Origin of the sequence: Tunicatimonas pelagia (genome assembly GCF_030506325.1) — a bacterium.
Taxonomy (GTDB): domain Bacteria; phylum Bacteroidota; class Bacteroidia; order Cytophagales; family Cyclobacteriaceae; genus Tunicatimonas; species Tunicatimonas pelagia.
Genome location: NZ_CP120683.1, coordinates 2534560 through 2592230 on the forward strand (window position 1 = coordinate 2534560; position 57671 = coordinate 2592230).

Below are 57671 nucleotides of genomic sequence, written 5' to 3' on the forward strand. Positions count from 1 at the left end.
AACTACCGACATTGGTATTCACGACACCAACCGCGAAAGCGTAGCGTATCTGCTTAATATGCTACTGGCCGACGAGCATATACTGTATCTCAAAACCCGAAATTATCACTGGAATGTGAAGGGAATGCACTTTCAGTCGCTGCACGGATTTTTTGAAACTCAGTACCAGGAACTGGAAGAAATGATTGACCAAATTGCGGAGCGAATCCGGGCCATTGGTCACTACGCTACGGCCGCCATGAAGGACTACGTGAAACTAGCTCGCCTGCTGGAAACTAATCACGTAGACGGCTCAGCCGAAACCATGCTTCGTAATCTCCTGCAAGACCACGAAACGATTATCCGTATCCTACGGAAAGACCTGGTAGAAGAGGCAGATAAATACCGCGACGTGGGCACCAGCGACTTCGTGACCGGCCTTATGGAACGACACGAAAAAATGGCCTGGATGATTCGCTCGTATCTGGGATAAAGCAACAGATAGATGAAGAAGAATCAAAATATCCGGAAGCACCAGTATATGCACGATCTGCGTAACGTAATCGGCAGTATACTTTCCCTAAGTGACTTATACAGCCAGGAAGTTGACCGACAGGCTGTCGGTTTGTCTATTGACTACCCTAACCTGATTCGTAGCCAGTGCCAACAAGCCCGAGAACTGATGGACTGCTTCTGTGAGGAACAGCAAAGCAACGAAGTGTCGCAGTTCTCGCCAACAGCAAAATTGCAGCTCCGCCCCCGCAACCTAGTCGCTTACCTTTCGAAAAAAACGGCTCTGCTGCGAGCTACTACTGCCCGGCACAAGCTGTATTTTTCGTCCGTATTGCCCAATGGCTCTCTGCTCGTCAATATAGATCCGGTGCAGTTCGACCGCATCTTACTCAATCTGCTTTCTAACGCGGTAAAATTTACGCCCGAGGGGGGAAAGATTGAGCTATTAGCCGAACGTCAAAACGATCAGATCAGCGTACGGATGAGCGATACCGGGGTAGGAATGAATGCGGCCATGCTACGGCATCTGTTTCTCCGATATACCAAAGCGGCTCGTTCCGGTCTGCGTAACGAACCCTCTCAAGGGCTAGGCTTATATATTGTCCGCCAGCTTGTAGCGCAACACGGCGGCACTATCTCGGTAGCTAGCCAGCCTAACCAAGGTTCCTGTTTTGAAATACTGCTCCCTGCTCTTGAGTCGCAAAACTAGTATTGTAGTCGAAGTAACCCTAAAGGACGTTGGAAACCCCACCGCGAACGTGACGGTAAGCTAAGAACACCTCGGGAATCACCGTACAAGGGAGCTTCGATTGACCGTTATTTTTCACTTTTTATTATCAACTTTTATTCTAAAAACTATGAAACGATTTGTTTATTTTACGTTACTCATGGCCATTGCTTGGTCTGAAAGCACCGCTCAAACCTACGATTCTACCAGCGGTTGGAGGCACTCTTTTTACATGGGCATCTCCACTCAACTCATTGACATTGATGGGCTGAATGTAGCTCTTGAAGAAGCGCAGCTTGCTGAATTAAACCCAACCATGCTTGGGTTTTCGGTGGGCACCGCCATACGCCAGCGGAATCAAAACTCTTATGCTACCGGCGTACTGTCCTACATGATGCTTGCAGATGATCATTCTGACGACCTGCGGAGCAGCCAGATCAACTACTTGGATTTTTCAGTTTCCGGTCAATATGATATTATAGCCAACCCGAAATGGCTGGCCTATCCCTACCTGAGTGTCGGAACCGGAATTGGGTTTCTCAGTGTCTCGGAGGTATCCGGTGAGGCATCGTTTGAGAGTGGACTTAGCAATTTGGGGACAGACGACCTAGACATCAAGCGATATAATACCGGTTTTATGATTAACGGTGGCTTAGGTGTAGGGGCAGAACGCCAAGTCCTCCTGCCTGGCATCCGAAGTTTCGTTGGGCTTAGTGCTGGGTATGAGATCAGCAGTAGCGAAAAATGGCAACTGCGTAGCACCTCACGCTATTTGGAAGATAGCCCAGCGTTCCAAACCAGTGGCTGGTTATTTGAGCTTAGATTTCGGGTAGAATACGATCCTTCTTCTAAACGAGACACGTTTGGAAAATCCCGTGGCCCGTTCAAGTTCTTCCAGTAATCCTTGCTTACCTACAAAATCAATGACCCGACAAGGTAAGCGGAACACGGGAGAGTGCTCGTTTACCAACCTTCACCTACAATATTTTACCTGACTATGGAAACCTTACAAGAGACTCTTGACAAGATTGAGATATTTCAGCTGGCCTATAAGTTTGCTGATGCTGCCAACCGAAAAGATGGTAAGATGTTTCAGTGCCTTTGGGACCACCAGCAAGCGGTGTGGATCATTGGCCCGCCAATCAATGCCTTGTTCAGTGGCCGCGAGCAAATGGGAACCTCGTTAGTTCAGATGCTCAACCGATGGGAATTTTTCGTTCAGATGGTCTCTGGGGGCGTTGTGGAAGTGCACGGTAGGGAGGCTTATGCCCGCTTTTATATCCACGAAGTGGCAAACTCAAGGGAGAGCCAGGGAAACAATAATTTATCGATGTACGAGGATGAACTGATTAAGAAGGATGGTTTTTGGTTCTTTACCAAACGAACCTACCATACGATCTTCCAGTCCGCCGAACGGCAAGTGGGTGAAGTAATTGGCGTTCCTGAAGTACCCAACTGGATACGGACTGCTTCCCTGGCTAGCCGCCAATGACCCGGAAAGCGCAAGAATGTCCGAGAAAGAGTCACTTATTTGAAGTTTATTAGAGAATATTCTGATAAACTTCTAAGGTGCATGACGACACGAACCTCGGGGGTAAATAATTATCAGAATAAGGTTTATTGAGTAAAGAAACATAACTAACAAAATCTAATAGTATGGCTATTCTTGTAAGAAACACGATTTCGCCCTCTTGGAGCGACCGGTTGAATCAGTTGATGCTTCATGACCCAATGTGGAAGAAAATGCATCCTGACCGTATTTCACCTCCTGCCAACATCGTTACGCAAGAAGATCGTTACGAGGTTGAGCTTTCTATTCCTGGCATGAATAAAGAAGACCTAGAAATTTATGTAGATCACGACGTTCTACATATCTCCGGTAATCATCAGGAAGAAGCATCCGCCGACCGAAAGTACGCGCACCAGGAATTTGTGCGAACCTCCTTCCATCGCTCATTTACGCTACCGGCTAACTTGGAAGATAACCAAGTTGAAGCTCACTACGACCAAGGAGTGCTTCGGGTAGTTTTATACAAAAAGGAGACTCACCACCACGAAAGAAAAAAAATTGAAATTCAGTAGGCCGGGGGTGGTTCTAACTTTATGAAATTGCTTAGCTAATTTTCGCACCAGCTATTTCTTTAGTAAAACAATGGCCGATGCGCTGGCGGGTGGATTTCAGCGGGTGATTCTTACGCTTGATCGCTTCCAGCAAGCCTCTGCAAGCCACCCTAGAACCCATGAAATTACCCGGGCGGGACATACCTAACGTAGATATTTTGAGTCAGTGCTCAGCTATCCGCAACAACGTGCTGTCCTGACAAGATCGTCCCAGCAAGCCCGCCGATTTACCCCTTTCTTTATAACATATTCTTTTAAAACAAAATTAAGCAGTCACTTAATCTATTTTTGCTATGAACGAAACAAATGCCACCGACCAATTGGCCATTATGGCCCTGACCGCCACCTTTGAACGCGCCTTCGATCTGGGAGACCACGACCTGCATATGAGCACCTGGCACGACGAACTGAAGTTTGAGAGCCAGTTTGGGAATTACGACAACCATCAGGATTACCGCGCTTGGCTGGTTGGCTTCTACGAACAGATGAAAGAACGGGGCGGTACCCGTCACCTGATTACCAACCACGAGATTAGTGTGCAGGGAGACTCTGCCGAAATGATGTGTTACCTGACGATCTTGAGCCAGAGGGAGGTCGTTGTTTTTGCTACCGCCATGTTCGAGGACCGGCTGGTCAAGGTAGACGGGCAGTGGAAGTTTACCCACCGAAAGCTTCATGTTGACCAACAGTTTCCGTGAAGTACTCAGTCAACATCCGCAGTACGAGAACATTTGCTAGCCAGGATGAGAAACAAGCGTGGCTTGACCGTCTGCAACAGATTGCCGAAAAGTACCAAGACACGCTAGAAATTAAGCTGATAACCAGTGAAGAGAACGACGCCCCTTCTACGGTGAGCGTTGTTCTCTCCCCAAAAATCGAACAAGACCGTAGCTACTCTCCTGCCCGACTATGCCAGGATAATCAGTAGAAGATAATTGTACCTATCAGCAAAAATTCGCCAAAAAATGACTAATAAGAAAATAGTACTAGCCGGAGCCACCGGCCAACTCGGCAGCCTAATTGCCGCAGAATTATTGAAAGACCCTCACATCACGTTAGAAGTACTCTCTCGTCAGCATTCGGAACAGACCGATGTGCTTGCCCGGCAGGGAGCTACCATTCACGTGACCGACTACACCGACTTGCATCCAATAAAGTCCGCTTTTGAGGGTACCTTTAGTGTAATATCAGCCTTGCAGGGTGACGAATCAGTCATTGTAGATGCTCAACTGAGGCTGTACCAGCAAGTCATTGAAGCCGGATGCCAATGCTTTATTCCTTCTGATTATTCCTTTAACCTCTTTGCGTTGGAGAAAGGAGAAAACTGGCTATCCGACATCCGTAGAACATTCGCTCAGCAAGCCACAGCACTCAACGCGCCTACCCAACTGGTACACGTTAACAATGGCTGTTTTTTAGATACCCGAGTACTGTTTGGCTTCCTTGGAGCGGTTGATCTGAAATCCCGCACGGCAAACTATTGGGGCGACGGTCAGTTTCCGCTGGACTTCACCACCTTTGCCGATACAGCGGCCTACACCGCCCAAATGGCTACCGACGAACGAGACATGCCAAATAAATTTTACGTAGTGGGTGATCGGTGTAACTTTCACGAATTGGTAGCCTCGTTAGAAAGAGAAACCGGGCAGGCATTTAAAGTAATCCACAATGGTTCAATGGATGAATTAGATCAAACGATTGCGCGCCGTATTCAGAAAAGCCCGAACAACCTCTTCTCCTTCATACCGCTAATGTACTACCGAGCTATGCTCAACGGCAAGGGAAGTTTACCAACAACTCATAATCATCTGTTTCCCGAAATTCAACCTACGGGAGTAGCAGCGTACATTCGGCATATCGTTCGTCCGTTGGTAGCCTCACCCGCAACAGCAAGCTCGCAGTAAAACAATCAGTGGCAACAAAGTGCAAGTAGGACAAAATTCTCCTGGAATCCGGAGTAGTTTTGCCGGTTCTTGAGAAGAAAATCACCCTAACATTATGAAACTATTAATCACCGGAGCCACCGGCTTTGTCGGACGGCACGTAGCTCAGGCATCATTAGCGAAAGGACATCAGGTAACGGGTATCGTGCGAAGTAGCGACCAGGCAAAAACGCTGAAGGCACAAGACATTGAGTCCGTGGTGAGCGATTTGTCAGAGACTGATTTGCTCCGCCAGCTTACCCGGGCAAGCGATGGGGTAGTCCACGCTGCTGCCGCCAATAGTCCTGATTGGGAAGAAACGAACCATCGAGTGGTCACTACGTTCCTGGATGCGCTTGAGGATACGGGGAAACCACTGGCCATGCAAGGGGGCACCATGGTGTTTGGCGATACCGGAGCCAGCCCGCTGGCGGAAGAAGCGGCTACGTTCAACGGTCCCCCACCCTTGCAAGGCCGCATCGCGCTGGAACGTCAGTTCCTGGAAGCCTCTCAGCGGGGCATTCGCCCTCTCATGATTTACGGAAGTTACGTATACGGTGGCTCAGGAGCTGCTATTCCTTCTATCATGAAAGCCGCCGCCCAATCCAGCGGTTACAGTGCCTACGTAGGTGAAGGGGCTAACGGCTGGGCAAGTGTGCATATTCGCGACTGGGCCGATTTGTTTGTACTCGCCCTGGAAAATCCGCAGGCACAGGGAGCTTACTTTGCGGCTACTGAGGTTAACTCCTTGAAAGAGATTGCTACCATCATAGATGAGGCTACTGAGCAGTCATCGGGCACCCGATCGGTTTCTCCGGAACAGGCGCAAGCATTGTGGAGCTTCTTTTCCCAGCCTTTATCGTTCATGAACCAGCGTTTTTCGGCTGAAAAAGCAATCACTACGCTGGGGTGGCACCCTAAGTATTCACTAGAAGCTTCTACACTGTAATTCCTTGGTTCACTATGTATATCAAAAGAAACTTAAGCCTCGATTTACTGCTACGCTACTCTTGGCCCATACTCACGCCGGCTCTGCTTTGGGCAGCGATGGTGCTATCGGCCTATCACCTGCTGGGGTGGACGTTCCTGAGCTTTAGCTTTCAGCCGATCACGGTCATCGGCATTGCCGTTTCGTTTTTGATTGGCTTCAAGAACAACCAGAGCTACGACCGTTTTTGGGAAGGACGTAAAATCTGGGGAGCCATTGTCAACTATAGCCGTACCTGGGCCAATCAGGTGCTTCATTTGGTGACCAACCTGGAAAACAGTGCTATTGCTAAAGAAGAATTGGCTCACCACCATCAGGTATTAATTCATCGGCACATCGCCTGGCTACACGCTTTACGCATTCAACTGCGCCAGCCTGTTTCATTTTCGCTGAAGGAAAATAAGCTGGTAGAACAATTTATGGATCGTCATCGGAATAATGAGTTGATCTGCGAGACAATCGCACCCTACATTAGCGAAACTGAGGTAGAAGAAGTGCGTCACCGTCGCAATGTGGCTACCCATCTGGTTAAAAACCAGGGAAGGTACCTTCGGGCATTGCGAAAAGAAGGCTTGGTTAACGGATTCGACTTGTTAATGCTGATGAAGTGTCTGGAAGAGTGTTACAATTTTCAGGGCCGGTGCGAACGTATCAAGAACACGCCTTTTCCCCGGCAGTATGCCTTCTTTGGCAAAGTGTTTACGTATATTTTCGTATTACTGCTTCCTCTTGGCTTACTGGATGTTTTCATCGGTTCATCGGCTACAGCCTCGCCAATGCCCAGCATAGATATTTTTCTATTCTTAATTGTCTCAGTGCTGACCACTTGGATATTCTTGACCTGGGAGCTGGTGGGCAACAACAGCGAAGACCCTTTTGAAAACCGCAGTAGCGATGTTCCGATGACGGCACTCACCCGAACCATTGAAATCGATTTGCGAGATATGCTCGATGAGTCGGAGCTTCCCGAAAAGCTACAGCCGAAGGACAATATTCTTTACTAAACCCTAATCATGATGGCTATCACCTGCGTTGACGCTTACCGAACGTTAAGAAAAGGAAATGAAAACTACGTTACCGGACAATCTACTCACCCCAATACGGATATTAGTGCTCGGGAGAAAGTGGTAGACGGACAACATCCGTTCGCGGTTGTGCTCTGCTGCTCTGATTCTCGGGTAGTCCCCGAACTCATCTTTGATACCGGCATCGGCGACCTGTTCGTCATTCGGGTAGCAGGTAATGTGCTCGATGATGCCATCATTGCTAGCATTGAGTACGCAGTTGCTAACCTAGGCTCCTCACTGGTCGTGGTGCTCGGACACGAAAAGTGCGGAGCAGTGACCGCAGCGGTTAACCAAGTAGCAGGAGGGCACTTGATTGCGCTGACTGATAAGATTAACCCGGCTATTGATCAAGCGCAGCAGCAGGATGGTGATTTGGTCGACAACAGCATTCGCCAGAATGCCATCAATATGGCCGAACAACTACAGAAATCAGCCCCGGTGCTTCGCCCTCAATACGAAGCAAAAACGCTAAAAATACTGCCCGCTTACTACGCCCTGACCACGGGAAAAGTCGCCTTCCTCAAAGGTTAGTTATGATCTACCGCCTCTATCTATTGATTACTTTCAGGCGAAGACTTTGATACTACATACGCAATGAAATTACAAGATAAAACAGTGGTTGTGGGGGGAGGCACCGGGGCGGTAGGCGAAGGCATTGTGAAAGCTTTACTATCGCACGGTGCGACGGTCATCGTTCCAGCGCGTTCATCCGAGAAGGAAGAAAAACTGCGACAATACGTTGCTCCAGTCAACACTGGCTCGCTAGCCACTTACGCGTACGATATTGGGCAAATTGATCAGGCCGAAGCGTTCCGCGAAGTAGTACTTCGCGCATTTGGTCGTATTGATATGGTGGTAGCTAGCTTGGGCGGCTGGTCAATGGGCTACGACTTGGTGGATACGCCCCTGGCAATGTGGAACAATGTGCTGCATAATAATTTGACCACCCACTTTGGGTTCGTGAAAACGTTTATTCCGGTTCTCAAAAAGCAAAACGACGGTTTGTACATCAATATCAACGGAGGGGCGCAGGAAAACATCGCTCCATTGGCTGGGGCTATGACTATCATCTCTTCGGCGCAGAACCGGATGGTAGAAGTATTGCACCACGAAGCAAGGGAAGCCAACTACCGGGTACGATCCGTCGCCGCATTTACGCCCGTTCGCACCCGGGCCCGCGGTAGTGCCGTCGATTCCAGCTGGGTCAGTGCCGAAGACGTAGGAAACCACATAGCGAAACTCTACCTCGGCACAGTTAAGCCCGACCCGGTAGTGTACTTTAGATAAGGATGAAAAAATTAAGAATTTGGCAATGGGGTAGTAAATCGTATTATTGGGTTGACCGCGCGGCGAACCGCCAAAACATCAATAATATGCTCACTTGTCCTCATTGCCCAAGTAGCAAGATCGTAAAGAAGGGATTTACTTCCTACGGAAAGCAAAATTATCTGCCATTCTTGCCAACGCCAAGCCGTAGAAAGAACGGATTCTGTACGTTTTAAGCGGGAAGAAATACTACAGAGTCTGCTACTAGAGTGCATCTCATTACGGGCGATTGCCCGCACGCTAAACGTCAGTCTGGGTTGGGTAGTCAAACGTGCTAAACAATACTGGCAATCGGTTGATAAAGCGCTTCCCGTTGGACGACTAGAACAGCCTGAATTAGCCCTCTATTGCCTAGAGGCGGATGAAATGTGGCGGTCCGCCGCGCGGTCGTTTGTAGGAGCCAAAGACTGTCCCGAATGGATATGGCCACTATGGAATGGCTGGCGATCGAGCGACGTAGTAGACTCGTGGTGGGTTTTCACCTTGGGGGGCGTGACCAAGAAGGGGCCTTTGGTCTGTGGTTAAGTGTTCCTAAAAAGCTCAGAAAGAAGGCATTATGCTTCACCGATGATGGGGAGGCCTATGTGCCTGTGTTCGCTAAAGGCCAACCGGGCGCCGGAGCGCATCAGCGCGAAGGGAAGTGGCAAACTAGGATAATAGAACGTCCGCTCGGCGGTCCGATCAATAATACGGTTCGTCAGCGGTGTGCCCGGTGAGTCCGTAAAACATTATCTTTCTCTAAAAATTGGGAAGATCATTATTTGGCGATCAAATATTTCCTAGTTCACCGGGCGTCGGTCGCTATAATCTTGAGAGGTTGGCAAAAAAACCATCCTTATGTTGAATACACTACCATCTTTTGTACTGAGGTTTATTTTAAATATATTACAATCGACAATTGGCTAGTTAATCCCTCTGAACATGGTAGATGGTTCCGACTCCGATCATATCCTCTGGCAGCAGATGCGACAGGGAAACGATTTGGCCTTAGGACATCTTTTCGATCGCTACGTGACAAAGTTGATTAACTACGGTAAGCTTACTACACCAGATACTGGGTTAGTAGAAGATAGTATTCAAGATGTATTCGTTAATCTGTGGACTACCCGAAAGAGTTTAAGCCAAGCAAGCTCAGTTAAAGGCTATTTGTATGCGTCTCTCAGAAGAGTAATCTTACGTAAAATTAACCATCAAAAAACAGAAAATAGCCTTCCTAATCAGTTAGATTCTTGGGGCGCGGTTGAAGACTCTTACGAACAATGGATTATCAAGCAGCAAAAGAAGAGTGCTACTCAACAGGCGGTTGCTCAACTGTTACAAACACTTACACCTCAGCAGAAGAAGGTGATCTACCTAAAATTTTACGAGCAACTTACTTACGAAGAAATAGCCAATACCCTTCAGCTCAATATTAAAACTGTTTATAACATTGTATCCTCCGCACTACAGCGATTACAAAAGGCTCTAAACGAGACCCCCTCACTAAATACTGCTCTCTTTGAGGCAGGCTCATGGTTAGGATTATTCACACTATTGGAGCAAAGCATTAGCACCATCTGCAATTAAAAAATGCTAATAACTTGCCATATTTATTGCTAGCAAGCATTTATTATAGCTCTGATATTAAAACTATTGTAATCTTCTACTTTTTTTCGCAAAAACCCGTGAAGTTTTCGCTATATGTATCTCTTTAGAGATAAAGAGTATAAGCCTTGCAAAAATACCTTACCTACCAAGCTATTGATTTCGCAAAAGACGAACGCTTTCAGGTGTGGGTACTTTCTAGTTCTTCAGATGAAGATGCTTTTTGGAATAGTTTCTTGCGTCAGTACCCTGAGAAAAAAACAGAAGTTGCGGAAGCTCGAAGAATGGTACTAGCCCTCGGGCAGCCTCATCCGGTAGTGAGTGAAAGTGCCCGTGTACGCATTAAGCAAGGGATTTATCAGCAAATCAAAGAAGTATCTCCGCCTACTGCTAAAAGACAGATTAATCCGTACTGGATTGCGGCGAGCGTACTCTTAGTAGTTGCTGCCTCTGTTTTTCTATTCATTCAGTTGCCCCAAAATAAAGTCCTTTCTACCGGATACGGTGAAAAAAAGGTTGTTACCCTTCCCGATGGCTCAGAAATTACGCTAAAAGCCAACTCTAGATTGCGATACGCTAAAGTGTGGGAGAAGGGCAGTGACCGGGAAGTGTGGCTGGAAGGTGAGGCATTTTTTCACGTAAACCAACAAGAAAGCCAGAGCGACAAAAAGACAAGGGGTTCTTCGAATTATACCTCGTTCGTAGTTCATGCAGACAAAGGAATTGATATCAGTGTGCTGGGAACCGAGTTTAACGTTTCCTCACGAAGTGAGGAGGCAGAAGTTGCGCTTAAATCAGGGCGAGTACGCCTTGAATTTCAGCAAAATCAGCAAGCGCGAACACTACTAATGAAACCTGGTGACCTAGTTGAAATCAAGCATGAAGATCATCAAGTACTCCATAAGCAAATAGATATTGACGATGAATCGGCCTGGAAGGAGAATATGCTGGTTTTTGATGCAATTACCCTAGCTGAAGTTGCCCAAAAGCTAAAATACACTTACGGAGTCGATATTGTGTTTCAGAACGAAAGCCTGGCGGAGCGTAAGTTTAAGGGCTTTATGCCTTCAGATAATTTGGAGGTTTTACTGGATGCCTTCCGAGACCTATACGGAATACAAATAGACCGTCACGAAAATCAAATTATTTTTTCTACTAAACCATCAGCCGATATGATAGAGTAGTAAAACCAACTAATCATTAATTCAAAACGCTTATGAGAAACATAATACAAACTTGTATTTGGGTGGGTATGGTATGCCTAATAAGCCCTCCTCTTTTTTCCCAACCCTTGGCATCCGCTCAAGCTATTTCCTTGAGGCAAGAAAACCCAACGAGGTCACCAAATCAAAATATACGTGAACTTACTGATGTTTTAAGCGACCTTCAACGGCAGTATAATGTATTGTTTAACTATGAACCCAATGTTGTTGAAGGGATGCAAGTGAAAGATATGCCACTGGCTGTAGCAACGGATAGTACCAGCAGTATGGAGTACCTACTATCAAATTATCTTACACCGCTGAAATTAGATTATAAGAAAATCAGGGAAAACTATTATATCATCGTTCCCAGGCAGAATACCGGAGTACCTAAAGTAGATAAAAAACCCTTAGAAACCTCTGATGCTTCTCTAGCATCCCTCCAACGTACGTATAAACCTACTCAGCAGCTAGACCCGGTAGCAACGGCTGAGAAAATAATTACTGGGGTAGTTACTGATTTGGTAAGCAATGAACCGCTACCCGGTGTTAACATATTAGTAAAAGGCACAACAAACGGTACGGTAACCGATGCCGATGGAAATTACCGTCTGGTAGTAAGTGACAATGCTGTTTCGTTAATTTTCTCATTTATAGGATATACTAGCGAAGAGGTTATCATTAATGGGCGTAGTACCATTGATATGTCTTTAGCACCCGATATTCAGGCATTATCAGAAGTGGTGGTGGTTGGTTACGGCGAGCAATCACGACAAAACATAACCGGAGCAGTAGCCGAGGTAGAAGTGGAGTCTATCAAAAATTCTCCCAATACTAACGTTACCCAAGCCCTTAGAGGCCGGGTGGCCGGAGTACAGTTTCAAGACAATGGCCGTCCCGGACAGGGAGGCGCACTCGTGGTGCGGGGACGATCGTCTATCACCGCTAGTAATGCGCCCCTCGTGGTCGTAGATGGGGTATTCTTCAACGGTTCGCTGGCAGATATTAATCCGAATGATGTGGAGTCGATGGAGGTACTAAAAGACGCCAGTGCTTCGGCAATCTACGGGGCGCGAGCAGCCAACGGCGTGATCTTGGTTACCACGAAGAAAGGGATTTCGCCCAAACCCTCGATTTCCCTCAATGCGTACTACGGGGTATCCACGTGGACCAAGAAGCTTAACTTGCTTACTCCTGAACGATACATTGAAAAGACTCTCGATTGGCGAAGAGCCACTGATCAGCCCGCTGATCCTAATGACATTGAAAGCTATCTGGAGAACAACGAAATAGAGAACTTTAGAAACGGCACTACTATTGATCCGTGGGATGAGGTGTCTCAAGATGCTTCTATTCAGTCGTACGACCTGAGCGTCTCGGGGAAACTGGAAAACACCAATTACTATTTCTCCGTGGCCTACACCGACGAGGAAGGCCTGATTTACGGAGATAATGCCCAACGGATTGCGTTACGTTCTAACTTACAGGTCAGCTTAAACTCTTGGCTCAACGTGGGGATGACGGCTCAGTTTACCCACCGGGATCTATCAGGCGTGGAGGCTGATTTGGGTAATGCGTACTACCTAAGTCCCTACGGGAAAATGTACTTTAACGGCGACCGCAGTGACCCAGTGCCCTTCCCCAGTAACGAGACACTCAATGTCAACCCGATGTTTGCGGCTATTTTTGATGACAATGAAGAGAAATACAATAACCTCTTTGCCAACTTTTTTGCCACCATTGACTTTCCCTTTCTTGAGGGATTGAGCTATCGCCTAAATGCCTCGCCTAACTTACGCTGGTCGCACGAATATAATTTCACTCCCAGTTACCAAAGTGAAGAGTTCTTGAGGCAGTCGTCCGCCTCCAAAGTAAATCGGCAGAATTTTGATTGGGTAGTGGAAAATATTTTAAAGTATGAGTTTAACGTTGATGAGATACACGATTTTGACGTAACATTCTTATACGGTCGTAACCAGTTTAATGCTGACAGTACGCTAGCTAATGGCAATTTCTTGTTAAGTAATGCTACGGGCTGGGATAATTTGAGCTTAGCTGAAGTACAAACGATAGCTTCGGAAAGAACCCAGTTGGATCAAATCTCTATTATGGGTCGGCTAAACTACCGATTAATGAACAAGTATCTTTTTACACTGACGGCCAGAAGGGATGGCTCTTCGGTATTTGGAGCTGATAACAAATGGGGTACTTTTCCTTCAGCCGCCGTAGCGTGGATCGCCAGCGAAGAAAACTTTTTGCAAAATATAGCCCAAGTCAATTATCTGAAAGTTCGTGCATCCTACGGTAGAATCGGAAACCAAGGGTTGAATCCTTATTCGTCGCTTAACCGTATGGGATTAGTTCAATACGTATTCGGTAATAAGAGTCCTACTTACGTTGGTTTGCAGCCCACCCAAATGGGTAACCCTGAACTAGGTTGGGAAACTTCTACCTCCGCTAACGTGGCTGTGGAGTTTGGGGTACTGAATAACCGTATTTCTGGTACCGTAGAACTTTATAGAACTGATACTGAGGACCTGCTGTTAAATCGGGCTATCCCCGAATTGAATGGTTTCAACAGCGTTCTCCAGAATGTTGGAGAAACCCGAAACCAAGGCATTGAGATTTCTTTGAGCACTACGAACGTTCAGTCAGAAGATTTTCAGTGGAGCTCCGATGTAGTATTCACCAGTAATCGCAATGAAATCGTATCCTTGTACGGATTTGATGCTGATGAGGACGGTGTAGAAGATGATGACATCTCTAACAATTGGTTTATCGGTGAACCCGTACTGGTAGAGTTCGGCTACGTTTTCGACGGGATTTGGCAAGAGGGCGACGAAATACCCTTCCCATTCATACCCGGAGATGTAAGGGTGAAGGACGTAAATAGCGATGGAGAATTTGATACGGATGACCGAACAATCGTAGACCAACGAGAGCCCCAGTTTACTTGGGGGTTGAATAATCGCTTTACGTACCGGAACTTTGAGTTTTCGTTTTTTGTAAACGGTCAGCACGGCTTCTCGCGTTGGTTTCAACCCCTTGATCCTTCTAACGCTGGAGATAATTTTCCCGACCGGGCTCTTAATATGTTAGATGAAGGCGACGGATGGTGGACCCCCGAAAACCGATCGAATACGCGCCCGGCACTTAACTTCCGAAATTCGCTGCAACAACGCCTTTACGCCGCCCGTGACTTTGTGCGTATTCAGGATGTTTCTCTTTCTTACACCTTTGAGCAGTCTTTTTTAGATCGGTTAAACCTGTCTAATTTAAAGGTATACCTAAGTGGTCGGAATCTAGCTACTTTTACCGACTGGCCCGGCTGGGATCCTGAAATAGGTTCACCTACCGACGAGGGCTTCCCCGCCGCTCGTACTTTCGTCGCTGGTTTTAATCTTAGTTTCTAACGTAGACTTTCTATTGAGTATGAAAACGAACCCAATACTATATTCTTTCTTTGTTGTATCCCTACTGCTGGGGCTGAGTGCCTGTAGCGATAGTGTTTTGGAAGAAAACCCTACGGCCTTTCTCAATGTTGATAATGCCTTTAACGATCAGGCGGGCTTCGAGGCGAGCCTAACCGGAATGTACGTTGCGTTGAGAGACGAACTGTACGGTCCCGTTGAGATTATTAAGCTGGGAGATATGATGGTTGGTACCGATATAGCCAGTGCTGGTGATCCAGGCATTCTGTTTTTTAATAATTATAATACCGACGTACGACCAGAAAGCGGTCTTGTAACGAACCTTTGGACTTGGGCGTACACGCAGGTGCTGCCTATTGCCAATGCCATCATAGAGAACATTGATAATATTGAATGGGATGATGAGGCGGATAGAAATGCGGTACTGGGAGAGGCTCGGTTTGGTAGAGCATACGCTTACAATGTGCTGGTTAATGTGTATAACGGCGTGCCTATCGTAGACGAACTTGCGGCATCGCCCCGGTTCGATTTTACCCGCGCCTCCCGGCTTGAGGTGTTGGAATTTGCCCGCCAAGATTTAGAATTTGCAGCCCAATGGCTACCCAACGTTCCTGTGTTAGATGGTAGGGCTTCCAGTGCGGCGGCTAATCACTTATTATCAGAGGTGTATATTTCACTGGGTCGAGAGACGGGCGATGCTAGCTTTTATGACCTCTCGGTGCAGGCGGCTTCTAGGGTAATTGATGACCCTAGTTATGCATTGGTAACTAGTCGGTTCGGTTCGGCGGTTGACCTACCGGGCGATTATTACGCGGACTTGTTCAAAGATGGTAATCAGGATCGTAGTTCAGGAAATACGGAAGTTATCTGGACCTACCAGCATCAGTTTGGCACCCCTGGGGGGCAAAGCGACTCTCAGGGTAATGCTTGGCTACGAGCGTGGGGGCCTCGCTTCTTTGATGCCCGAGACCCTAATAACCTTAGAGCATTTATCCTGACCGAAGACAGTATTGGGCGAGGAGTAGGATGGCTGCGCCCTTCGGGCTACTGGATCTATGATGTATGGGATGATCCTAATGACATACGCAATAGCCCATTCAACGTTCGGCGAGATTGGTTCTATAATAATCCCGAGTCTGAGTTTTTTGGACAACAATTGGTACCCCATGAATTTTTCGGAAATGAGTACCGTGATACTATGCAGCATATTTACCCGATGATCCGGAAGATTGAAGGGGACTTGTTGAATGGTCCCACTACCGGTCGTACGTTTACCGATGCTATGGTGATGCGGCTGTCTGAAACCTACCTCCTTCGGGCCGAAGCACATATGCTTGCTGGCGACTTAGCCGCCGCCGCCGAGGATATCAATGCTGTTCGGGCTCGGGCCCAAACCTACCTAATTTCGGCTAATGATGTGAATATAGATTTTATTTTAGATGAACGGGCCCGGGAGCTCATCATAGAAGAACCCCGAAGAAGAACATTGGCCAGAACCGGAACCCTAGTAGAGAGAACGCGCCGGTATAACACCCTGGAAGAAACCCGAAATACCATTCAGGACTACCATCAATGGTTTCCTATCCCGCTCAGCGTCATTGAGGCAAACCTGGAAGTAGAACTGGAACAAAATCCAGGGTACGACTAACCAATCTGGGCTCGCAACTCTTTAATAATGGTTTCGTATTCTTGCGTTTTGCGTTGCATTTCCTCCTGCGTAGCCTGTAGCTCTTCCATATTCTGTCGCATCTCCTCCTCCTGGGCGCGCATCTCTTCGGTTGCCTGCTGCGATTGTTCTAACAACTGCTTGGTTTTTACATTCACGTCCAGCGTAGCAATTGCCGAAGCGATGATCTCCCCTACATTCTCTAAAAAGTGGATTTGATACGATGGCCACGTAGTAAAAGAAGCTAGTTCCAAAACCCCCATCACCTTTTCATTAAACATAAGGGGAACGAGCAATAAACTGCTGGGGGTAGCTTCGCCTAAGCCAGAAGTTACCGCCACATACTGATCGGGAATGTTCTTCAACAAAGTCGTTTTCTTTTCCAGGTAAGTTTGTCCTACTAGCCCCTGCCCTATTTTTATGATCTTCTCCTCATGCTTTTTCTTGTCATAAGCATAAGAGGCTACTAGCGTTAAGTGCTGCTTATCTGCTTTTTCTTCATTCAGAAAAAAAAGTGAGCCTTGGTTGGAATCCGTGTATTTCACTAAGTAGGATAGCAATTGGTCAGCCATACGCTGGGGTTCCCCTTGATGGGTTCGAGTAATTTCAGCTACCTTCGATGTACCCTCGGTGATCCAGAGTTGCTGCCGATCTTTCTCTTTCACCGCTTTCATCTGCTCTCGCATGTTAGCTAGTACGTCAGCCAGATTATCTTCATTGTTCGTTTGATCCTCACCTTTCGCATCGGCCCAGGTTACGGAATAATCTCCTTCGGCTATCCGATTAATGAATTTAGAGGCTGTTTTCAGGTCACTAATAATATATTCAATAGAATCTTGTTCGCTTTGCCGATCATCATTCGCTTGATCATTCACTAGGTAAGTTTTCCGGCTCCTTAGCAGATTGGCAAAGAGTTGGCTTCGTAACTTATCAGATTTTCTTATCTGACGAATAGCAAAAATCAGGGTAGGTACTCCAATGAGGAATAGTAGTGCTTGCATCACCGTAGTCACATACAAGTGGTGTTGATAGCGATCCCGCGCTTCAGTATATAATTCTTCCTCAAATTCCTGAACCTGATTAGCAAGGTCGTAACAAGCCTGCCATACCGGAAAGCCGGGGTCAGTTTTATAGATGGCTAGTGCCGTCGAGTCGTTTCCCTGTCTTTTAAGGGTAATGATCTCACCCATTAATCTGTGGTATTCCTTTACTTTAGCCTTGGCTTTTAGTAATTGATCCTGCTCCGTAAACCCCTGCGTGTCCAGCAACATCTGTAAGGTATCAAAGTGATCAGAAAACTGCTTACCGGCCGCTTCGTAGGGTTTCAAAAATTTGTCGTCCGGAACGAGCAAGAATGCTTTGGTTCCTTTAGTAATATTATTGCGATGGGTTTGAACATAATTCATCATTTTATCCACTCGTTCTACTCTTTCTTTAACGTCATCGAATTGCTGAGCCTGATACTTTCCGTAGAAAGTAAGTAGCGAGCTGATAACTATTAAACCCAGCGTAAGCTGAATAGGAATAAACGTGCTATTTTTCTGAAAGAAATTTCGAACTTTCATAACAGGAGCTTACCAATAATGATTGCCACCAAAGATGTAACTAGTCAGAAGTAATAAAAACCAAAACAGTTGGTAAATGATACGGTGTAACTTTTCCTGCAAATCTACTCAAACACTTCATCATTCTTTGAGCAACGTTCAACCGCAGTAAGCCTATTATGCCTATTGAAAAATGCACCGAATTTGCCATCCATTAGGCAGGTAAATGTGAGTTTAAATAGGTTATGAAGTGGGCTTCTGTAAAGTTTTATTGGGTTATATTTGCAGTAGCTCAGCGACGTGATACCTATCTTGCTTTTTTGTTTGCAGAGTAATTGCTAAATGACTAATCATTTTATAACCTCCTAATACTTATCATTAATGATACGACATCTTGCCCCGCTTTTTTTTCTGCTGATTTGGACAGCCTCCGGACAAGCGCAGTCTGCTCTCAACGACTCTACTGCTGTAGCCGGTCGTTGGTCAACCGAACGCATTAATAATTGGTACGCCGAACAACCCTGGCTGGTGGGGTGTAACTACTACCCCCGCACGGCTATCAACCAAATTGATATGTGGCAAGCTTCCACCTGGGACCCCGCTACCATTCGCGAAGAATTGGGCTGGGCCGCTGATTTGGGAATGAACACTCTTCGGGTCTATCTGCACGATTTGGTGTGGGCGGATGATGAATCAGGACTATACCAGCGCATGGATGAATTTCTTACTATTTGTCAGCAGTACGGCATTCGTCCGTTCTTCGTTTTCTTCGACGACTGTCACTTTCCTGACCCTCAACTAGGTGAGCAACCACTTCCAGTCGCTAGCTTTCATAATTCCGGTTGGGTCAACTCACCCGCCCGCGAACTCGCTAACCGCTACGCCGAAGGGAAAGCTACCTCAGAAGAAGTAGCCAGACTGAAGGCTTACGTACAAAAAACAATACAACGGTTCCGGGACGATGAGCGAGTACTGCTGTGGGAATTGTACAATGAACCTGGCCGAGGGCAAGGCGAACTTTCCCCTGAATCCAATGCCTACGCTGGGGGCATTGGCGAAAAATCTAATCAACTGGTATATAACACTTGGTTGTGGGCCCGGGAAGTAAATCCATCGCAACCCATTACCTCCACCACGCATGGTTGCGTAGGCGAACGCAACATCAAAATCAACCGTATCAATTCCGACCTGCACTCCATCCACCCGTACGGTGGGCCGGATTATTTAACCAAAACCATCGAAGAATATCAAAAAGACGGTCGTCCGGTGTTGGTCACCGAGTGGCTCGCCCGCACCCACGGTAGTACGGTACAAGAGTGTCTACCCATTATGAAGGAGATGAACGTAGGGGCGATCAATTGGGGCTTTGTATCGGGAGAGACCGGAACGGTATGGCCGTGGAGTAGTCGCAAGGGGACAGATGGCGAAAAACTTAGTGCCCACGCCCTGCGTGAAGCAGGAAAGGTAGTAAAACCCGGAGAACCTTTTCCGGAACCTGAGGTGTGGTTTCATGACCTGTTTCGCGCTGACGGTACGCCTTACGATCAAGCTGAAATCCAACTGTTCAAAGAACTCACCAAGAGAGAAAGCGAGAAGGAGCAATAGATCGCTCTGTAACAATGCTTATCTTCTTATCTCGCTACCCTAAACCTTCATCATGCTAAATAATAAGCTTCTTCTTTTTATACTGCTATTTGTCAGCATCAGCCTAGTGCATGCCCAACCTACGGAAGAAGATAACCCGCTCCCCAATATCGTACTCATGTTTATTGATGACTTGGGCTACGGGGACTTGGGCTGTTACGGTCACCCCACTATCCGCACCCCGCACCTTGACCAAATGGCTTATGAAGGAATCAAGCTGACTTCCTTTTACGTAGCGGCATCGGTCTGCACCCCTTCCCGCGCGGCACTGATGACGGGTCGGTACCCGCTCAACGCCGGACTGCCCGGTAATCTCGGCCCTGACTCGGAAGGTGGCCTACCACTGGACGAACGTACATTAGCCGAAGCTTTAAAAGAAGTTGGGTATCGCACTGCTGCCTACGGTAAGTGGCACTTAGGGGCGGTGCCCGATTATATGCCCACCGATCGGGGATTTGACGAGTACCTGGGACTGCTCTACAGCAATGATATGATGCCACCCTGGGTCAATACGGAACGCCCGCTGCAACTCTATCGTAACGATCGACCGATTGAGCAGGAAGTAGACCAAACCACGCTTACCCAGCAGTATACCGAAGCAGCTATCGACTTTATTCAAAGTAATCAGGAACAGCCCTTTTTTATCTATCTGGCTCACTCCATGCCTCATCTGCCCATTTATGCCTCCGCTGATTATCAGGGTAAGTCAGCGGGTGGTGACTACGGCGATGTGATTGAAGAAATCGACAGCCGTGTAGGGCAAATTGCTAAAGTGCTGGAAGCTGAAGGTTTAACCGAAAATACGCTGTTTATTTTCACCAGTGATAATGGCCCTTGGCGCAATATGCCGGAGCGCATGTACACCACCGAACCAGTAGAACCGTGGCACGGTGGCAGCACCGGCCCCCTCGCCGGAGCCAAAGGAACTTCCTACGAGGGTGGGTTTCGGGTACCCGCCTTATTGCGCTGGCCAGGGCAGATTCCAGCCGCTCAAGTAAGCCCCGAAGTGTGCACCTCTATGGACCTTCACGCTACCATTCTCAAGCTAGCAGGCGCTCAACCAGCACCTAAACCCCTGGACGGAATAGATATTTTGCCTTTATTGACCGAACAAGCCCCGTCGCCCCGCAATGATTTTTACTACTTTTCCGGCGAATACCTTGACGCGGTGCGGGATAACCGCTGGAAGTTACGGATTGCGGCCAAAGCCGACGATTGGATTTCGCACGAAACCATGAGCGGAGATGAACCTACCCTCACCGAACTGTTTGATTTGCACAACGATCCTTTCGAGCAGTTTAATCTGGCGAAAGAGCATCCCGAACACGTAGCTCGCCTACGAAAAAAGATGCAACAGTTTGCCAAAGAGACCGGGTCAGCATTACGAGAATAGAATCTTTAATCTAAGCTCTATCAATCCAAAGAGGATTCATAAGTTGTCTTTTTCGTCTTTAGGATAAAAGATACCTCGAAGGAAGCTTATTTGAAATGTGCTTGCACCACCATAACTTTCTCGAGATCAGCTACGGACAAAGGTGCAATATGGATGTTCGGGTGGGTGATGTGTCATTCAAGCCGAGCGATTCGATGCTGTCAATACAAAAAACAGGTAAAAACCGCTGACGATATATCATCAGCGGTTGGCGAAGGGAATACGTAGTAACTGTTTCTCGCTACTCTCCCCGATCAGCTTCCAGAGCCTGATCGTTGGTGAGTGCTCCGATGACCGTGTCCAGAAAATCCGCCAGATCAATCGGTGCCCGACTGGTAATCAGATTGCCATCAACCACCACCGGCTGGTCTATCACGTTTCCCCCAGCATTGGATAGATCAATCTGCATCGACCACCAAGCCGTAACATCTCGGCCCTCTACCAAGTCAGCATTGATAAGCATCTGAGGCTCGTGACAGATCGCGCCAATGACTTTTTGCTGTCTGTCCATCGCTTTGAGAAACTCGAGCGAGGGTTCATGGGCGCGCAACGCATCCGGGTTCCAGGCACCACCGGCAGTACAACCGCATCGTACTCATCCGCCCGGGCATCTTCAACGTAGCGGTCAATCTTCATCCACCCCGCATTGTCCATGTAATGCGAAGTGAGAATATGCGTCTCCCGAATGGCAGGTACCTGAACGGCAAACCGGGAAGGGTACTCCGGTGCGTGGGGGGCTACTAACTCAACCTGCGCTCCCCGCTCTTTGAGTAGTTCGTATACAAACGTGATTTCTACTTCTTCTACCCCGTCGGTAGACAACACCGCAATCCTTTTACCCTGTAGCAATGCCGGGTCGGCCGCTTCCATCAGTTTATCTTTTAACTTCACATTAGCCGGATCGGTAATCAGCAGGTTGGTGTTTACATTAATGGCTTCGGGGCCTTGGTAGAGTTTTTCTACCCGCTTGATCAACTTCACCTGATCCTGCGCGTACCCCCCGAAGGTCATCGCCAGGGTAGCAAGCATTGTTATTACTCGATACATTTTCATCGTCTTTATTGTAAAGGTTCTAAACTTACGATCTCCATCGCGGATGCTTTCACCGCTTCTAATCGTTTAAACCAGCTAGTAACATACGGCTTTTCCAGGTGTTGCTTAAAGGCATCCTCGTTGGTAAAAACCTCATGAATCACCAGCGTATAGGGCTCATCAGCTTTCCGTTGAATGTTAAAGCTCAAGCAGCCGGACTCCTCCCGGCTGAGTGCGACAAGCTCAACCGTTTCGTCATAGAACGCGGCCTCGGTTGTCTCCTTCAGGGTAACGCTTGCCAGCACGATCTTTTGCGCTGAAGCGAGTCGTGGCGTGAGTGCCAGCCCGAGAGCGAGCAACGACACCGTCAGTATGCTATGCCTACTCATCAGTGCTGCACTAATTCGATCTTACTTAATTCGCTGAGCACGGCCTCGCCTACCCCCTGGGCCGATTGTGGGTTCTGTCCGGTGACCACCCGTTGGTCGACGGTCACGTGCTTTTGCCACAGCCCTGACTTTTCAAACTGAGCTCCTCGCTCAATGAGCTTACTTTCCAGCAAGTAGGGAACGACCTCTTCCAACCCCAATGCCACCTCTTCTTCATTCGTAAAGGCATTGATCTTTTTACCGTCTACCAGATAACGACCGTCACTCAGCTTGATATTGACCAGACCCGCCGGACCGTGACAAACGGCACTGACTACTCCTTGATTCTCGTAAATTTCAGCTGCTATAGCAGCCAGGGCTTGATTGTCGGCAAAATCCCACATGGTGCCGTGTCCGCCCGCGTAATGGATAGCCGCATAATCGCTCGCCTCCACTTCGGAGGGCTTCAGCGTGTTCTCTATTTTGTTGCGGTAGGTCTCGTTGTTCCAAAACTTTTTATTGATCGGATCATCCATATTAAAACCGTCTACCGGGGCTTTACCGCCTTGGGGGCTGACAAAATCGATCTCGTAGCCTGCCGTATGTAGTACATCCCAGGGGTGGGCTACTTCGCTCAGGTAATACCCTGTTTTCTGACCAGTGTCCCCTTTCTGATCGTGGCTGGTGACCACAAATAAAACTTTCTTGTTCATCGTATTGGTGTTTTGAGTTTGTGCGGTTGCTTGGTGTGAAAGAGCAAGCATGGTGCAACCGACAGTAACCATACATCCTATTGCCATAGACTTTGCGAATCGTATCATGACGTTATCTTGTTGATGTGATAATACAAAGATGCGGGTACGCAGCCAGCTTGAACAGGAGGTAGGTCACAGGTTTTCTGTGATCTATGTCACAGCCTAGTGCCGGGGGTACTAGTGAAGGCGACTCAGCGTTTCGCGAGAAACGCCCAAATAGGCAGCAAGGGTGGTTTTGGGTACGCGCTGTAGCAGCGAGGGGTACAGCGCGATGAGTTGCTCGTACCTGCCCTGTGCATCTTGATCAAGCAAAGAAAGAATTCGGCGCTGTAGTGCCACGTAGCCCAGGTTGGACTTCACCCGGAAGAAGTGCTCTATTTTCTGTAGGTCAGCGCAGAGCTTGTCACGATTGTGGAGGGATAAGCAAAGTACTTGACAGGGTTCGAGACAGTCGATATCGGTGGTTGCGGCAACCCGTTTAAAATACGCCTGGTAGTCGGTGATCCACCAGTTTTTCATCGCAAATTGCAGGATGTGCTCTTTTCCTTGATCGTTGGTATAGTACGATTTCAGTAGCCCTTCTGTAACGAAGTAGTCTTCATCGACCAGACTACCGGCTTGTACCAAGAACTGATGCTTCCGGAGGGTCTTCGGCTTAAAGTGCGAAAGTATGTAATCAAACTCTTCGTCCGAGACGGGGGTAATTTCTTCAATATGGTGGCGTAGGATCGTACTCAATGGTATTCTGATTATTTGGATCAATTTGAAAAATAGCATCCTTGGTAAAGCAAATCAACAAGATTACTTCTCTAGGTTCAACTCGCCCTCTAGCCATTTTGCTCCGTGTGCTTTGTAGCCATAAGTCCCCGGTTTTTCTTCAAACACCACCTCGATGACAAAAGGAACCTTCTGGTCTGGTGAAATTCCGGTAATCTCATGCCGATTGTTCGTTGTCTTGTTGACTTCTAATGGCTTATCAGAAGCTAACAGCGAGGCGGCGTTTATTCCGGAGGTGATATTAGATAGCATGACGTGTTTCCCCCCCCACCGAAACACATGTAAGTACCCAACGTTCTCTTTGAACGTCCAGGGCCCGTAATGAAAATTCATGCCTTGGGTATAGCCGTTGCTTATATCGTAAAAATTCTCGTTTAGCTCAGTCTTGTAAATAGCTTCTTGGTTATTATTTACATATTGGCCAATTTCCTGTAGAATGGTTTTTTCGGGTGGTGGTATTTCCCCTTTTTCGTTAGGGCCGACATTCAATAAGAAGTTTCCACCGAGCCTTATGGCATCCATCATCTGATATATCATCAAATTGGCATTTCTTAATGTGGCGTTATTACGCATATACCCCCACCCTGGGGTGTAACCTAAAGTCATACACGATTCCCACGGTAGGCCTTCGGCATTGGGACCAATGTGCCCTTCGGGAGTGATGAAATCACCCGGCATCCCTCCGCCCCGATTATTGATGAGTATATCGGGTTGCAGATTGCGCACCATGCTTTGTAGTTCTTCTGACCGCCAAAAAGTCTTGTTTTTTCCATCTTTGGTGGTATACCCTCTTTTGGCGACAAACCAGGCTCCATCAAACCAAAGAATATCAACCTTGCCATAATTTGTCATGAGCTCTCTTACTTGGTTGTGCGCCTCGTCGGCCATCTTTGTATAGGCACTTTCTTCCAAATCAGACTCCCACGATCCTTCGTTTCTCCAATTTCCAATAGAATAATAAAGCCCAATGCGCATATCATATTTTCTACAGGCCTCTACAAACTCCTTCACGAAATCACGCCCGGCAGTGCTTTTTACTGAGTTAAAATCGGTGGTTTGAGTATTAAACAGGCAGAAGCCATCGTGATGCCGGGTAGTGAGAACTACATACTTCATCCCAATCTCTTTAGCAAAACGCACTAGACTATCCATGCAGCCTTGATTAGGTACAAAGTCATCTACCCACTGCTGATATTCGTCAACGGGAATCTGCTCTCTCATCATTACCTGCTCGCCGGCCCCACCCACGGCATAGGCTCCCCAATGAATAAAAAATCCTAGCTTAGCTTCCTGCCACCATTGGGTAGAGGCTCGCCCCGAGACCGAATCTTGCCCATGAACCTGAAACGAGCACATTACTGCTAAGAGGAAGGTGATTTTAATTATATTTTGTTTCATGTTATTGTATTCTTTTTACGCTAACTAAAGATGACACGCTATCAATTGAGTAGCCCATTAGCCATTGCCTCACTACGGTAATGCTGGTACGGGAAAGGTGTATTTTCCTTTTTCATGAGTCATATGACTCTTCACCACCAAGTCAGGCAGTTGGTTTTCTGCAAAAAAGCCAACGATGGATAGCTGGTTTTCACCTGCTTTCAAGTCACCGGGCAACAGTCTGATTTTATCGGAGTATCCGTAGGGGAAATGCTTAGCCACCAGGGTGCCGTTCAGGAAAATACCGCTCACTTCGATACTTCCTGACAGCTCTAGATACAAGGGGGCCTGCAAACCGGGGCGGGGCTGGTGGTTGAAGCTTCCACTGAGGATCGCTGGTTTAGCCGGGTCGATGTTGTCAGTATCAACATTGTCGGATTGAATCAGGCTCTCAATCACTCGATTCACCCGGTACAGTTTAGCCGAGCCATTGAGCACATCGTCGCAAAACACCAAATCGGCGGCCTCCTGCAATCCCCCACCCTTAGGCCCTTGCCAACACCGCACCACCACACTGTTTTTTTTGCCGAACTGAATGGCTGAAGTCACGTCAATGTAACGAGGTCGGTCTTCGAAACCCCAGCGATCCCAGCCTTGCCAGCCGCCCTGAAAGTGCTGACCATTAACGTACACCGAATACCATACGTCAGCGTCGTTAATCTTTAGCAGCACCTTTTTCCCAGCTAGCTCCTCACCTACGCGAACCTCCGTCTTGTCAATCATCTCCGACATACGGGTCCAGTCCACATTCCCATCAAATTTTTGTAACAGTGTATCGTTTGAGAAGTCAACGGTTTCCCAAGCGTTTGGGGTGCCCGTTAGCTCCATGATATCCATGCCAATGCGGGCCGAGTAATCGGGGTCGCGGTACGAGAGTAGTACGTCTTTATCACGATAGAACTCGTTCTTTTCCTGACTGTCCCGAAACAGCGTTTTGCGCTCCCACTGTTCCATACTGATCGTATGCGTCGGGTTAAGGTAGAAGGGCAGATTGGTGCCGCTCAAACTCATCACCGCTCCGGGCCCGTTCTTATCTAGTCCCCCGGCCAGCACGAACACTTCTAATAGATTATCCTTTCTCTTCAGATCAGATAGATGAACCTGCGCCGTGCGCTGCCCTTTTTCTATCAGTTGGCCATTGCAGTAGATCGCAAAGTAGTCATTGATTTCCGGAATTAGGAGCGACAGCGTATCACGGGTGGCATCAAAGGTTCCCGTATAAAGGGCGTAGCCGCTGTTATAGAGTCCGGCCTCTTCGTAGGGTGTACCCCAGTTCACTTCTTCAAAGGCATCGCTTTGTTTGATCGTAGCGAACGACAGTTCTCCCGACGTTAGGTCACTGATTCGCTGCCGGATGATCTCAGGAGGATTTGGGCGTTGTATATCGAATTGACGAAAGGCTGTTCCGTCGAGCGGCACGTAGGTTTGCTGGCTGGTTTCTCCTTCGGTGGCCTGATAGTGCACGGCGATGCTGTCTTCATCCAGCGTCACATCGGCAAAATAGAAGTCAGAGATCAAATACCCCTGCACTTCTCCCTCCTCAAGGGCAAAAAACGTACGCTCAGCCCGGGCCATAGATACTATCCATAGTTGGTTATTTCCGATCTGAATGTACTGATCTTCTTGCCGATGCATGTATCGTACCTTCGTGAACCCATTGTTATAGCTCACATCCATTTGAAACGGATTATTATTGATCTGATCGCGTTGGTCACCCGCTAACCGGATAAACCCTTCCTGGTTAACCTCTCCAAAAAGAAGAAGTTTCGTATCACTTTTAAATAGTATATCTGATGAGGTATTGATGACTGTGAGGTCGTCATCCATTGAGAAATGGTGAGCCAGCAGTTTGATACCCAGTGGAGGAATGGTAACCCGGTGCGACTGGGTAACCCTGGTTTCAGGACGGAAAATAAATGACTTTTCCTCTTCTGATGCGTTGACAAGAAAATACAATTCAGTGCCTTGATACGAGAGCTTCTTAGCCATTAGATTCTCGGGGACATCCGCTAGTTTGATCTCTTCTCCCTTTCCGTGGAGGAAAACGTCCTCGAAGGATCGGACAAAGGCGTGCAATTCTTTATAGCGATAGTAGGAGTCGTTCAATTGGCCGTATTCTCCGATGGGAGCCACGTTAAAGTAAGAGTTAGGGAATTTCTTCGAGGCGTTCATCCCTCGGTCGGTTCCTCCGCAGAACATGTAATAGTTAAGCCCCGCATCACCTTGATAATAGGCCAGTGCGGCCAAAGTCTTGAGCCATTCGTCGGAGATGTGCCCCATTTGCGTCTCCATGTTCGAGTACTCCGCGTTGAGCCAGCCCGACTCATACTCGCTGCTAAACCGGGGTTTCCCATCGGCGGGCCGGGAGTTGCTACGGCTCCAATCTCGATTAAGCAGACTCTCCGGGGCGGGCTTTAGATAAAGGTCATAGGTAGGAATCGTTCCGGAATGCCCCAGATCTTTTCCACCATTGTTCACCAAGGGAATGCTCATTCCCAACTGCCGCACCTTATCGCGGTAGTGCAATAAGTAAGGTTTGTTGCCTTTGCTGTATTCGTTCTCTAATTGGCAAAAGATCATATTTCCGCCCTCGGTAATTTGGTGAGGGTTCAACTGCGGAATAATGTTCTCGAGCCAGTTATCAATAGCGGCTAAAAAAGCCGGATCAGCCGTTCGGGGCCATCCTACTTCGACCCACAGCCACGCCGGAAATCCACCGCCGGTAAACTCATTACAGATGTAGCCCGAAGGTTTCAAAATGCTATACAAACCCAGGGAGTCGGCCATTCGGTTAAACAAGAAAACATCCTTGTAGCCTTGGTAATCAAACTCACCTTTTTGGGGCTCGTGCAACCCCCACGGAATGTAGGAAGACACAGTGTTGACCAACGCACCCTTCATCTTCACCAGTCGGTCTTCCCATTCGGCAGGGTCTACGCGGTAGTACTGCATTTCGCCGCTAATGATAATTTCTTCTTGGTTGTTGAAGGTGAATGCCCGAGGCGTATAGCCAATGTCTTGGTTGTTAGGATCAAAAGTGAATGACTGCGCTCCTGCGTACACAACGGCGAACAGATTGAAATAAATGAATGCTATTTTTCTCATTAAAATTTTAGGTTTAAGCATAAGAAATTATCAAAAGCTAAATCGTATTACCTCAAAATCAGGGTGCCTATTGTATATCTTTAGGTTTCTGTACATCATTTTTGAGCGTAACATAGCCCGAATAGCAACCCTCCCAAAATTTAGTACCGGCCCGTCATTTCCGTGCCCATCATCTTCAGCTTCCACCATAATTACACCGTCAATAGCCCCAATGAGCTTGTTGCCTTGCTGTAAAAATTGCAACGTATACCAGGTATTTATCTCGATAGGATGCGACAGACAGCCGTAGGCAAGCGGTTTCATGAACGGATTTTTCATTAAGGCCGAAGACAATACATCATTTCTCACGTCTGCCATATCCCGGTAATATTCCCAATGGTAGTTGCGTACATCTTCCCAGCAAACCATGCTCATTCGTCCGGAGGTACGCAATGGGTAATCTGCCATAAAATCTTCCCGGTTCATTCCGGAGGCTTGGGTCATCAGCAGGCTCAGCCCTCCTCTTCTCATGGATTGAAACTCACACGCTACGTAGAGGTCTCCTTCAAACGGCTTTTTTATCCACAGATACACCTGGCTGTCAAGTCGAGCACCGGTGTACAACTTATCAATGGTCTCCACCAGTAGACCTTCATCAGAGATGGTTACATCTACCGGAAGCCCTTGTATGTAAAAAGTATCGAGCTGTTCCGGCTGGGTCAACGAAAGATCGAGCTCCTTTGTCCAGGAATCATCCGGGGTAAATGTCAATTGCTTACGCCCCACCCCCGCGTGGACGTACTTCAACCTTTTATCGTAATCGGCATCGAAGTCTACCGCTTCCTCTCGGTATTTCTTATAAATGTCACTTTCGACTAGCTCATTATGATAAAACGAAATAGTAGAATAGACCAGGGCCGGGTTACCCGTAAACAGTTTGTCCCCGGCCGATTCAACGTGAGCCGGTTCATCGTGATATTGGTTATCCGCCCCTACCCGAACCCCGTTAACGTACAGGCGATACCTTCTTTCGGGATGGTTCCAGGTCAATGTCAAAAGGTACCAACGGTGGGCATCAAAGCTAAAATGATTGGCTGTGACCAGCGCACGGTGGGGAAGTTTAAAAGCATCTTCATAGTGTTTCCCCTGCGCAAACATCGCCTGTAGGTTAGGGTGCCAGGTAGCTTGCATAACAAATTTAAAATGGGCACCCTCAAAATCCTGGGGGTTGGGATTATCGGATAGGAACGGGAAGAACTCCATCCGTTGGTTACTCTTGCGCATATTTCCGTGAACTACCAATGAAGCTATTTCCTCGAGAGAGGAAACCCACATAGTAATACTCCCCGTTGGATTATTTATCAGATGCTTATCAAGTATTATTTTTGAGTGGATGCTGGTTGTATTCACCCCTTTCCTTCCGGCTATATCCAAAATACGGTAGGAACCGTCAATACGAACGTCCTCAGATAACGCAGATTTCAGATCAGCGAAATACACTATATCCTGGGCATATCCACCAACCGCTAGTACTAATATCAGACTCAAGATGAGTGCTCCTTTCACTTTTTCGGTAGCTAAAATTTTACTAACCATACTTTCGTAGCTATTTCATTTTGATTGTTTTGAAACCCTCCGGCATTGGCACCTTCGGTATAAAGCATACCTGAAACGTTCGTTCCATCGTATTGATCGTGGATAAAAGCGGGTAGCCACTGAGCAATGTCCTCCTTTCTCCCGGTACTAAATACCTCCCTGACTTCTGATTTACCCGGTTCAATGGACAGTACCACCGTAAATGTTCCGGCGGCTCCCCAAACATTCTCCCCGGTAGGTTCTAGTTTAATGGCTGCCAATAGACGGCTATCTTTTGCTTTCAAGCTTGACTGCATATGTACTCTTACACCTTGATAATGCTCTTCAATGAATGGAACGAGGTCTATACTTTGCCACTCATTCTCCTTTAGACTCATAAGTTCTACCGTACCCCTGAGCCCATTATGGTAAAGAAAGTGGGCAACCCCTCGCTGGTCTACAACGAGGTTCGATAGCTGGATTTGGAGATATTCCTTACTAGTTGGCCCCTGCGCGTCATACTTCTCCAAGAAAGAAACTGAGGCTACGCGATCAGGGTCATAACTCCCCTCGACCAAAGACATATTATCAACCTTGGCCGGGATTTCAACCGGATTGTTGTCGGAAGATTGCCAGTGCTCTCCACCATCTAAAGAAAACAGGTACGAAGCCCCGTGGTACAAAGTGCCTTTCTCAAATCCGGTGGGGTCGAGTTGGACATTGGCCAACAGCATGTGTATCGTGTTATCAGTACTTACTGCCAAACTATTTGTCCAATAAACATAACCGGGTTTTGAGGCAACCACGAGGGGTTTGGGCGAAGTCCACCTATCGTTCTCAAATTTTGCGAAGTCGATCGTCCAAAATGTATCCTGCTGCTGACGGAAAGCCAAGTATAATTCCCCTTGGCTGTTTGCCACTAACGAAGGATACGTTGCTTGTGCCTCAATGCTATCTACTGCCATCCAATTTCCTCTCGTTACATCTTCCAACTTATAATGATAGAGCGTAGAGTGGTGTCCTCCAATGACTGCATGTACCGAGCCATCGGGGGTTTTTGCCAGGGCAGCACCACAATGATTATCCGGCATTACACCCCCTATGTTGCCCTCTCTAACCAACTTGTTGGTGGTATGGTCAATCAGTGCCCACTGGTTTATGTGGTTCTTATCTATCCATGTACACAGCAACCCCTCGGGTAACCATACAATTTTATTATTCATGGTGTAGGCAGTTGCCCGATCCCCTCCGTTTTCAGACAGCAAAATTGTATTGGCCTGATTTACATCTCCAACTTGGTTTTTATTGAGCGGTAGATTTTTGCAAGCGGCAAAACACACTATCGCACAGCACACTATCATCTGACCCTTAAATATTCTCATTATTTAATTTTTCATCTACTTAATCAGCCAAGGCCACCGCTCGTTTTCAAGAAAAAGTGCCCCGGCCGATAACGTGCTGACCGGAAGCACCCGTGGTAACAGCTTACTCACGTTCAATTAGCAACCTTTTCGTGGTGGTACCCGACGAGCTTTGGTACTCCACAATGTATCCGCCGGGAGCCAGCCCCTGAATATCCAGTTGATAACGACCAGATACGTGAGACCGTCTTAATAATACCCGCCCCGAGATATCCATAATTGCTACTGTGTAGTCAGACTCACCATTTAAGGTTAACATCGTGGAAGCCGGATTAGGATATATCTGAAGAGGGGCTATTTCCGCGTCATGAAAGCTAGTGAGACCCGTCTTTTTCTGGTTAGAAGCCACGCGGGCATTACTACACCCAGGATTGCCGTAATCGAAGTAGCCGTTAGACCACAGATCGGTGCTGGTACCGCTATTGCCTACCCGTGTACCCGATCTCACTGTGCCGCATACGGTCACACGCTCGACCCGTAGGTTACGATCAATACAGCCTCCTACGTTAGTCGCATCGTTGGTAAAATGTACCTGTACCGTACCGCCGGAGTATCCTGAGTAGGTGTAATTAGTGGTGGTAGCACTCACGTTGTTCCAAGTTCTGACTGGGCTGCCGTTTACTTTCAGTACCATTTGCTCCGAACCGCAGCTTCCCTTGGCCCGAATGACGATATTCCCCGGTGAAGGATTACTATCCCCAGCTACGCAGTCTACATCTTTCTTCACATTGTTGTCCAAACGCTGCCCCCAGTCCCCGCCTTTGGTGGTGATAAACGTCTGGAATTGATAGGCATCGTTTGCCACCGGAGTGTTGGCGTTTACCGTGATGTTCACTGTCGTGCTACGGCTTCCTGCCGAAACGGTTACCCTCTTAGCCGCGTAGCTGGTAAAGGGTGATGAATCTCGTTGCAACAATACAATCAGATCGCGCTCGGTAGCAGCTGTATAGTTGACCCGAACGGCTACGGTTTGGCCCGGACTTACCGTGTTGGGTGAAGTCACTGAGGTAATAACATCGTTAGTCGTTGGCGGATTGGTCGTGCCTGAGTACCAGCTCTGGGGGCGGTTGGGGTTAGGCCCCGGATTCTGCTGAATCGCCAAACTTCCAAATACATTGCTGTCTTCTACGTTAGAGAGGGTATTATTCCATACATAGCACCTCAGGTCGTCCGAACTCCAATTATTCAAACGAATACCGTTTGCGGTTTTGTCGGAGTTGATGCTGGTGGTACGTACGTTTTTAATCGTGTTGTTAATGATATAGTTGCCCGTGCCTGCACTGTAGATACCCGCAATACGAACATTTCTTCCCGCACGTACTCCGTCAATCACGTTGTTCTCTACCCAATTCTTTCGCCAAGTGGTTCCATTGTACTCTTTTCCGTTAAGGGTGGCAGTATGATCCAGTGAGATAGCCCCTTCATTAGCTTGTTCGTCACACGCTTGCTGTTGCAGGGTAACATTGGTGATTCGGTTGTTACGGATTGTGGTATTAAACACCTCCCCCTTCACATTAATGGCCTCTCCGGCCCCGGTCTCGTTGAACCTGCAGCCCTCAATCCATACGAACTCGGTGAGGTCAGGCCAATTTTCTGTACTGTGTTTACTCCCTCGCCCTAGGTAGATTCCCTCACCGTAGCGCCGAGCGCAGGGATCCCGAACGCCAGTGTCGTAGATATAGCAGTTTAGAATGTCAATGTACTTAGAGCGCAGTGCGATCTTAATGCCAGCTAACCCCGTTTTTGAGACTTCGCAGTCTTTGAAGATAATATGATCGCAGTGCTCCAGCCACACCCCTTCGTAGCCCGACTCGGTGAAGTGGATGCCCTCAAAGACCATGTAGCTAGCGTTGTTGAGCTGTAAGCAGCGCGTTTTGGCACCATCGCGGTAGCTTCTGATTTTAACGTTGGCACCAGTGGCTGCTTTGAGCACCAGCGGGTTACTCTTCGTGAATTTTTCACCGTCAAGGTAGAGCGGCTCGTAGGTGCCCGCTCCCAAAATGAAAGTCCCTCCGTTAGCGTTTTTAATCAGGTTGGTCAGGTTGTCACTCGGACTAACGTAGGTTTGCGCCCATCCGGGAGCAACAGCCGCCAGAAGCAGAAACAGTCCGGCGAGCATGCGTGATGAATGTCGTTGTTTTCTTCTCATTGTACTGTGTTTAAGGTGGATAAATAAAGTTGTTAGTTTGCGTAGCAGTCGTCAGTCTTCGGCAATCGCTACGGCGATAAATGAATCAGCCGTGCCGTAGTAGGCCAGCCACCGCCCCCGGAAGTAGACCAAGCCCTCGACAAACGTCACATTAGGAATTTGCCCGCGCAGTTCGTACGGACGATCCGGTTTAATGCTGGGTTGTTCAGCCCGGTCGATTAGCTTAGCAGGGTCGTTTTTATCGAACAGCGCCTGTACACCACACCAGCCATTGCCGAAGTTGGGGCCAGCCGGAGTAGGAACCCGATCTTCCTCCGGCAACGGATTATAGATGCCGTTATAAAATACCACGATACCATCGTCAGTATACACAGCGGCCGGGCCGGCCTCTACGGCCAGATTATCGACCTCCGCGTACTGAGGATCAGGGCGCGGACCCAAGGCTACAATATCGTTGCCTTTCTCATCTTTGGCCCGATCCCAGTGGATCAAATCGTCGGAAATAGCCAGCCGCAAGGTGCCGACTCCCCAGTACATCCAGTACTTCCCATTGATCTTTTTGGCCACTAACCGGTTACCAATGCGTTCGCTCACAATCATTCCGGCTTTTAAGCCTCCTTCGGCCGGAAACACCTGCCCAATGTCCGCAATCACCCCATGCTTTTCCCAGTCTAATAGGTTCCGAGAAGAGGCAAGCGCGAGATAAATAGCATCGCCTGAATACGCGGTATAAGTCATGTAATAGGTCCCGTTCGGTCCCTCTACGATCCGTGGGTCTTCGCAGCCCCCTTCCCACTCTTTCACTTTTAAGGAATCGTTATCCGGGTATAAGACCGGGGTGCCATGCCGTTTAAAATTGATACCGTCATCACTCACTGCCAGTCCTAGCCGGGATGTGCCTTTGTATTTACCCTCATAATCTTCCGCACGGTAAAGCAAGTATACCTTGTCATTTCTTACCACCGCACAGGGGTTAAAAACATCCTTGGCTTCCCAGCGAATGACCTGCTCACGAACCGGGCAATAAAACTGGGTTGTAGAATCTTTTCCTAAGATAGGGTTGGCCTTATCGGCCTTGATGAACGAACCCAACATCCAATCTTTTTCTTTTTGCTGGGCACCTGCTAAATGAGCCGTAAAAAGTGTTAGCAAGAGTAGTTTTTGTGAAATTTTCATCTTCTAATTTTTTTGCTCTATCATCTCACGTTCATTCAATGCTTGGTCTGAGTTCTAAAAAGAGCGGTAGAGCACTAGTGCTTTCCGTAGCTTTGCTCATACAGAGCAAAGGCTTGAAAAAAATCCTTCTTGATTAGCTCCACATTCACCGGCTTATAAAATTTTATAGTACGGTTTCCATTCTCCTTGGACATTTTCACGCTCACCGGTTCGAACTTTTCTGGCATCAGGTAAGCAGCTACTATCGCCAAATCCCATAGTGTACTATTCTCTGACCCCAAACCTTTGTGATCTTTCCATCGCTTGATAAGAAGTTCAGCAAGACCCGAGGCACCAAACGCACCTTCTACCTCTTTTAGGTTAAACCTCAGCGGCTGGGCCGAACTATGAGGCATGATGTGCATATCCACCTCTGAATTAAGCATCACATCTACCGCCTGAATATCCATAACAGCGTTGAAATCGTTCTTTTTGAAAACATCATTTTCAAAGTCGTAAACCGTACCCAGCCAGTAGACCCTAAGCCTAGAAGCAATTTGTGGATCAATGAAAACTGCTGAGGCAACATTGGTAAGTGCACCTAATACCATAATATCTAGTTTCTCCTCTTCGTCCAGCTTTTTCGCTTCCTGAAGAATATGATGCGTTGCTTGCGAATGTTGAGCCTTGTATCCCCAATCAAACATTCTCTCCTCTGCTCCCCGAAGGAACTTTACTTGACTTTCCTTTTGCGCAGCGCGTATCAGTTTGATATTCCATCGGTAACTTTCCTCCATAGATCGCTCCACTGCCCAGTGACTCGCTTGCCACTGGGTAGCGTTAAGTGCCAAGATTTCCAGAGAAGGATCAATGAGTAACCTAGTCACAGCATAAAAATCATCCACCTCGTTGCCGGTGTCAGCGTCTATGATGAGCTTCCTTTTTTCTTGCGCTACCAGGTTAGTACAACCATAGAAAATGAGGATTAACGCTAGTAGTATGCTACCTATCCGTTGTTTCATCATCTATTAAAGTTTTATAGTGATCGGCCAGCCGGGAAACTGCTTTGCCTCTGGTTGGGTCACATCTTCTGACCTGGGCCAGCACTCAAACGTCACTTCACGAGAGGCGGTATGAAAGCGGATCAGGCCAAAACCTGCCCCAAAATCGCTGGTTGTTGGGTTCGCATACGCATGCATGGTTATCTTATTGTGAAAGCCATCCCGGTAATCACCCGTCCAAGGCAGTTCGTTTTGAATGGGGGTGCCCCCGCCCGGCTGTTCATCTTCCGGCCACCACCAGCGGCTGTAGTAATTGTTGAAAATAGCAGGCACGATAAACGCCCAGGGGCCATCCCGAAATTCATCCGTACCGTGCTGTACGACGGTCGCTAAGTGCTGATCGCCGGCGATATGCACGGCATTGGCTTTTTTGATTTTCTCCAGTGCCTGGTTACGCCCTGTCTGCGGCCAACCGTTTGAATCCAGGTCAGCGTGCAGCCTATTGGTAGAATCGCCGTGAACGTGCGCCCCTCCGCAGAAACCGGTTTGTGATAGCACTGCTTTCACGGCTACTCCATTTTTGGTTTGAGTAGCCCACTTATCCAGAAAATTTAGCTGCCGATCGCCTAACAGTTTTAAACCGGGCAGATCTATTGAAGCCGGGTCGTAGTCAGGATTTCGTATATGATCAGGTCTGGGGCCTTGCTGCGGAATTTTACCGTTTGGCCCGGATTTGAATTTACGATCTTCCACGATGGCAAAATCGACCGACCCAAGTTGATAGCTCGTAAAATACACTCCTATGCCTTGAGCAATAGTATCCGGATCTACCGGATCAGGGAGGTGGGCGGTCTGGCACCTTTCTACCATTTTAACATACGCAGGGTGAAAAAAGTATCCTCCGTTGTGCCCAGCGGTGGTAGTCGCTTTCTTACCCCCTTCACCCCAAAGGTTGGCTTGTCCTATATCGTGGTCATCCGGTATAGAGATCATCGGTCGGTGCCGAAAGGTTTCCCTAAACTGCACGCCAAAAAGTAGCCAACCAGCCGTATGTTCTTTATGATAATAGGATTGGTCTCCGGCAAAGAAAATGATGTCTGGATCCAAGACATTGATGTTTTTTGTGTAGTTGAAGCGGTCTTTAGCGCCAAAGCTAGAGTTGCACGAAAGTGCTGCCATCGTTACTTCCGTACCTGGTTGAGGCAGTGTCCGGATAGTTCCTTCGTAGATGGCGCCCAACTCGTGACTTAATCGGTAAGGAATATTTTCAGCTTCATTCCAATTTTCTACCCTAAACAGTACTGACCAGCCTAGTTCATTTACTGGCTGGTGCTGCAGTTCGGCCCATTCGCCATTTCGCTTGACTGAGAGCGTTACTTCTCTCGACTCTTCCGGGTAAAGCGGAAACAACTGGGCAGAGAGCTTGAGAACGTTATTCGCTACGGTGTACGCCCCAAAAGCAATGACCGAATCGCGGCAGACTTTTACATCAATGATCTCGCCTTTGGCCCGATTCCACCAATCATTGGTACATAAGGTGTCTAATTGAGTGAAGGGGGCTTTCACATAAGCCAATTTCTTATCCGACTTATCTTGGGCACCAAGCGTGCAAGCCCATAAGGCAGAAAGAAGCAAAGAGAGCGCAGTAAGGGGTATCTTCATGAATGAATGCTTAGTTCGTTATACCAGTCCTATTTTCTTTTCCTATTTTTTTGCTACTTACAGAAGCGACCATTAGCGCTAGTTCTTATTCTTCTGCTCCTGGATGACTTCAATGTGTCTTCTGGTATTTAGATCGGACTCTTCGCCCATCCATACCCAAAGTTTGATAAGTCCATTTTGATGGGCACTGCACAGGAAGCTACCATCCGCATTAAAATCTATGTATTCTGCGTTGTCACCGGCCCAGACCTTGTGGGCTATCGGAATATTGTCATTCCGGTGCTTGAGTACTTCAGCTACCCTATACACATAGATGTAAGGGTCGTGGCCCGCATGAGCAATGTACTTTCCGTTGGGGTGCCAAGCGATGGACTCTATCTTCTTCCCGGTGTGGTTAAATCTTTTTACTAGCTTTCCTTCTTTCCAGTCCCAGATAAAGACATTGCCCCGTATCTCACGCTCGGTTCCGGCGGCCTCGGTCCCTACGGCTATCACCTGCTTCGCATCCGGCGAAAACATGCCGCTCGTAAAAATGGTGGGAACTTCAGGCTTGACCTCCCACTCTAGCTGCCAATCATCCGTTCCGTACACGGCCACTTTGTTGTGCCCTACTGCGACCAACCATGCATCATCGCCTGAAAAGAACAGCTCATTCACCGTACCTCCGAAGTTGAAGGCTTGTATCTCTTTGCCCTCCTCTGCATTGAAGACCCGGATCATACCCTTTCCGTCGGCTGATTGCTCTTCTCCGGTCACCAACCAGCTTTTACGATTGGCCCAAATAAGCCCATCTATACCGCTGGTATGCTCGTATTCCCTGACTACTTCTCCTGTTTGTGCATCATACACGGTAGCCAGATAGTCTTCGGAGGCCGCGGCCACGTATTTGCTATCGTAAGACCATCCGACCCGCTCGATTTCTGCCCCTGCTTTTTGCTTCCATAGCTTAGTCCCGTCAGCGGTTTGCCAGACGACGACGGAATAGTCGAATTTGGTGCCGCTTACTATATACTCACCATCCGGTGAAAATTCTACACTTTCTACTGATCCCCTTTCGCCCATGACATCGGCCACCCGAGACCAAACCGGCTCGAGCCTAAGCTGGAAGTTGAGGTACGAATCTTGGGCATGAGTAGAAAACCCTACTATCAACCCGAGTACAGACAGCAGTGGTGTTGTGAGCTTATTCATATTTTGTTGGTGAAATTAGATACTGTCATTGGGGCTATGCATCGTTTATTTTTGGGTGTCTGAAGTCATTCGCTCCGATTGCGTTAGCGGAAAATCGGCCGAAGGGGTCCGGGCTTTGGTGACAATGGCTTCCATCTGCTCGACTACCTCAGGGTGTTCCGCCGCTACATTCTTACTCTCACCAAGATCGTTGCTCAAATCATAGAGCTCAAACGACGCATCAGGCTGAGCGAAGTAATTGTACTTCACTGCCTTCCAGTCGCCCTGCCGAATAGCTACCCGTCCGTCCATTTCGGCGAACTCCCAGTAGAGGTAATCGTGCTGAAGCGGCTCCTCTTCTCCGATGAGCGTGGGAAGCAGAGAGATACCATCACGAGGGGGCATTGAGGACACGCCGGCCACATCACCGAGCGTCGGAAAGAGGTCCCAAGAGGCGGATACTTGGTCAGTGACCTGCCCCGCAGTAATTGTACCCGGCCAGTAGGCAATAAACGGTACGCGAATGCCCCCCTCGTACAGGTCCCGCTTGCCACCGCGCAGCGGGCCATTGCTATCAAACATCGTGAAGAACTCCGCCGTCTCTGGACCGTTGTCGCTGGTGAAAATGATCAGGGTATTGTCTTCTTGTCCTGCTTTCCGCACTTGGTCCACAATACGCCCTACGTCTCGATCCAGGCGAGTGATCATGGCCGCGTAGGCCTTTTGGGTCGGCGTCCACGGTTTGTCGGCATACTCACCAAAATCAGGCACTTCCCACTTTTCGCCCTCGGGAGCTTCGCCGTTGTTATGCGGTATGGTGTAGGGAAGGTACAAAAAGAAGGGAGCGGCTTGGCCGTCCGCAATAAAACGCAGGGCTTCGGTAGTGAACAAGTCATGGGAGTAGTCGACTTGTTTCGTCGAGTAGCTTCCCAACCCCTTGTGCCAGCCGCTGCTGTCCCGGTAGTGTACTTCGTTGTTCAGCGGTTCCCTTTTGCCATTGCGAAGCAAGTACTCAGGATAATAGTTATGGGCCAAAATCTGATTGAGGTACCCGTAGTACAAGTCAAACCCTTGGCGGTTGGGTTCGCCGGAAGTGCCTTCCATGCCCAGCCCCCACTTGCCGATCATCGCGGTACGGTAGCCTGCTGACTTCAGCAGCTCCGCCAGAGTAAGAACAGAGTCAGCCATGGGGTAATCCTTTCCGCTACCATTGCCCCGGATGGGCGTGTGCCCGGTATGCTGCCCCGTCATGAGCACGCTGCGCGAAGGGGCACATACGGCACTACCAGCGTAATGCTGCGTGAAGCGTATCCCTTGCTGCGCCATTCGGTCGAGGTGCGGGGTGCTGATCAGCTTTTGTCCGTAGCTACCAATATCCCCGTAGCCCAGATCATCGGCCAGTATCAGGATGATATTAGGACGTGCTTCTTCGGTTGCCGGGGCTTTTCCACCGGCACTGCATCCAAAACTCAATACGCTCAGCCAAAGCCCAATCAGGCTTATTAGTTTATAAGACTGTTCCTGTGGAGAGTTCATACAATTCATCGCATAAAAATGAGAAAAAGCCTCTCGCACGAACAGGAGAGGCTATATTCAATCTATCGTTTAATGATTAGGCGCTCGGTGAAGGTCTGTGTGCCTATCGTACCGTGCAGAATATATACCCCATCATTAAGTTGACTGGTGGATATAACCAGCTTATCCCCTGCCACGGTCTGGTAGTGCACTTTCGTAATTCTTCCGCTCAGGTCGGTCAGGTAAAGATTCTGTACTTGAGCAGCATTCTTGACCTGAAGCTGCACTTGGTCGCTGGCCGGGTTGGCAAATAGTTCTACTGAAGGTGCTTCTGATACTTCGTTAATAGGCTTATCTACTTCGGCAGACTGTCGGGCGTTTATCGCTCGGAAGCGAAGTACGGTGATAGAAGCCCGGGGCAGCGTAAGACTTACCTGATTGTTATTCAACCATATATCCCCGGTATTGCGCCAGGTGTGATCAATGGCGTAGGGGCCTCTACCCGCTGGCGTATCTTTACCCTGGTAGACCCACCGCTCACCCGATAGGCGACCGCTGTAGTTCGCCATATTGACCTTCACCGACTGGTTGCCGCTCTTCTTATTGAGTAAGTAGACCGTTAATGCTTTGGTGGACGGAGTATAGCTAGCGTAGGCTCGGACAAAGCCGTTCACTCGTTGTACGTCCAGCATTTTAGCCCCTAAAAACTGATTAAATACCTGCACTATCCTTCCCTGATTCAGAATTTTCCATTTGTTATTTTTGTCGAAGGCATCGGCATCGTCGACGGTTCCTCGGTTGCCCCAGGGGTTGGTGGTTACCCAAAAGTGGGTATACAGCACCCGGTCGTCGTAGGAAAACATATTGGCGATTTGCTCGAAGGTGTACAGCGATTTGTAGATTTCATTTCTCTGGTTAACCCACATCGGATTCGGCGCGAAACTGCTGTGCTCAGTCACCATCACCTTGAGACGCTGCCGATTATTTCCTTTGGCATACTGATTGATGCTCTGAATGGCTTTTTCAGTGCTACTGATGTACTTCCATCGGTTGGTACTGTATTCACCGAAGTTAGTGATCGAGTCTGAAGTATGATACTGATGTGCTACCAGAAAGTCAGTTTCAGAGACGGCACCCTCAATCACAGCTCGGTACCAAGTAGGATCATTGGTGATTCCTGCCCCTACTTTAATGCTACCATCAACACTCTTCATGGCTTTTGAGAATTCTTTTAGCAACGCGACGTACTCATCCATATCAAAGTTCTCGCTTCTTCCACCACTATTTTGGCTATGATCTAATTCCACTTCATTACCAATCTCCCAATACTTCACCTTATAGTTTCTACTTTTTGCATACTTCACCCACTCAACAGCGTTTTGCTTGAGCTGCTCCCTGGTAATATTTGACCCGGCGAGCTTAAACCCCCGGACGCTAACCATCACCACAGGTTCAGTATTCGTTGCATCACATAGATCCATGAACTCGTCGAAGTCCATCGTATTTTTATAGGTAAGGTCAGGGTTAATATCTCCCCCCGCCCCGGAATTACGCGTGCAGGCCACTGGCTCCAGGCCTTGATTGATCGTTTTATACTTGGCCGGATTGTGGAAAAGATAATTTTCGGCCAGCCCCCCCATCGGAAACCGCAGGGTTTTGGCCCTGGTCGTTTTCAGGGAATTTTGGATATTGATATTATCGGTCAGGAAGGAGGTACAATAGCCGGCCCCTTTGCTACCAATATTCGTTTTTACGCGCGAAACATCCACCGTAATAGTAGGTTGTTGCGCGTACAGCAGGGTACTGATTAACAGTAGCCCACTCATTAAAAGGTATTGTGTGGTTTTCATAAGTATATTGGTTTAAGACAGATCAAAAAAGTGATGCACTCGCCGACCAAAAGTCAGACGACGAGTACGTCATCATTGTGTTTAGCCGGTTCTAACTCCGGTTATTTTTGGATAAGCACTCGCTTTACAAAAGATCGGCTACCGACCTCGCCGTAGAGGAGGTACACCCCAGCGTTGAGCCGGGAAACTGGTACAGAAATTAAATTGCCCTCAGTCGATACATTCTTTACCCGGAATACCCGCCCGCTCAAATCAGTCAAGCGTACATTTTGAACTTCCTGTACCTCGCCTTCCAATTTTATCCGCAACCAATCAGTGGCCGGATTAGCAAAGAGTGTCACATCCGGTTCGGTCAGTTTCTCAGATACAGTATGCTGGCGAGCATTGCTATTGGGTGAACATGGGGCACCCCCGGAAGCTTTAGTCCGGCTCCGGGTTTTTCCTTCTTCGTTCTTCCAGAAAATTTTGGTCGTATTCGCCCCGCCTACCGTAGCGGTAGTGAAGAAGGAATCGCCCGCTGGGGCTTCTACCGTATCGGCCTGGTTTGTGCGATACACTTGCCAAATAACAGTCACCGAAAAGTTATTCGGGTTAAGGATACGCCACCGTCGCTCAGTCGTTGGGTCGTCGCTGCACACCGAGGTCAGGTTCAAATCCAGCACCTCCTGGGGCTCACTGGGGCCTTCGTAGGTCAGACGAACGGCATCAGCAACCACATCACCCGAGGTATTAGCGTTAGAAATGACTACCTGCGCCCCGCTAGCCTCCGTGAAATCGTACTGCCCCAAGAACACCCATCTACTGCGGTTTCTGGTATCTGTTTGATCAACAATCACTGTATCGGTTCCTCGTGCTGAAGTAATAATGTAGGGTACGCTTTTCGCCCGGCTGCTGGTCGCCGTCCAACGGCCGTATACATCGTAAGCTCCCTCAACGGGAATGGGGGTGGTATACGTCACTGACTTTTCTCCCTTGAGTTCATTACGATCAATGACGAAGTTCGAGCCAATATACGTCCCACCGAAGGCCGAATTACGGGGTGCCCAGAAACCGGCCAACTGCACCCGGTCTGCGTCGGTGTTATCTACGACGATTTCTGTATTGTTTACCGTGGCCGAAGTAGTAGACGACTCCCCAAAGGCATTGGTAGCTTTGATGCGATAGGTATACTGCTGATTGAATACCAGGGTCGTGTCGGTGTAGAGCAGCGTATTGGCTTCAATAGTATCAATCACCGAAAACGCATCGCCGTTGGTGCTTCGCTCAAGGACGAAGTTTTCCTCGTTGCTGGCGTTGTCAAACCACTCGAGAGTCACTCGGGTGAAGTTACCCAAGGTAGCTTTAAACCCTGACGGACGAACCGGAGGATCAGCCACTACGTATTCCCACTTGATTGCGTCAGCAATGGTAATACCATCGGTGCCTTCATTCAGAATTTCTACCTGGCTGCCGCCGCCGGCTTCCAGGGCGTAGGTACCCAATGGTACCCATTGCCCCCCGTTCTGCCGTTGGTCAACGGTCACCGTATCAGTTTCGCTACCTGTATTTACTACGTAACGGACGTTACTGGCACGCTGTCCATTGGCAATCCATCGTCCGTAAACATTGTACGTACCCGCCGTAGCGATACGGGGTGAGTAACTGACCTGACCGGGATCACTCGAGGTATTGACCAAGTAATTGGCTCCAATGAACGACTGCCCAGCGGGTGCAAAGGTACGCGGCCCCCATTGCCCCTGGGCTGATGCCTCAGCGTCGGTATTGTCGATAATAATGTCACTGACCTCGGTATTTGTGGTATCAGTTTGCAACACCCGCACCCCGTAAGAAGCGTCGCCAACAAACACTCTACCGTACTGCTGCTGGTCGCCCACCAGCACGCGCACCCATTGGCCAGGCCTGTCTATCGGAGTAGCCAGCTCCCAGGTGGCACCCAGGTCCTTTGATTTCCAGATGCCCCATAGACCATCGGCGGCCCGGCTGGCGTACACGTAGGCAGTGGGCACCGAAGACCCCGGAGCCGCTTTGCCGAAGGTGACTGCGGTAGGATTCAGCCGTCGGAAGAACGTGATTTCTTCAAACGAGTCGGTTTTATTGGTGCCGGTTCCGTTGGCGCGCCAGATACCCGCCGAGCCCAGGGCAAGCCAGACTTCCTCTTCCAAACCAGGAGCTACCGTAATCCGCACTCCTCCGCCAACCCCCGAATGAAACCCACCCTGGATAAAGCCTCGCGCCGGAAGCCCGGCGGTTGCTACCCTATTGAAGGTGGCTCCACCGTCAGCACTTCGGTAAAATTTACCGTTGAGATCATAGAGGTAAAATTTGTTACCATTGACCCGATCAGATTTGATCAGTTCATCAAATTCATACTCAATGTTACGTTCTAGTCCCCGATCCAGGCTATCCAAGTTGCTGGGAGTTTGCCAGGTAGTCCCACCATCTTTGGTGTAGCGCACGTGTTTTTTGATCAGCGTGACCACATTGTCCGGGTCAGTAGCTGAGACAGCTATCTTGGGCCCTCCGGCACCATCCTTCTTCAGTTTGCTCTTCCATACTGTTCCGGTGCTTGGGTTAGAGACGTAGTTGACCACGTCCCCCGCGTCGTCTGATCGGAAGACCAGAGGTTCATCACCCGGCTTTTTGTTGGCAATGAACCATACTATATCGGGGTTGGCTTCGCTGTAGTCGATACCGGCGAAGTTCGGAGTAAAGAATCCGGCTTCCAGATCTTCCAGCGGAATGTTGGCTTGCCGCTCAGGATACTGGGTGATATCGTTGTGCACAAAGCCCCGGACATCGGCCATACCAGAGATGTAGGGCGCACGGTCACCCGGTAGCGAGGTGCCCGTAATATTGATCGTCATCTCATTGCCCCGGTAAAGCGCATCCCAGGTGGTAACCGGGGCCCAAACGTCGTTGGTTTGCCAAGGCATATAGTTGGAGCACACATAGGCTTTGTTGTTCGCCCCTTCCGATTGATCATCGATATACAAGGCAAAAGTAGTGACCTGCCCGGGCCGGTACCGCTCAGATGACCACTGCGCAATGTCGCCTACCTGGTACGGTATAATTTCCCAGGTCTCACCTCGGTCTTGGCTTCGGTGCATGTTGCCATCGGTGAAACAGATCAGTCGGGTGTCATCGCGGGGATCAGTCGCTACGGTAGTCACTTCGGTAGTGTCAACCGGCGACACATCTAACCAATCTTGACCATCCCAACGGGCCAATCCTTTTTCGTGTGCTGCGTAGAGATCCCCGTTTTGCGAAATGCGAAGCCAACGGATGTAGGTGCCACCCCCCGGCAAGGTGTCTTGCCACTGGCTGAAAGAGTTACCGCCATCCGTACTGCGGTACAGCCCTTCGTTTCTTACGCTGACGTACACAAATTTAGCCCGGGCGTTTTCGGTACCCGCATCAATCTGCTCGCGGGTGTTGTCTACTACAATACTACGGCTACCGTTGGCCGGGAGCTGATCGGTGCTGATAGTGTTCCAGTCGCGCCCGCCATTGCGGGTATAGAACAGTCCTTGATCCTGAGACCCGTAGTATACTACTTCACCGTTAAACGGATCGACCACCAATGCCTCACCGTAGTTACGGTCGCTTCGATCGACCTTTCCGCCATTAGGAAAGATGCGTAGGTTTAGTACCTGATCCCAGGTGTCTCCCTGGTTAGTCGATTTGTAAATTCCTTTGGATAGCGCTGAATACAAAATGTTATCATCGGTGGGGTGCACTCCTAGTCCGGCGCATCCTTCCATCCGTTCGCCGTACTCCGGGCCGAAGTTTTCCGTCAAACGCGTCCATTCGGTATCACTTGCCCGCTTCTTGTACATGCCCGCCACGTCGGTACGCAGATAGATCATGTCGGAGGTAGGGCTCCCGATGAAACCCACAGTGCGGCCTCCACCGCCAATGGGCACATTGCTCCACTGGGCATCTTCTTGACTCCAGGCCGGACAAACCCCGGCCAAGAAGAGAAGAGTAAGACTAAATAACTTTACAGGTTGATTCATATCAAGTCAGTTTTAAAGTTGAGAATTCAGGTTGAACACATAGCGAAATCACCCCGTTTGCGGTAGTTTTTTGACATAGTTTTCCCGTTTTGCTAAAGTCAATTAGCCAGGGAATAGAAAGCGACAGGTATTAATGGTAGAGCGACTTATTAGCTCCCGAACGAAGCTTAAAAAGGGAGGCAATCTATTAAAGCCGACTACCTCCCAGTGATTTATCCACCCGCAATAGCCGGGTTACGTACTAGTTCAACGCGAGGCAGATCGCGCACTAGCGAAGGATCGCTGTAAGGAATTGCTTGGGTACCCGCCCGGTCACCAGGAGGCACCGCCTGTTGGGTAGCTTGTAGATAAAACAATCGTCGTCCCTCAAATCCCAGTTCCTTAAACCACTCAGTCGATATATCCGCTTCGGTAGCGATCGCTAACGGGGGTAATCCGGCGCGGGTGCGGGTCACGTTTAGGTCTTCAGCCGCTCCGGAAGCATCGCCATTTGCCAACCGCATTGCCGCTCGCATCAGATACAGCTCAGGAGAACGAAATACCACAAAATTAGCCGTACGATCGGTGAATTTAGCACACCAGACGTTGTACGGGTCTTCATCCTCTTCCGCCGAAAATGCGGGGTCTTCGCCCGCTTCGTAGCGACGAAACCAGTCATTGTAGCGTTCGTCCTGCTGGGCCACGGTAGAGTCGTTCCAACCGATCTGCTCCAGTGTGGTTTTACTCACGGCAATACCCCGATCGCGATTACCCGTAAAGTTACTGTACATTCGCTCCAAACGGGGGGTTCGCCAGCCATTGCGGAAGTAGTAAGCAGCGTACCAGACCGTCTCGGAGGCTTTTTGGTTCAACCCTTTAGGCAGAAAAATCTGCTGTAAACTGTCACTTTGCACCAACGGGTAACGTTGCGTATTGATGATTGCATCAATTTGCTCTAAGGCTCCACCGTCGCCATTCTGTCCCGCGTTCCAGAATTCATTCCCCATCAGAAAGTAGGTCTTCGCCAGCAGGAAACGGGCGGCATCCCGCTTCGCCCGGTCTTGGTAGTCTTCCGGATGCAAATTGGGATCGAATTCTTCAGGGAGTAAATCAATAGCGTTCTTCAGATCGGAGATAATCTGCTCGTAAACCTCCTGATTGGTCGCTAACCCCTGATAGTCAGTTGGGGCTGCGGAAGGTTCCGTTAGTAAAATGATGCTACTTGCTTGCGGGTCAGAACTGTAAGCTGGCGCGAAGGTAGTTGCTAAAAGATAGTGGGCAAAGGCTCGCAGGAAGTAGGCTTCGCCCCGAATGCGTGGCACCCACGACTCAAAGCCGTCAGCTGGTGGCTCGTTCTGCTCGTAAAATTGTAATACCGTGTTTACGTTAAACAGCATGGTGTAGGCACCCGCCCAGGGAAATTCTATAAAGCGAATGTCGTTGATCTCTGGCTGCCGTAAGTAGATCGGAAGCATGTTACGCGCTCCACTCACAATATTAGCGTACTCCTTAAGCTCCACTATATCGGTAGTAACAGTTTGGTAAATCAGTAAATCCATCGGTCCTATGTCACCCGGAGACTTCATGTTGAAGTAGGCCCCCCGGATGAGATCATCCAGGCCGGTATTGTTTTCAAAGGTTTCTGGTGCAGCATTAATGGACGGTTCCGCTTCGTCCAGAAAGTCTTCCCCACTGCAAGCCGTCAGCAAAATCAGGCTGAGGATAAAATATAGATATTTCATGACAAGTTAATTTTTAGATTACAGTTTGATGTTAACTCCTCCCGAGGCAGTAAATACTTGCCAGAAGGGTACGCCTGGGACTACCCCTTGCCCAATGTTCCGCTCCTGGGCGTTGCTTCCAATCAACGTTTCGGGATCTACGGCATCAAAGCGAGAGAAGGTGGCTACGTTGTTGAGATTGATAAACAAGCGCGCTCCTTTCAGGAAGTTCTTCTCAAAGACTTTCTGAGGAAGATTATAAGACAGGTTAATGGTACGAAGCCGAATAAAGTCACCCCGCTCGAGCCACTGGGTGCTACGATCAGACAAGTTTTGAGCCGGTTGGTCGGGATCAATGGGATTGTTTTCCCGATTATCCCAGGTCAATACCGGATAGTCTGCGTTGGGGTTATCGGGTGTCCAGGTGTTCCCTACCACGTCGGCCCGTAGATTTCTTTGTCCAAGACCGACCCGACGTAAGCCAATGTTATCGTAGATGTAGTTACCACCTTGAAAGGTGAAAAGTACATTTAGGGATAGTCCCTTGTAGGTAAACGTATTATCTAATCCACCGTAGAAGGTAGGCAGACCCGTTTTTCCATACTGAATTACACTGTTCTGGTTATCCGAATTCCCAATATTCCGTACAGTATTCCCGGTAAGCACGTAGGTGCCATCAGCTTCCAGAATATCCTGATCAACCTCCCGTACCAGCACGTTACCGCTATTGTCGTAGCCCGCAAACTCGGGTAAGAAAAACGTTCCTAAGGGCTCACCTTCCTGCACGGTAGTTAGTCCATTAAACGACAATTGCAGCGGGTCACCATCGAAACCGGGGTATAGCTCCAGCACTTTATTCTGATTGGTCGTGAAGTTGAAACCCGTGGTCCAACGGAAGCCCCCAGCGTCAATATTCACTGAGTTGATCTCCAGTTCAATTCCCTGATTTTGCAGTGAGCCTACATTATCCAACGCAGTCGTGTTTATGTTGTTGGTCCCATAGATACCAATGGATGGAGCCACTGGGAAGTCCAGTAGCAAATTAGTAGTTTCGTTGTAGTAGTAGCCAATTGAACCACTAATCCGGTCATCCAATAAGCCGAACTCCAGAGCCACATCATAGGTGTTAGATCTCTCCCACTGAATTCGTCGAGAGCCTAACCTGTTAAGCACATTGGCCCCGGAGCGATTAGGGTAATTAGGCCAGTTGACATAGTTATTAACATACAAGAATGGAGCAATATTAGCGTTACCGGTGACGCCCCAGCCACCGCGAACTTTAAGAAAGCTCAGCAAGCCATCGGTGTTGAAAAAATCCTCGTCAGACACTATCCACCCACCTGATAGCGATGGAAACCAACTAAACCGATCTTCGGGGGTGAACTTGGAGCTACCATCACGTCGTAGCGATGCCTGGAATAGGTAACGATTCTTGAAGGTGTAGTTTACCCGGCCAAACTGCGAGAAAAACCGTGTTTGTGCGTGTAGACCGTGGCTAAGCTCCAGAAGCTGATCAGCATCACGGACAAAATTACCTACCTCAGTAGGATCGAGACTGGCGGCAGCGTCTTCCCAGTCATTGTTCCAAACTTCACTGTCAGAATGAATTAGCTCCAGTCCGAGCAAGGCGGAAAGGCGGTGGTCGGGGCCAAACTCAGTATTGTAGGCAGCAGTTCCCACGAAGTTGAACGTCCAGTCACGTCCATCTCGCCAAGTGAAGCGCGGCACCCCGTCTTCGTAGGGATAATCCAGTAGGAACCGATCCTCCAGGCCAGTATCCTCTTCCCGGAATTCCTGCCCGCGAAGATTACCCGCGATCCAATATTCATCAACACTCGTGCTGTAGTTAGCCCCGCCTTCGCCTCGTAAGGTAAGCCCCTCGATGGGGGTAAGCTCAGCAAATACATTGGCTAGTTGCGTAGTAATTCGCTCTTCGGCTTTAGAGTTAGCCCGGTCATTGGAATACGTAATGTTATTTAATGAGAGGGGATCAAAGGGTTCGCCATTGGCCCAGGTTTCGGGGAAGATCGGCAGAGCCCTATTGTAGAGATTACTGAAAGTGGGCCAGGCTCCGTAGTTAAGGTTCCGATCGTCCAGACTTACGTTCGTTCCGATGACACTGGTGTTGGGGCGAGGCTCATTATCCTCAAAGCTATAGGTATAGCGGATGCCCAGTTTCAGATAATCAGTAGCGTTAAAGTCTAAGTTCACCCGCCCAGTATAGCGCTGAAAACGGGTATTATCGAAGTTTCCGGTCTGATCGCGATACTGTCCTGATATAAAGAAGCTCGTTTTCTCCGTTCCGTTAGAAGCCGAGAATCCGTACTGCTGAAAGCTGCCATCTTGTCTTACTCGGTCTACCCAGTTGTTGTTGGTCTGGTTGTAGATATCCTCAGCCACAAAGCGGTCGAGTTGCCGTTGGTCGAACAAATCCTGCTCTTTACGGAAGCGTTCGGTCAATCCGCTGTTAGCCCGCGCCTGAGCGATGGCGGCGCGCCAATCGTCAGCATTGGCTAGTTCCAGTTCATTGATCGGGCTAGTGTAACCAACCTGATAATCCAAGCTAAACTCAGCTTGCCCGCTTTTGCCTGATTTAGTAGTAATGAGCACTACCCCATTCGCTCCCCGCGAACCGTAGATCGCCGTGGCCGAGGCATCCTTCAGCACCGAAATACTGGCAATGTCATTGGGGTTAAGGTACGTTAACGGACTAGTTCCCCCACTAGCTACCGGAATACCGTCTACAATAAATAGCGGCTCGGAGGAAGTAGTAATCGAACCTACTCCCCGAATAAGAATCCGAGCCGGGGCGTTGGGTTCACCACTGGGCGATACCATTTGTAAGCCGGTGCTAGTTCCCTGTAAGGCCTGGGTAAAACTGGGAGTCGGAACCCGCTCGATCTGCTCGGAACTTACGGTAGAGATGGCACTCACCACGTCACGCTCCTGCTGGGTGCCGTAGCCTACGACTACTATCTCTTGCAAACTCAAAATATCAGGTGCTAAGGCCATGTTAATCACCGTTTGATTGCCGATCACTACCTCTTCACTAGTGTAGCCTACCGACGAAAAAACTAAGGTTTCGGCATCGCTAGGTACGGTGAGGCGGTAGTTACCGCTTACATCGGTGACCGTACCTACTGAGCTTCCTTTGACCAGCACGTTCACACCAGGTAGCCCTTCGTCGTTTTCTAAATCAGTTACCTGTCCGGTAATCGTTTGCTCAGTACCTTGCGCGTAGACAGAGGTAGAGAGCATCAGCAGGAATAAGCTCAGCGGTAGAGCCAATCCCCACAAGCGAGTCAGTACTTTTCTTTTCATTTTGAAGATTGTTTAGTTAAAAATTAAGTATAAAGCAGTCATAATCACCGATAGCCCTCCCCATAGAAGTAGAACTTGAGGCGAGGGGGTATACCGCAATGCTGCGTATGATTGAGCCAGGGTCGGAAAGTTTTTTGTATGGTCGACCGAGGTTAACCACGATACCGCGATAATGAGTATCAGAATGAAAACGAACAGAAAAAACGAAACCAAAAGGAAATGGGGCCAGAAGGTGGCGTTCGGTACGTCCAAGAGCTGAAGCACACCTACGGCCAAACAGACCGTTGAGCCTACCGTTAAGCCAACGTTCGCCGCCGCGACGGTCATCCGCTTCCAAAGAACGCCTAATAAAAAAGTCGCCGCCATGGGTGGAGCCAAGTATCCTAGGATAGCTTGAAATAGGCTAAACAGATCCATGCCTTTGATCCGGTCTAACCCCAGTGTGATTAGTATGGCTACCCCCGCCCCCACGATCACAACCGTTCGGCCAATCGTAACCAACTGTTGCTGGGTAGCATCGGGGCGGAACTGGCGCGCGTAAATATCCATGGTGAATACCGTGCTTAATGAGTTGAGAGCCGAATCAATCGTGCTGACCAGTGCCGCGATAAGCACCGCCATCACCAGCCCCACCATTCCCACTGGCAATAAGCCTGTCACCAGCGTCATATACGCTTCGTTCTCGTCAGGCAAGTCGGGGTACAACAGATAGCAGATAATACCGGGTAGAATAAATAGCGGGACATCTAAAATTTTTAGCCAGCCCGTGAGGTTGGTTCCAAGTTGCCCCTGTTCCAGGCTGCGGGCACCCAGCACCGACTGCACCATGCTTTGATCGGTACACCAAAACCAGATACCCAGTACGGGGTAGCCCAGCACAATGGCAAGCCAGGGATAATCAGGATTATCAGCCGCCAAAAACAAGTGACCAAATTCGGCGGGCACCTCGGTAAGCAATCGCCCCACTCCCCCCAATTGATATATTCCGGCAATGACCAAAATGCTGGATACCACAATCAGCAAGATCATTTGAAATACATTGGTGACAGCAATCGTTTCCAGCCCTCCGGCTACCGCGAAAAAGGTAGCCAGCAACATAAGTATACCGGCTGAGGCCCACAAAGGCCAGTCCAGAATCTGGCTGACCAGTAGCCCTCCGGCGTAGAGCGTCAGGCCGAGCCACGAGATGAGGATAGTAACCAGGGAGTACCAAGCCAGCAGCTCCCGCGTAGTACTGTTAAACCGTTTGCCCATAAACTCGGGCAGCGTACTAACTCCGGCGTTCTTGTAGTGAGGGGCAAACACCAACGCGAGTAGCCCAATGAAGGCGAAGGCCAGCCACGAAAAGTTGCCCGCCACAATACCAGTGGTGTAGCCCACCGCACAAGAAGCAATCAGCATAGAAGGCCCCACATTGGTTCCCCACATAGTAAGCCCAATGCTGTACCACCGCAGCGAGCCTCCCGCCAGAAAATAGTCCCGCCCACTTCCTTTCTTTTTCCGAAAGCTACTGTACGCTCCAATAGCCACCACCAGTAGCAGGTAGGCAGCTACTACGCCAAAGTCAAGCGGCCGCAAATGTTGGTGGATATTCATATCTTCCTTTCGTTCACTAGTAAATGCTAATCATCGCCAAATCTGCTGATCGGCAATGCTATCTTCTTTCTCCAATCGCTCCCAATCAACCTCGGCACCTAAGCCCGGTACCTCCGGTAAAATGAAACAGCCATCTTCTATGGTTGGCTTTATCCGCAGCAGCGAAGCCACAACTCCTACTACTGGTTCTAAATACTCTAATTGAGCCGCTTCCCCTACTGACGCCACGATAGCGGCATTAAGATGGGAGGTGCCCCCAGCGCTGAACATCAAACCGTGCTGTTGGGCTAGTTCCGCAATTGACAGCCATTCGTTCAGGCTACTGATATGTCCGGCAATAGGCTGTAAGTGTTGCACGCCAGCTTCCACCAACGAGGGAAATACCAGGGCTGAACGCTCCGACTCCCCGTAGGAAATGGGCACCGGCGAATGTTCGCACAGATCAGCGATCTCGTGCAGGGCCGCCGAGTGAATCGGCTCTTCCAGCCAAGCGATATTCATGGCTCCCAATTCTCGGCTTACCACCTGCGCTTTCTCGAGGCTCATCGATTGGTTAGCATCCACGGCCAGACGGGTTTCGGAGCGCAGGGCTTCACGCACCAGCGCAATACGCTTCAGGTCTTCCGCTACCGTAGTAGAAAGACCTCCAAATTTCATTTTGATCGTCCGGTAACCATCTGCTTCCCAAGCCCGACATTCGTCTACCAGCTCGCTCACCTCTAAGTTCATTCCTCCGCCACTGGCGTAAGCCTGCACCCGAGATTGGGTGCCGCCCAAGTAGCGAAAGAGCGGCAATTCTTTCCGACGAGCAGCTAAATCATGAAAAATACGGTCGAGGTGACCGAGTGCCAAAGCTGCCCCACCCCGAAAACCTTCGTTGCGAATACTCCAGTAGAGCTGTTGGTACAGGGCTTCGTAGGTACTCGCAGGGGTGTTGAGCAAAAAGGGAACGAATACATCTTTGAGTAGATCCAGTCCGGTAGTAGGAAACTCACATTCGCCCCAGTTGCCATCGTAGTCAGTTAGGCGGACGAAACAAGCCCGGTAATGCGTAAATGGCCCCATCGTAGCATCGTAAAACGGAGGCTGAAGTGGGATCGGGGCTACGCAACGAACCTCAATCGCCGCAATATTAAATTGCTCTCGATGAATAGGAGTCTGCGGAGATTGAACGGCTGCGGTGGCTGGTAATTCGTTATTCATCGTATTTGGTTGGTTAGTTCATTGAATACCGCCTCATCTAGCTTACCTGCCTGACAGTCGGATAGGGTTTGGGTGAGTTGCTGCTGATTTTTAGCCCCCAACACCAGATAATCAACTTCTTCCATAGACAGCAAATAGCGATGAGCCAACGTCGATAGCTTCATGGCTAGCTGCTGGGCTAAGGCCGCCGCGTGTCGGGCGCGACGTAGGTCAGCTTCGGAAATCCACTCGGGTGCCTGCTGTTGATACTTTTCGTACCGATTGCCGAGTAGTCCCATGTGCAGGGCACTGCCTTGGTAGGTAGTTAAGCTGTGTTTTCTAAAAAAAGGAATCGCCTCCTGCATACCGTCTAAGCAGCAGGCATCCAGGTTATTAAAGCTCATCACTACATCGAAGTGGCCCTGCTGAATTGCCGGATAAAAAGTCGCTGGCACGTTTCCGCCCAGACCAATAGCCGCTGCCCATCCTGACTGCCGGACACGCACTAAAAAATCAATTACTTCTGCTACCCGCTCAGTTGGCACTTGGTCGGGTTCGTGCAGAAATAGCAGGTCGATCCGATCAACCCCCAAAGTATCCTGGCTCTGCTTTACACTACGCTCCATCACTTTAGGGTCGTAGTTGTTGGTGCGCTCGTCAGCCCGATCAGCCCGTAGCTTTCCCACTTTAGTACTGACGAACGGAGGTTGGCCTGACCATTGCTTTAGTGCCTGCCCGACAATGCTTTCAGCATCACGATAGGCGGGAGCTGTATCTAATCGGGCGACTCCGTTCTCAAGGGCGTATAGAATAGTATCTATCGATTCCGGCGTATCAATCGCTCCCCACACTCCTCCTAACCCGGCGGTACCTAATACCAACCCAGGCAGTGAGGCCTTCGCCCGATACGTGGGTCGAGCGGTAGCTGCACTTCCGGGCGCGGTAGTATCCGAGGGTTGAGTAGGTATCGTAGTAGTAGGTTTATTCATTTGCAATTCGTCTAATGGCAGTCTTATTGATTAAGTAGATGGCGAAATTCAGGTTCCAGTCCGGCCGTTTCTACAATGTGCTTTCCTTGGCGGTGTCCCTTACGGTGCAGGGCGTACTCCAGCCGCATAATGCCCGATTGATGCAGCTTTAGCCGATCGGCTACCCCTTCTACTACGTTCTCCTGAATGACGAAGGGATTTTCAGCCGAACCGCCACTCTTCTCGTCGCAGTAGATTGCGTACACAATGCGCTGCCAGGGGGCTTGGGCATCGGCAATATCATGCAAATAGTTGCGATAAATCCGGGTACCCGGTTGATAAGAAAGCGTATAAATAGCTGCTCCGTCGTTGAGTAGCTTTACCACGTCACTCACATCGTTGTAGGCGATCAGGTTATTAGCCATTGCGTTGGGTTGATCCGTCCAGCCGAAGCCAACGCTAATGCCGGAATAAGGCAAATTGCGGATAACATTATGCGTGATTTGCGCTCCGTTGGGATAACCTGCGGCAATACCGACGCAACCAAAGTACTCGGTCGCTACCCGTTCAATAAGGTTATTAGCAACGGTATCATTGTAGCAAATTTCAGTCGTGTCAGTAGGATTGTAGGGGATATGAAACTCGACCGAAGGATCTTGAGTGAACTTGGCGAGGGAAACAGCACTTCCGGCAATAGCATGAAACTGGTTGCCTACCACCGAACAAGTGCGGGTGCCGTAGTGCAGATCGAGTCCGGCCGACCCCAGATTTTTGAATTCGTTGCCCCGAAACGCGACCTGATGGGCGTGAGCTACGTACACCGCCGCCGGAGGTCGGTATACGTACTGGTTGTTTTCGGTATCAGCCCGGTAGTTGTGCTGTCCCGTCTGTGCGTTGACGTAACCGTTGGTATTGGCATACGTCCAGTTCGTGTACTGAAACGACAATCCTTCAAAGTGCAAATTGGTAACCGGATTATCCGCCGTGCCCTGCACAACCAGCAGCGTATCCAGCGTTGGGTACATCACCCGTAATTGGTTCATATCAGCCCCTGCGGGCGGTTGATAATACAATATTTCCTGATCAATATCGTGGTACCATTCCTGCTCAGTATCCAACAACTGACGAGCGTTCTCAAAGTAAACCCGGTGTTGAGGGCCGTGCATCGGATAAGGCCGATTAAACAAAATGTCAGTTTCATTTTCGGCAAAGCTGATGCGGGAATATTTGTGAAAACTAAGTCCGTAGGAGCTAAGAGTACGTACCCGCAGGTAGCTTTCGGCCCAGCTCTGAAGCAGCACCATCTCTAAGTGAGGGCTCTTTTCACCTACGTGTTCGTGCTTTCCCTTCAGAATCAGCTCCCGGTCATCGTAGTCCCAACCGGAGCTTTCTAAGTATTGGCTAGCATTGGGGTAGCGGGCACGGATAGCTTTCTGACCGTCGACGTACAACTGACGGAACACCACCGAACTAAGCTGTGCTTGATAGATGCCCAGCTCATCGGATGCTTGCCAGCCGGATACTTCCTTTCCACTATGAATCAGCACCTCACCCTCACCCGCTTTTTGGTAAGTCACTCGCTGAGTGGCTGACCCTCCGTCTTCCGGGCCAAAGCGAAGCGGTTCATTCAGAAAATACTCGCCTGCGCGAATCAACACTTCAATATTCTGCTGGTTGAGCCGAGCCTCCCGTACGGCTTGCTGGACTCGCTTTAACGTGCGAAACGGTGCCTCGTTAGCTCCAGTATTATTATCGCTACCCGTAGGCGACACATAAAAGGCAACTTGCCCCACTGCGAGAGTGGTAATAAGCGTAGCAAGCAGAGCAGTAAAAAGTGTAGTAAAAGGTAGCACCATAGGTTTTGAAAAACTCAATAATCAAAACAACAGAGATGCGAGATGAAATACTCACCCTATTTTACCGCTTTATAACACTATTTTGTCAAATACTACCGATTAGACAATTGATAACCTGATATTTGTACTAATTTTATCAAAAAATCAGCAATTAACGTTTTTTTTGATAAAATTAGTGCTAGATTCCAACACTATTTTATCTCCTGACCGCTCTAAAATGAAGACCATTGTTGAAAAGTGGACTACTCCCAACCAGTATTCGTTCGTTAGCAAGCGATACAATGTAAAAACCGACTTCGTACGATCTCCCGAAATTTTGATGCGAACGCACGCCGAATACGAAATTTCGGTACTGACCAATTGTAGTGGTAAGCGGTTTGTTGGAAACACTATCGAGAATTTCACCGAATGCGATTTGTTTTTAATTGGGCCCCATCTGCTGCACGCGGTTCAGCCCGATGACTTCGAGCGAGGCGATGTGATTACCGTCCGTTTTCTAAAAGAAGGTTTTGGTAGTGGCTTTTTCGATCTTCCCGAAAATGAACATATTGCTTGCCTACTACACGAGGCGCGGCGGGGAGTGGCCTTTGCCTCCGCCGATGTTCCTCAGCTTTATCAGAAACTACAGGAAATGGTTTCACTCACCGGATTCGAGCGCATGATGGCCTTCTTTCGCCTGCTTCATCTGATGGCGCGTAACCCCCACCGGCGGGTGCTCTCCAGCAATGGGTTTTCTCCGCTTATCAACCCTAAAGACCACGAAACCGTAAACCAAACCTACGAATATATCGTCAACCGATTTGCCGACCATCGAATTACGCTAGGTGAAATTTCGGACTACGTAAATATGTCTCCAACGACATTCTGTCGCTACTTCAAAAAGCATTTTCGCAAGACCTTCACCACTTTCCTAAACGAAGTAAGGGTAGGACATG

The 57671-nt window shown here is 48.9% G+C and carries 43 protein-coding genes and 1 pseudogene (2 of these 44 only partly in view); 21 read left to right on the forward strand and 23 right to left on the reverse strand.

Annotation, left to right across the window (positions count from 1 at the left end):
- The 18 genes from P0M28_RS10750 to P0M28_RS10830 all read left to right on the forward strand — a co-directional run.
- A protein-coding gene (locus tag P0M28_RS10750) for a Dps family protein (RefSeq protein ID WP_302209904.1) crosses the window boundary here: on the forward strand, window positions 1-472 show its 3' portion. Its footprint begins 5 nt before the window's first position; only the last 472 of its 477 coding nucleotides appear in the window; its start codon lies beyond the left edge, outside the window; it ends in the stop codon at window positions 470-472.
- Between the two features lie 12 nt (window positions 473-484).
- On the forward strand, window positions 485-1201 hold the full coding sequence (locus tag P0M28_RS10755) for a sensor histidine kinase (protein WP_302209905.1): 717 nt from the start codon (window positions 485-487) through the stop codon (window positions 1199-1201).
- Between the two features lie 148 nt (window positions 1202-1349).
- Window positions 1350-2120 carry a hypothetical protein gene (locus P0M28_RS10760; RefSeq protein WP_302209906.1) on the forward strand — a complete coding sequence of 257 codons (771 nt, stop codon included), beginning with the start codon at window positions 1350-1352 and terminating at the stop codon, window positions 2118-2120.
- 96 nt (window positions 2121-2216) lie between these two features.
- The gene (locus P0M28_RS10765) at window positions 2217-2711 is read left to right on the forward strand and encodes a nuclear transport factor 2 family protein (RefSeq protein WP_302209907.1); all 495 of its coding nucleotides are present in this window, start codon (window positions 2217-2219) and stop codon (window positions 2709-2711) included.
- Between the two features lie 164 nt (window positions 2712-2875).
- Complete coding sequence (locus P0M28_RS10770) at window positions 2876-3301, forward strand: Hsp20/alpha crystallin family protein (protein WP_302209908.1); 426 nt, start codon at window positions 2876-2878, stop codon at window positions 3299-3301.
- 332 nt (window positions 3302-3633) lie between these two features.
- Window positions 3634-4038, forward strand: a complete 405-nt coding sequence (locus P0M28_RS10775; RefSeq protein ID WP_302209909.1) for a nuclear transport factor 2 family protein — start codon at window positions 3634-3636, stop codon at window positions 4036-4038.
- The gene (locus P0M28_RS10780) at window positions 4035-4268 is read left to right on the forward strand and encodes a hypothetical protein (RefSeq protein WP_302209910.1); all 234 of its coding nucleotides are present in this window, start codon (window positions 4035-4037) and stop codon (window positions 4266-4268) included. Before P0M28_RS10775 ends, P0M28_RS10780 begins: the two co-directional genes overlap by 4 nt.
- A gap of 37 nt (window positions 4269-4305) precedes the next feature.
- Entirely contained in the window at window positions 4306-5244 is a 939-nt protein-coding gene (locus tag P0M28_RS10785; protein ID WP_302209911.1) for an NmrA family NAD(P)-binding protein, read from the forward strand.
- Between the two features lie 94 nt (window positions 5245-5338).
- A complete protein-coding gene (locus P0M28_RS10790; protein ID WP_302209912.1) occupies window positions 5339-6211 on the forward strand; it encodes an NAD-dependent epimerase/dehydratase family protein in 873 nt (290 codons plus the stop codon).
- Between the two features lie 14 nt (window positions 6212-6225).
- The gene (locus tag P0M28_RS10795; RefSeq protein WP_302209913.1) at window positions 6226-7254 is read left to right on the forward strand and encodes a bestrophin family protein; all 1029 of its coding nucleotides are present in this window, start codon (window positions 6226-6228) and stop codon (window positions 7252-7254) included.
- 9 nt (window positions 7255-7263) lie between these two features.
- Window positions 7264-7848 carry a carbonic anhydrase gene (locus P0M28_RS10800; protein WP_302209914.1) on the forward strand — a complete coding sequence of 195 codons (585 nt, stop codon included), beginning with the start codon at window positions 7264-7266 and terminating at the stop codon, window positions 7846-7848.
- 63 nt (window positions 7849-7911) lie between these two features.
- On the forward strand, window positions 7912-8604 hold the full coding sequence (locus P0M28_RS10805) for an SDR family oxidoreductase (protein WP_302209915.1): 693 nt from the start codon (window positions 7912-7914) through the stop codon (window positions 8602-8604).
- Window positions 8605-8690: 86 nt separating this feature from the next.
- The gene (locus P0M28_RS31255) at window positions 8691-8819 is read left to right on the forward strand and encodes an IS1/IS1595 family N-terminal zinc-binding domain-containing protein (protein WP_436841397.1); all 129 of its coding nucleotides are present in this window, start codon (window positions 8691-8693) and stop codon (window positions 8817-8819) included.
- A gap of 294 nt (window positions 8820-9113) precedes the next feature.
- Window positions 9114-9359 (forward strand): hypothetical protein, encoded by a 246-nt coding sequence (locus P0M28_RS10810; protein WP_302209916.1) that lies wholly within the window; start codon window positions 9114-9116, stop codon window positions 9357-9359.
- A 205-nt stretch (window positions 9360-9564) separates the two neighbouring features.
- Window positions 9565-10209, forward strand: coding sequence for an RNA polymerase sigma factor (locus P0M28_RS10815; protein ID WP_302209917.1), 645 nt, complete (start codon window positions 9565-9567; stop codon window positions 10207-10209).
- 146 nt (window positions 10210-10355) lie between these two features.
- Entirely contained in the window at window positions 10356-11411 is a 1056-nt protein-coding gene (locus P0M28_RS10820; protein ID WP_302209918.1) for a FecR domain-containing protein, read from the forward strand.
- Between the two features lie 32 nt (window positions 11412-11443).
- Window positions 11444-14842: a SusC/RagA family TonB-linked outer membrane protein gene (locus P0M28_RS10825; protein WP_302209919.1), complete on the forward strand. Its 3399-nt coding sequence runs from the start codon at window positions 11444-11446 to the stop codon at window positions 14840-14842.
- 19 nt (window positions 14843-14861) lie between these two features.
- Entirely contained in the window at window positions 14862-16508 is a 1647-nt protein-coding gene (locus P0M28_RS10830; RefSeq protein ID WP_302209920.1) for a RagB/SusD family nutrient uptake outer membrane protein, read from the forward strand.
- On the opposite strand, the gene P0M28_RS10835 is transcribed toward P0M28_RS10830, so the two are convergent.
- On the reverse strand, window positions 16505-18091 hold the full coding sequence (locus P0M28_RS10835) for a GAF domain-containing protein (RefSeq protein WP_302209921.1): 1587 nt from the start codon (window positions 18089-18091) through the stop codon (window positions 16505-16507). The genes P0M28_RS10830 and P0M28_RS10835 overlap by 4 nt on opposite strands.
- A 360-nt stretch (window positions 18092-18451) precedes the next feature.
- Between P0M28_RS10835 and P0M28_RS10840 the strand changes: the two genes are divergently transcribed.
- The gene (locus P0M28_RS10840; protein ID WP_302209922.1) at window positions 18452-19675 is read left to right on the forward strand and encodes a cellulase family glycosylhydrolase; all 1224 of its coding nucleotides are present in this window, start codon (window positions 18452-18454) and stop codon (window positions 19673-19675) included.
- A 52-nt stretch (window positions 19676-19727) separates the two neighbouring features.
- Window positions 19728-21107 (forward strand): sulfatase family protein, encoded by a 1380-nt coding sequence (locus P0M28_RS10845; protein WP_302209923.1) that lies wholly within the window; start codon window positions 19728-19730, stop codon window positions 21105-21107.
- A 280-nt stretch (window positions 21108-21387) separates the two neighbouring features.
- Here the strand turns inward: P0M28_RS10845 and P0M28_RS10850 are convergent.
- From P0M28_RS10850 to P0M28_RS10955, 22 genes and pseudogenes are all read right to left on the reverse strand, one after another.
- A pseudogene (locus tag P0M28_RS10850) lies at window positions 21388-22199 on the reverse strand (DJ-1/PfpI family protein).
- A 5-nt stretch (window positions 22200-22204) separates the two neighbouring features.
- Window positions 22205-22567 carry a putative quinol monooxygenase gene (locus P0M28_RS10855; RefSeq protein ID WP_302209924.1) on the reverse strand — a complete coding sequence of 121 codons (363 nt, stop codon included), beginning with the start codon at window positions 22565-22567 and terminating at the stop codon, window positions 22205-22207.
- The gene (locus tag P0M28_RS10860; RefSeq protein WP_302209925.1) at window positions 22567-23259 is read right to left on the reverse strand and encodes a type 1 glutamine amidotransferase domain-containing protein; all 693 of its coding nucleotides are present in this window, start codon (window positions 23257-23259) and stop codon (window positions 22567-22569) included. Before P0M28_RS10860 ends, P0M28_RS10855 begins: the two co-directional genes overlap by 1 nt.
- 219 nt (window positions 23260-23478) lie before the next feature.
- On the reverse strand, window positions 23479-24039 hold the full coding sequence (locus P0M28_RS10865) for a Crp/Fnr family transcriptional regulator (protein ID WP_302209926.1): 561 nt from the start codon (window positions 24037-24039) through the stop codon (window positions 23479-23481).
- Window positions 24040-24102: 63 nt separating this feature from the next.
- Window positions 24103-25476: an alpha-L-fucosidase gene (locus tag P0M28_RS10870; protein WP_302209927.1), complete on the reverse strand. Its 1374-nt coding sequence runs from the start codon at window positions 25474-25476 to the stop codon at window positions 24103-24105.
- Window positions 25477-25548: 72 nt separating this feature from the next.
- The gene (locus P0M28_RS10875; protein WP_302209928.1) at window positions 25549-28620 is read right to left on the reverse strand and encodes a beta-galactosidase; all 3072 of its coding nucleotides are present in this window, start codon (window positions 28618-28620) and stop codon (window positions 25549-25551) included.
- Window positions 28621-28650: 30 nt separating this feature from the next.
- Entirely contained in the window at window positions 28651-30195 is a 1545-nt protein-coding gene (locus P0M28_RS10880; protein ID WP_302209929.1) for a DUF1961 family protein, read from the reverse strand.
- Window positions 30177-31556, reverse strand: coding sequence for a BNR-4 repeat-containing protein (locus P0M28_RS10885; RefSeq protein ID WP_302209930.1), 1380 nt, complete (start codon window positions 31554-31556; stop codon window positions 30177-30179). The genes P0M28_RS10880 and P0M28_RS10885 overlap by 19 nt, the downstream gene beginning before the upstream one ends.
- 103 nt (window positions 31557-31659) lie before the next feature.
- A complete protein-coding gene (locus P0M28_RS10890; RefSeq protein ID WP_302209931.1) occupies window positions 31660-33744 on the reverse strand; it encodes a T9SS type A sorting domain-containing protein in 2085 nt (694 codons plus the stop codon).
- A 51-nt stretch (window positions 33745-33795) separates the two neighbouring features.
- Complete coding sequence (locus P0M28_RS10895) at window positions 33796-34920, reverse strand: glycoside hydrolase family 130 protein (protein ID WP_302209932.1); 1125 nt, start codon at window positions 34918-34920, stop codon at window positions 33796-33798.
- A 74-nt stretch (window positions 34921-34994) separates the two neighbouring features.
- Window positions 34995-35924, reverse strand: coding sequence for a nucleoside hydrolase (locus P0M28_RS10900; RefSeq protein ID WP_302209933.1), 930 nt, complete (start codon window positions 35922-35924; stop codon window positions 34995-34997).
- 3 nt (window positions 35925-35927) lie between these two features.
- Window positions 35928-37562 (reverse strand): alkaline phosphatase D family protein, encoded by a 1635-nt coding sequence (locus tag P0M28_RS10905; RefSeq protein WP_302209934.1) that lies wholly within the window; start codon window positions 37560-37562, stop codon window positions 35928-35930.
- A 78-nt stretch (window positions 37563-37640) separates the two neighbouring features.
- Window positions 37641-38753 (reverse strand): WD40 repeat domain-containing protein, encoded by a 1113-nt coding sequence (locus tag P0M28_RS10910; RefSeq protein ID WP_302209935.1) that lies wholly within the window; start codon window positions 38751-38753, stop codon window positions 37641-37643.
- A gap of 45 nt (window positions 38754-38798) precedes the next feature.
- Window positions 38799-40268, reverse strand: a complete 1470-nt coding sequence (locus tag P0M28_RS10915) for an arylsulfatase (protein ID WP_302209936.1) — start codon at window positions 40266-40268, stop codon at window positions 38799-38801.
- A gap of 62 nt (window positions 40269-40330) precedes the next feature.
- Window positions 40331-42097 carry an alpha-L-arabinofuranosidase family protein gene (locus P0M28_RS10920; protein WP_302209937.1) on the reverse strand — a complete coding sequence of 589 codons (1767 nt, stop codon included), beginning with the start codon at window positions 42095-42097 and terminating at the stop codon, window positions 40331-40333.
- A gap of 101 nt (window positions 42098-42198) precedes the next feature.
- Window positions 42199-46113 carry a golvesin C-terminal-like domain-containing protein gene (locus P0M28_RS10925; RefSeq protein WP_302209938.1) on the reverse strand — a complete coding sequence of 1305 codons (3915 nt, stop codon included), beginning with the start codon at window positions 46111-46113 and terminating at the stop codon, window positions 42199-42201.
- A gap of 212 nt (window positions 46114-46325) precedes the next feature.
- On the reverse strand, window positions 46326-47834 hold the full coding sequence (locus P0M28_RS10930; protein WP_302209939.1) for a RagB/SusD family nutrient uptake outer membrane protein: 1509 nt from the start codon (window positions 47832-47834) through the stop codon (window positions 46326-46328).
- Between the two features lie 18 nt (window positions 47835-47852).
- Entirely contained in the window at window positions 47853-51134 is a 3282-nt protein-coding gene (locus P0M28_RS10935; protein ID WP_302209940.1) for a SusC/RagA family TonB-linked outer membrane protein, read from the reverse strand.
- A gap of 12 nt (window positions 51135-51146) precedes the next feature.
- Window positions 51147-52730 (reverse strand): sodium:solute symporter family transporter, encoded by a 1584-nt coding sequence (locus tag P0M28_RS10940; protein WP_302209941.1) that lies wholly within the window; start codon window positions 52728-52730, stop codon window positions 51147-51149.
- 30 nt (window positions 52731-52760) lie between these two features.
- Entirely contained in the window at window positions 52761-53933 is a 1173-nt protein-coding gene (locus tag P0M28_RS10945) for a mandelate racemase/muconate lactonizing enzyme family protein (protein WP_302209942.1), read from the reverse strand.
- A complete protein-coding gene (locus P0M28_RS10950; RefSeq protein WP_302209943.1) occupies window positions 53930-54901 on the reverse strand; it encodes an aldo/keto reductase in 972 nt (323 codons plus the stop codon). Before P0M28_RS10950 ends, P0M28_RS10945 begins: the two co-directional genes overlap by 4 nt.
- A 23-nt stretch (window positions 54902-54924) precedes the next feature.
- Window positions 54925-56736, reverse strand: a complete 1812-nt coding sequence (locus P0M28_RS10955) for a right-handed parallel beta-helix repeat-containing protein (protein ID WP_302209944.1) — start codon at window positions 56734-56736, stop codon at window positions 54925-54927.
- Window positions 56737-56953: 217 nt separating this feature from the next.
- On the opposite strand from P0M28_RS10955, the gene P0M28_RS10960 reads away from it, so the two are divergent.
- Window positions 56954-57671 carry the 5' portion of an AraC family transcriptional regulator gene (locus P0M28_RS10960; RefSeq protein WP_302209945.1) on the forward strand. It continues 155 nt past the right edge of the window, so only the first 718 of its 873 coding nucleotides appear in the window; it begins with the start codon at window positions 56954-56956; its stop codon lies off the right edge, out of view.

What these genes read in the sequence shown, in the direction of transcription:
- P0M28_RS10755 (WP_302209905.1), top strand. Translation starts at nt 485, where the DNA reads ATGAAGAAGAATCAAAATATCCGGAAGCACCAGTATATGCACGATCTG.
- P0M28_RS10760 (WP_302209906.1), top strand. Translation starts at nt 1,350, where the DNA reads ATGAAACGATTTGTTTATTTTACGTTACTCATGGCCATTGCTTGGTCT.
- P0M28_RS10765 (WP_302209907.1), top strand. Translation starts at nt 2,217, where the DNA reads ATGGAAACCTTACAAGAGACTCTTGACAAGATTGAGATATTTCAGCTG.
- P0M28_RS10770 (WP_302209908.1), top strand. Translation starts at nt 2,876, where the DNA reads ATGGCTATTCTTGTAAGAAACACGATTTCGCCCTCTTGGAGCGACCGG.
- P0M28_RS10775 (WP_302209909.1), top strand. Translation starts at nt 3,634, where the DNA reads ATGAACGAAACAAATGCCACCGACCAATTGGCCATTATGGCCCTGACC.
- P0M28_RS10785 (WP_302209911.1), top strand. Translation starts at nt 4,306, where the DNA reads ATGACTAATAAGAAAATAGTACTAGCCGGAGCCACCGGCCAACTCGGC.
- P0M28_RS10790 (WP_302209912.1), top strand. Translation starts at nt 5,339, where the DNA reads ATGAAACTATTAATCACCGGAGCCACCGGCTTTGTCGGACGGCACGTA.
- P0M28_RS10795 (WP_302209913.1), top strand. Translation starts at nt 6,226, where the DNA reads ATGTATATCAAAAGAAACTTAAGCCTCGATTTACTGCTACGCTACTCT.
- P0M28_RS10800 (WP_302209914.1), top strand. Translation starts at nt 7,264, where the DNA reads ATGATGGCTATCACCTGCGTTGACGCTTACCGAACGTTAAGAAAAGGA.
- P0M28_RS10805 (WP_302209915.1), top strand. Translation starts at nt 7,912, where the DNA reads ATGAAATTACAAGATAAAACAGTGGTTGTGGGGGGAGGCACCGGGGCG.
- P0M28_RS31255 (WP_436841397.1), top strand. Translation starts at nt 8,691, where the DNA reads ATGCTCACTTGTCCTCATTGCCCAAGTAGCAAGATCGTAAAGAAGGGA.
- P0M28_RS10815 (WP_302209917.1), top strand. Translation starts at nt 9,565, where the DNA reads ATGGTAGATGGTTCCGACTCCGATCATATCCTCTGGCAGCAGATGCGA.
- P0M28_RS10825 (WP_302209919.1), top strand. Translation starts at nt 11,444, where the DNA reads ATGAGAAACATAATACAAACTTGTATTTGGGTGGGTATGGTATGCCTA.
- P0M28_RS10830 (WP_302209920.1), top strand. Translation starts at nt 14,862, where the DNA reads ATGAAAACGAACCCAATACTATATTCTTTCTTTGTTGTATCCCTACTG.
- P0M28_RS10835 (WP_302209921.1), bottom strand. Translation starts at nt 18,091, where the DNA reads ATGAAAGTTCGAAATTTCTTTCAGAAAAATAGCACGTTTATTCCTATT.
- P0M28_RS10840 (WP_302209922.1), top strand. Translation starts at nt 18,452, where the DNA reads ATGATACGACATCTTGCCCCGCTTTTTTTTCTGCTGATTTGGACAGCC.
- P0M28_RS10845 (WP_302209923.1), top strand. Translation starts at nt 19,728, where the DNA reads ATGCTAAATAATAAGCTTCTTCTTTTTATACTGCTATTTGTCAGCATC.
- P0M28_RS10855 (WP_302209924.1), bottom strand. Translation starts at nt 22,567, where the DNA reads ATGAGTAGGCATAGCATACTGACGGTGTCGTTGCTCGCTCTCGGGCTG.
- P0M28_RS10860 (WP_302209925.1), bottom strand. Translation starts at nt 23,259, where the DNA reads ATGAACAAGAAAGTTTTATTTGTGGTCACCAGCCACGATCAGAAAGGG.
- P0M28_RS10870 (WP_302209927.1), bottom strand. Translation starts at nt 25,476, where the DNA reads ATGAAACAAAATATAATTAAAATCACCTTCCTCTTAGCAGTAATGTGC.
- P0M28_RS10875 (WP_302209928.1), bottom strand. Translation starts at nt 28,620, where the DNA reads ATGAGAAAAATAGCATTCATTTATTTCAATCTGTTCGCCGTTGTGTAC.
- P0M28_RS10880 (WP_302209929.1), bottom strand. Translation starts at nt 30,195, where the DNA reads ATGGTTAGTAAAATTTTAGCTACCGAAAAAGTGAAAGGAGCACTCATC.
- P0M28_RS10885 (WP_302209930.1), bottom strand. Translation starts at nt 31,556, where the DNA reads ATGAGAATATTTAAGGGTCAGATGATAGTGTGCTGTGCGATAGTGTGT.
- P0M28_RS10890 (WP_302209931.1), bottom strand. Translation starts at nt 33,744, where the DNA reads ATGAGAAGAAAACAACGACATTCATCACGCATGCTCGCCGGACTGTTT.
- P0M28_RS10895 (WP_302209932.1), bottom strand. Translation starts at nt 34,920, where the DNA reads ATGAAAATTTCACAAAAACTACTCTTGCTAACACTTTTTACGGCTCAT.
- P0M28_RS10900 (WP_302209933.1), bottom strand. Translation starts at nt 35,924, where the DNA reads ATGATGAAACAACGGATAGGTAGCATACTACTAGCGTTAATCCTCATT.
- P0M28_RS10905 (WP_302209934.1), bottom strand. Translation starts at nt 37,562, where the DNA reads ATGAAGATACCCCTTACTGCGCTCTCTTTGCTTCTTTCTGCCTTATGG.
- P0M28_RS10910 (WP_302209935.1), bottom strand. Translation starts at nt 38,753, where the DNA reads ATGAATAAGCTCACAACACCACTGCTGTCTGTACTCGGGTTGATAGTA.
- P0M28_RS10915 (WP_302209936.1), bottom strand. Translation starts at nt 40,268, where the DNA reads ATGAACTCTCCACAGGAACAGTCTTATAAACTAATAAGCCTGATTGGG.
- P0M28_RS10920 (WP_302209937.1), bottom strand. Translation starts at nt 42,097, where the DNA reads ATGAAAACCACACAATACCTTTTAATGAGTGGGCTACTGTTAATCAGT.
- P0M28_RS10925 (WP_302209938.1), bottom strand. Translation starts at nt 46,113, where the DNA reads ATGAATCAACCTGTAAAGTTATTTAGTCTTACTCTTCTCTTCTTGGCC.
- P0M28_RS10930 (WP_302209939.1), bottom strand. Translation starts at nt 47,834, where the DNA reads ATGAAATATCTATATTTTATCCTCAGCCTGATTTTGCTGACGGCTTGC.
- P0M28_RS10935 (WP_302209940.1), bottom strand. Translation starts at nt 51,134, where the DNA reads ATGAAAAGAAAAGTACTGACTCGCTTGTGGGGATTGGCTCTACCGCTG.
- P0M28_RS10940 (WP_302209941.1), bottom strand. Translation starts at nt 52,730, where the DNA reads ATGAATATCCACCAACATTTGCGGCCGCTTGACTTTGGCGTAGTAGCT.
- P0M28_RS10945 (WP_302209942.1), bottom strand. Translation starts at nt 53,933, where the DNA reads ATGAATAACGAATTACCAGCCACCGCAGCCGTTCAATCTCCGCAGACT.
- P0M28_RS10950 (WP_302209943.1), bottom strand. Translation starts at nt 54,901, where the DNA reads ATGAATAAACCTACTACTACGATACCTACTCAACCCTCGGATACTACC.
- P0M28_RS10955 (WP_302209944.1), bottom strand. Translation starts at nt 56,736, where the DNA reads ATGGTGCTACCTTTTACTACACTTTTTACTGCTCTGCTTGCTACGCTT.